General features: G+C 65.2%; 52 protein-coding genes and 3 tRNA genes (1 of these 55 cut by a window edge). 29 read left to right on the forward strand and 26 right to left on the reverse strand.

The genetic code is table 11. The features are described from left to right. Positions 1 to 50: 50 nt before the first annotated feature. Entirely contained in the window at positions 51 to 935 is an 885-nt protein-coding gene (locus tag C8J42_RS06750) for an exonuclease domain-containing protein (RefSeq protein ID WP_243644157.1), read from the reverse strand. A gap of 71 nt (positions 936 to 1006) precedes the next feature. Beyond that, positions 1007 to 2533: an alpha,alpha-trehalase TreF gene (gene treF / locus C8J42_RS06755; protein ID WP_133019936.1), complete on the reverse strand. Its 1527-nt coding sequence runs from the start codon at positions 2531 to 2533 to the stop codon at positions 1007 to 1009. Positions 2534 to 2762: 229 nt separating this feature from the next. Here treF and C8J42_RS06760 point away from each other — a divergent pair, with 229 nt between their 5' ends. Further along, entirely contained in the window at positions 2763 to 3428 is a 666-nt protein-coding gene (locus C8J42_RS06760) for a UPF0149 family protein (protein ID WP_133019411.1), read from the forward strand. A gap of 52 nt (positions 3429 to 3480) precedes the next feature. On the opposite strand, the gene C8J42_RS06765 is transcribed toward C8J42_RS06760, so the two are convergent. From C8J42_RS06765 to C8J42_RS06775, 3 genes are all read right to left on the reverse strand, one after another. After that, a tRNA-Arg gene (locus tag C8J42_RS06765) sits at positions 3481 to 3557 on the reverse strand. 184 nt (positions 3558 to 3741) lie between these two features. Next, positions 3742 to 4002, reverse strand: coding sequence for an SWIB/MDM2 domain-containing protein (locus tag C8J42_RS06770; RefSeq protein WP_031394799.1), 261 nt, complete (start codon positions 4000 to 4002; stop codon positions 3742 to 3744). Positions 4003 to 4049: 47 nt separating this feature from the next. After that, positions 4050 to 4253, reverse strand: a complete 204-nt coding sequence (locus C8J42_RS06775) for a DUF2945 domain-containing protein (RefSeq protein WP_120299952.1) — start codon at positions 4251 to 4253, stop codon at positions 4050 to 4052. A gap of 119 nt (positions 4254 to 4372) precedes the next feature. On the opposite strand from C8J42_RS06775, the gene C8J42_RS06780 reads away from it, so the two are divergent. The 3 genes from C8J42_RS06780 to fghA all read left to right on the forward strand — a co-directional run bounded on the left by C8J42_RS06780 (position 4373) and on the right by fghA (position 7024). Next, positions 4373 to 5479, forward strand: a complete 1107-nt coding sequence (locus C8J42_RS06780; RefSeq protein ID WP_133019412.1) for an S-(hydroxymethyl)glutathione dehydrogenase/class III alcohol dehydrogenase — start codon at positions 4373 to 4375, stop codon at positions 5477 to 5479. 10 nt (positions 5480 to 5489) lie between these two features. Further along, positions 5490 to 5873, forward strand: a complete 384-nt coding sequence (locus C8J42_RS06785; protein ID WP_120299954.1) for a VOC family protein — start codon at positions 5490 to 5492, stop codon at positions 5871 to 5873. Positions 5874 to 6190: 317 nt separating this feature from the next. Continuing rightward, positions 6191 to 7024: an S-formylglutathione hydrolase gene (gene fghA, locus C8J42_RS06790; protein WP_120299955.1), complete on the forward strand. Its 834-nt coding sequence runs from the start codon at positions 6191 to 6193 to the stop codon at positions 7022 to 7024. 414 nt (positions 7025 to 7438) lie between these two features. Here fghA and C8J42_RS06795 read toward each other — a convergent pair whose 3' ends face one another. Then, a complete protein-coding gene (locus tag C8J42_RS06795; RefSeq protein WP_133019413.1) occupies positions 7439 to 10498 on the reverse strand; it encodes a TonB-dependent receptor in 3060 nt (1019 codons plus the stop codon). Between the two features lie 203 nt (positions 10499 to 10701). Between C8J42_RS06795 and folE the strand changes: the two genes are divergently transcribed. The 4 genes from folE to C8J42_RS06815 all read left to right on the forward strand — a co-directional run bounded on the left by folE (position 10702) and on the right by C8J42_RS06815 (position 13368). Continuing rightward, a complete protein-coding gene (gene folE / locus C8J42_RS06800; protein WP_133019414.1) occupies positions 10702 to 11340 on the forward strand; it encodes a GTP cyclohydrolase I FolE in 639 nt (212 codons plus the stop codon). Further along, positions 11340 to 12110 carry an SDR family NAD(P)-dependent oxidoreductase gene (locus tag C8J42_RS06805; RefSeq protein ID WP_133019415.1) on the forward strand — a complete coding sequence of 257 codons (771 nt, stop codon included), beginning with the start codon at positions 11340 to 11342 and terminating at the stop codon, positions 12108 to 12110. The genes folE and C8J42_RS06805 overlap by 1 nt, the downstream gene beginning before the upstream one ends. Continuing rightward, entirely contained in the window at positions 12103 to 12459 is a 357-nt protein-coding gene (locus tag C8J42_RS06810) for a dihydroneopterin aldolase (RefSeq protein ID WP_133019416.1), read from the forward strand. The genes C8J42_RS06805 and C8J42_RS06810 overlap by 8 nt, the downstream gene beginning before the upstream one ends. A 231-nt stretch (positions 12460 to 12690) precedes the next feature. Then, positions 12691 to 13368, forward strand: coding sequence for a type 1 glutamine amidotransferase domain-containing protein (locus C8J42_RS06815; RefSeq protein ID WP_133019417.1), 678 nt, complete (start codon positions 12691 to 12693; stop codon positions 13366 to 13368). 44 nt (positions 13369 to 13412) lie between these two features. On the opposite strand, the gene leuA is transcribed toward C8J42_RS06815, so the two are convergent. The 6 genes from leuA to miaA all read right to left on the reverse strand — a co-directional run bounded on the left by leuA (position 13413) and on the right by miaA (position 20746). After that, positions 13413 to 15071 carry a 2-isopropylmalate synthase gene (gene leuA, locus C8J42_RS06820; RefSeq protein ID WP_133019418.1) on the reverse strand — a complete coding sequence of 553 codons (1659 nt, stop codon included), beginning with the start codon at positions 15069 to 15071 and terminating at the stop codon, positions 13413 to 13415. Positions 15072 to 15265: 194 nt separating this feature from the next. Continuing rightward, complete coding sequence (locus C8J42_RS06825) at positions 15266 to 15871, reverse strand: YceI family protein (protein WP_133019419.1); 606 nt, start codon at positions 15869 to 15871, stop codon at positions 15266 to 15268. A 476-nt stretch (positions 15872 to 16347) separates the two neighbouring features. Further along, entirely contained in the window at positions 16348 to 17367 is a 1020-nt protein-coding gene (gene ilvC, locus C8J42_RS06830; RefSeq protein ID WP_133019420.1) for a ketol-acid reductoisomerase, read from the reverse strand. 101 nt (positions 17368 to 17468) lie between these two features. Further along, positions 17469 to 17984, reverse strand: coding sequence for an acetolactate synthase small subunit (gene ilvN / locus C8J42_RS06835; RefSeq protein WP_056048113.1), 516 nt, complete (start codon positions 17982 to 17984; stop codon positions 17469 to 17471). Between the two features lies 1 nt (position 17985). Further along, positions 17986 to 19734, reverse strand: a complete 1749-nt coding sequence (locus C8J42_RS06840; protein ID WP_133019421.1) for an acetolactate synthase 3 large subunit — start codon at positions 19732 to 19734, stop codon at positions 17986 to 17988. An 82-nt stretch (positions 19735 to 19816) separates the two neighbouring features. Next, the gene (gene miaA, locus C8J42_RS06845) at positions 19817 to 20746 is read right to left on the reverse strand and encodes a tRNA (adenosine(37)-N6)-dimethylallyltransferase MiaA (protein WP_133019422.1); all 930 of its coding nucleotides are present in this window, start codon (positions 20744 to 20746) and stop codon (positions 19817 to 19819) included. On the opposite strand from miaA, the gene serB reads away from it, so the two are divergent. Then, positions 20739 to 21620, forward strand: a complete 882-nt coding sequence (gene serB, locus C8J42_RS06850) for a phosphoserine phosphatase SerB (RefSeq protein ID WP_133019423.1) — start codon at positions 20739 to 20741, stop codon at positions 21618 to 21620. The genes miaA and serB overlap by 8 nt on opposite strands. Before the next feature lie 128 nt (positions 21621 to 21748). Here the strand turns inward: serB and C8J42_RS06855 are convergent, their stop codons facing one another. Together C8J42_RS06855 and C8J42_RS06860 are read right to left on the reverse strand one after the other, a co-directional pair. Next, complete coding sequence (locus C8J42_RS06855; protein ID WP_133019424.1) at positions 21749 to 22234, reverse strand: hypothetical protein; 486 nt, start codon at positions 22232 to 22234, stop codon at positions 21749 to 21751. Positions 22235 to 22587: 353 nt separating this feature from the next. After that, positions 22588 to 23646 carry an SPOR domain-containing protein gene (locus tag C8J42_RS06860; protein WP_243644158.1) on the reverse strand — a complete coding sequence of 353 codons (1059 nt, stop codon included), beginning with the start codon at positions 23644 to 23646 and terminating at the stop codon, positions 22588 to 22590. A gap of 212 nt (positions 23647 to 23858) precedes the next feature. Here C8J42_RS06860 and C8J42_RS06865 point away from each other — a divergent pair, with 212 nt between their 5' ends. Beyond that, the gene (locus C8J42_RS06865) at positions 23859 to 25175 is read left to right on the forward strand and encodes a CDC27 family protein (protein WP_133019426.1); all 1317 of its coding nucleotides are present in this window, start codon (positions 23859 to 23861) and stop codon (positions 25173 to 25175) included. Positions 25176 to 25330: 155 nt separating this feature from the next. On the opposite strand, the gene C8J42_RS06870 is transcribed toward C8J42_RS06865, so the two are convergent. Together C8J42_RS06870 and C8J42_RS06875 are read right to left on the reverse strand one after the other, a co-directional pair. After that, positions 25331 to 26551 (reverse strand): amidohydrolase family protein, encoded by a 1221-nt coding sequence (locus C8J42_RS06870; RefSeq protein WP_133019427.1) that lies wholly within the window; start codon positions 26549 to 26551, stop codon positions 25331 to 25333. Continuing rightward, the gene (locus C8J42_RS06875) at positions 26548 to 27534 is read right to left on the reverse strand and encodes an aspartate carbamoyltransferase catalytic subunit (protein WP_133019428.1); all 987 of its coding nucleotides are present in this window, start codon (positions 27532 to 27534) and stop codon (positions 26548 to 26550) included. Before C8J42_RS06875 ends, C8J42_RS06870 begins: the two co-directional genes overlap by 4 nt. A gap of 121 nt (positions 27535 to 27655) precedes the next feature. Between C8J42_RS06875 and C8J42_RS06880 the strand changes: the two genes are divergently transcribed. Next, on the forward strand, positions 27656 to 29191 hold the full coding sequence (locus tag C8J42_RS06880; protein WP_133019429.1) for a hypothetical protein: 1536 nt from the start codon (positions 27656 to 27658) through the stop codon (positions 29189 to 29191). On the opposite strand, the gene ruvX is transcribed toward C8J42_RS06880, so the two are convergent. Next, the gene (ruvX, locus tag C8J42_RS06885; protein ID WP_060524389.1) at positions 29188 to 29655 is read right to left on the reverse strand and encodes a Holliday junction resolvase RuvX; all 468 of its coding nucleotides are present in this window, start codon (positions 29653 to 29655) and stop codon (positions 29188 to 29190) included. The two genes, C8J42_RS06880 and ruvX, sit on opposite strands and share 4 nt — an antisense overlap. Continuing rightward, on the reverse strand, positions 29652 to 30758 hold the full coding sequence (locus C8J42_RS06890; RefSeq protein WP_133019430.1) for a DUF3089 domain-containing protein: 1107 nt from the start codon (positions 30756 to 30758) through the stop codon (positions 29652 to 29654). The genes ruvX and C8J42_RS06890 overlap by 4 nt, the downstream gene beginning before the upstream one ends. Positions 30759 to 31005: 247 nt before the next feature. Here C8J42_RS06890 and gatC point away from each other — a divergent pair, with 247 nt between their 5' ends. From gatC to gatB, 3 genes are read left to right on the forward strand one after another with little or no spacing between them, the layout of a single operon-like run. Continuing rightward, positions 31006 to 31308 (forward strand): Asp-tRNA(Asn)/Glu-tRNA(Gln) amidotransferase subunit GatC, encoded by a 303-nt coding sequence (gene gatC, locus C8J42_RS06895; RefSeq protein ID WP_056048145.1) that lies wholly within the window; start codon positions 31006 to 31008, stop codon positions 31306 to 31308. Beyond that, complete coding sequence (gatA, locus tag C8J42_RS06900; RefSeq protein WP_133019431.1) at positions 31308 to 32792, forward strand: Asp-tRNA(Asn)/Glu-tRNA(Gln) amidotransferase subunit GatA; 1485 nt, start codon at positions 31308 to 31310, stop codon at positions 32790 to 32792. The genes gatC and gatA overlap by 1 nt, the downstream gene beginning before the upstream one ends. A gap of 1 nt (position 32793) precedes the next feature. Beyond that, positions 32794 to 34275: an Asp-tRNA(Asn)/Glu-tRNA(Gln) amidotransferase subunit GatB gene (gene gatB / locus C8J42_RS06905; protein ID WP_093397113.1), complete on the forward strand. Its 1482-nt coding sequence runs from the start codon at positions 32794 to 32796 to the stop codon at positions 34273 to 34275. A gap of 310 nt (positions 34276 to 34585) precedes the next feature. On the opposite strand, the gene C8J42_RS06910 is transcribed toward gatB, so the two are convergent. The 3 genes from C8J42_RS06910 to C8J42_RS20085 form a co-directional block, all read right to left on the reverse strand. Then, on the reverse strand, positions 34586 to 35152 hold the full coding sequence (locus C8J42_RS06910) for a TIGR02281 family clan AA aspartic protease (RefSeq protein ID WP_243644159.1): 567 nt from the start codon (positions 35150 to 35152) through the stop codon (positions 34586 to 34588). A 132-nt stretch (positions 35153 to 35284) separates the two neighbouring features. Next, the gene (locus tag C8J42_RS06915) at positions 35285 to 35503 is read right to left on the reverse strand and encodes a hypothetical protein (RefSeq protein WP_133019432.1); all 219 of its coding nucleotides are present in this window, start codon (positions 35501 to 35503) and stop codon (positions 35285 to 35287) included. 2 nt (positions 35504 to 35505) lie between these two features. Further along, entirely contained in the window at positions 35506 to 35661 is a 156-nt protein-coding gene (locus C8J42_RS20085; protein WP_165895448.1) for a hypothetical protein, read from the reverse strand. Between the two features lie 121 nt (positions 35662 to 35782). On the opposite strand from C8J42_RS20085, the gene C8J42_RS06920 reads away from it, so the two are divergent. The 5 genes from C8J42_RS06920 (at position 35783) to clpX (ending at position 41080) form a co-directional block, all read left to right on the forward strand. Beyond that, positions 35783 to 35867, forward strand: a tRNA-Leu gene (locus C8J42_RS06920). Positions 35868 to 35935: 68 nt separating this feature from the next. Continuing rightward, positions 35936 to 37594 (forward strand): trigger factor, encoded by a 1659-nt coding sequence (tig, locus tag C8J42_RS06925; protein ID WP_133019433.1) that lies wholly within the window; start codon positions 35936 to 35938, stop codon positions 37592 to 37594. Positions 37595 to 37863: 269 nt separating this feature from the next. Beyond that, positions 37864 to 38790: a glycosyltransferase family 2 protein gene (locus C8J42_RS06930; protein WP_133019434.1), complete on the forward strand. Its 927-nt coding sequence runs from the start codon at positions 37864 to 37866 to the stop codon at positions 38788 to 38790. Positions 38791 to 39001: 211 nt separating this feature from the next. Further along, positions 39002 to 39691 carry an ATP-dependent Clp protease proteolytic subunit gene (locus C8J42_RS06935; RefSeq protein ID WP_133019435.1) on the forward strand — a complete coding sequence of 230 codons (690 nt, stop codon included), beginning with the start codon at positions 39002 to 39004 and terminating at the stop codon, positions 39689 to 39691. Between the two features lie 123 nt (positions 39692 to 39814). Next, positions 39815 to 41080: an ATP-dependent Clp protease ATP-binding subunit ClpX gene (gene clpX, locus C8J42_RS06940; protein WP_056048170.1), complete on the forward strand. Its 1266-nt coding sequence runs from the start codon at positions 39815 to 39817 to the stop codon at positions 41078 to 41080. Between the two features lie 317 nt (positions 41081 to 41397). Here the strand turns inward: clpX and C8J42_RS06945 are convergent, their stop codons facing one another. Continuing rightward, positions 41398 to 41850 carry a hypothetical protein gene (locus C8J42_RS06945; RefSeq protein WP_133019436.1) on the reverse strand — a complete coding sequence of 151 codons (453 nt, stop codon included), beginning with the start codon at positions 41848 to 41850 and terminating at the stop codon, positions 41398 to 41400. Positions 41851 to 41950: 100 nt separating this feature from the next. Between C8J42_RS06945 and C8J42_RS06950 the strand changes: the two genes are divergently transcribed. Further along, positions 41951 to 43075, forward strand: a complete 1125-nt coding sequence (locus tag C8J42_RS06950) for an ionic transporter y4hA (RefSeq protein ID WP_133019437.1) — start codon at positions 41951 to 41953, stop codon at positions 43073 to 43075. A gap of 2 nt (positions 43076 to 43077) precedes the next feature. Here the strand turns inward: C8J42_RS06950 and C8J42_RS06955 are convergent, their stop codons facing one another. Genes C8J42_RS06955 through C8J42_RS06965 form a run of 3 tightly spaced genes read right to left on the reverse strand, consistent with a single transcriptional unit; the run spans position 43078 to position 45496 of the window. After that, positions 43078 to 43464: a c-type cytochrome gene (locus tag C8J42_RS06955; RefSeq protein ID WP_133019438.1), complete on the reverse strand. Its 387-nt coding sequence runs from the start codon at positions 43462 to 43464 to the stop codon at positions 43078 to 43080. Next, entirely contained in the window at positions 43461 to 43715 is a 255-nt protein-coding gene (locus tag C8J42_RS06960) for a hypothetical protein (RefSeq protein ID WP_243644161.1), read from the reverse strand. The genes C8J42_RS06955 and C8J42_RS06960 overlap by 4 nt, the downstream gene beginning before the upstream one ends. Positions 43716 to 43771: 56 nt before the next feature. Further along, positions 43772 to 45496 carry a M1 family metallopeptidase gene (locus tag C8J42_RS06965; RefSeq protein WP_133019439.1) on the reverse strand — a complete coding sequence of 575 codons (1725 nt, stop codon included), beginning with the start codon at positions 45494 to 45496 and terminating at the stop codon, positions 43772 to 43774. Between the two features lie 250 nt (positions 45497 to 45746). Between C8J42_RS06965 and lon the strand changes: the two genes are divergently transcribed. The 7 genes from lon (at position 45747) to C8J42_RS07000 (ending at position 53859) form a co-directional block, all read left to right on the forward strand. Next, entirely contained in the window at positions 45747 to 48140 is a 2394-nt protein-coding gene (lon, locus tag C8J42_RS06970) for an endopeptidase La (RefSeq protein ID WP_056057990.1), read from the forward strand. 129 nt (positions 48141 to 48269) lie between these two features. Next, positions 48270 to 48542 carry an HU family DNA-binding protein gene (locus tag C8J42_RS06975; RefSeq protein ID WP_056048186.1) on the forward strand — a complete coding sequence of 91 codons (273 nt, stop codon included), beginning with the start codon at positions 48270 to 48272 and terminating at the stop codon, positions 48540 to 48542. Between the two features lie 67 nt (positions 48543 to 48609). After that, positions 48610 to 48684, forward strand: a tRNA-Val gene (locus C8J42_RS06980). 268 nt (positions 48685 to 48952) lie between these two features. Further along, entirely contained in the window at positions 48953 to 49588 is a 636-nt protein-coding gene (locus tag C8J42_RS06985; protein WP_133019440.1) for a CerR family C-terminal domain-containing protein, read from the forward strand. Further along, the gene (locus C8J42_RS06990; protein WP_133019441.1) at positions 49585 to 50766 is read left to right on the forward strand and encodes an HlyD family secretion protein; all 1182 of its coding nucleotides are present in this window, start codon (positions 49585 to 49587) and stop codon (positions 50764 to 50766) included. The genes C8J42_RS06985 and C8J42_RS06990 overlap by 4 nt, the downstream gene beginning before the upstream one ends. Before the next feature lies 1 nt (position 50767). Then, the gene (locus C8J42_RS06995; RefSeq protein ID WP_133019442.1) at positions 50768 to 52384 is read left to right on the forward strand and encodes a DHA2 family efflux MFS transporter permease subunit; all 1617 of its coding nucleotides are present in this window, start codon (positions 50768 to 50770) and stop codon (positions 52382 to 52384) included. Further along, positions 52384 to 53859 (forward strand): efflux transporter outer membrane subunit, encoded by a 1476-nt coding sequence (locus C8J42_RS07000; protein ID WP_133019443.1) that lies wholly within the window; start codon positions 52384 to 52386, stop codon positions 53857 to 53859. The genes C8J42_RS06995 and C8J42_RS07000 overlap by 1 nt, the downstream gene beginning before the upstream one ends. Positions 53860 to 54165: 306 nt before the next feature. On the opposite strand, the gene C8J42_RS07005 is transcribed toward C8J42_RS07000, so the two are convergent. Next, positions 54166 to 54666, reverse strand: coding sequence for a DUF6481 family protein (locus C8J42_RS07005; protein ID WP_347812403.1), 501 nt, complete (start codon positions 54664 to 54666; stop codon positions 54166 to 54168). Between the two features lie 156 nt (positions 54667 to 54822). Here C8J42_RS07005 and C8J42_RS07010 point away from each other — a divergent pair, with 156 nt between their 5' ends. Further along, complete coding sequence (locus tag C8J42_RS07010) at positions 54823 to 56451, forward strand: hypothetical protein (RefSeq protein WP_133019444.1); 1629 nt, start codon at positions 54823 to 54825, stop codon at positions 56449 to 56451. 108 nt (positions 56452 to 56559) lie between these two features. Beyond that, positions 56560 to 56991, forward strand: the 5' end (the start) of a protein-coding gene (locus C8J42_RS07015; RefSeq protein ID WP_133019445.1) for a TonB-dependent receptor. 2376 nt of this gene lie beyond the right edge of the window; the window shows 432 of its 2808 coding nt (coding positions 1-432); it begins with the start codon at positions 56560 to 56562; the stop codon falls past the right edge of the window.

Below are 56991 nucleotides of genomic sequence, written 5' to 3' on the forward strand. Positions count from 1 at the left end.
CCAAGGCGGACGGTCGCTATTCCTTCACATTGCCGGTAGCATCCGCCTGCTCAGGCTGCCGCAAAGCTGGCCGCGATGGTCGGCAGATCGAGCTCGACTTCGGATAGCACGCGGATCGTTCCACCAAGCCGTCGATACTGCTCCGCGCGGCGATACGCGCCGCTGTTGCGCACCGAGTAGCTGAACGGCGCACGCCCGGTGATGATCAGCATCGTCGTCGTGTTGCCGACCGCCGACACGATCCGTCCACCAAGCGCGGCAATCGCGTTGGCAAGTCGCCCATCGCGAGGCTCCCCGAGGATCGCGATCCGTTCGCCGCTAAGCGGACCGGTAGGAGCAGGGCGTGGAGCGGGCCCCGGCTTGCGGGGTGGTTTCAGCCATTCGTCGAGCGCGATGCCGGTATGGTCGATAGCCTTGACGATCACCCAGCCGGCGGCGCGCGCGTCACTCAGCGCGTCGTGATGCTTGTGCGCTATCCCGAGATATTGCGCGAGGCCGCCCAGTCGGTGGCTCGCCAGATCGGGCCACGCCCGCTGCGCGACGCGGACGCTGTCGAGCCAGACCGTCTCGATCGGGGGACGGTCGTGGATACGGCATGCCGCGGCGAGCGCGCCCTTGTCGAAATAGGAATGCGCCACCGTCGTCCGGCCCGACAAATGGCCATCGACGATGCCGTGGATGTCGCCAAAGCAAGGCTTGCCCGTGACGTGCTGTTCGGTAATCCCGTGGATCCGGGTATTGAACATGTTGAACTCGTCACGCGGATCGACCAGCGTTTCGTATTCGAAAATTTCGCGGCCGTCGCGGAACCCGACGATGCCGACCTGGCAGATGCTGCTGACGCGCGAGCATGCCGTCTCGACGTCGATGACGACGAAATCCGGTGTGAGCATATCGGCGACGTCGGTCTGGCTGGCGGGCGCTGGGTCGAGCATTGCACGTCCATATGTGGCGCCGGGTGCCGTAAGCAACCATTGCCGCCGGAACGTTCGCTTGGGTTCAGGCCCTACTTCGCCTTCTGCGTCAGGTCGGGATACCGATCGAGGATCGCGCTGGTGACGCCGTTGGTCCAGCCGAAGCCGTCCTGCACCGGATATTCGCCGCCACCACCCGGCGTACGCTGCTCGATATTGTATTTCTCGAGCATCTTGCCGGTTTCGGCATAGGCCGCGCCGACCGTCCCGAGCCAGCGCTTGGCGATGTCCTTCGCGAGCGCCGGTTCGCCGTTTCGCTTCAGCCCGGCGATCGCCACCCATTGCAGCGGCGCCCAGCCATTGGGCTCGTCCCATTGCTGCCCGGTGTTCAGCGTCGTCGTCCGCAAGCCGCCCTCGGCCACCAGCGATTTGCGTACCGTCGCCGCGACCGTCTTTGCCTGCGCAGGCGACGCGAGCCCAACGAACAGCGGGTGCAGCATCGCCGCGTTGACGCTCGCGGTGGGCTTGCGTGTCGATAGATCCCAGTCGGCATAGCGCGCGGTCGTCGCCTGCCAGAGATAGCGGTCTATCGCGGTCTTGCGCTTCGCCGCGAGCGTCGTGAACGCAGTCGCGCACGGCGCGTCGCCCACAGTTTGGCAGCGCTCGGCGATGCGGCGTTCCATCGCCCACAAAAGACTGTTGAGATCGACCGGCACGATGTCGATGGTATGGACCGTCGCGAGCGACTTCGGATCGCGGAGCCAGCGCGAACTAAAGTCCCACCCGCTCTCCGCCCCCGCACGCAGATTGCGCTGCGTGTCGGCCGCGGGGCGGGGTGCTGCCTTCGCCGCGGTCTCGACGTCCTCGGCATAGGATTCGTCACGCGGCGTATCGCGGTCGTCGTAATAGCGGTTCAGCATGCTCCCGTCGGGCATCCGCACCACGCGCAGGCACGCGGGCTTGCCGTCGACGCAGGCCTCACCTTTCATCCAGAACGCATGCTCTGCCCGCAGCGCCGCCAGCCGGCGCTTAGCCACAGCGGGATCGGTGTTGGTCGAGAGATCGAGCATCAACGCGTAGTAAGGCGGCTGCGACCGGCTGAGATAATAGGTGCGCGTCCCGTTCGGGATATGGCCGTATCGCTCGATCAGGCTGGTGAAATCCTCGATCATCGACTCCACGAGCGGCTGCTGGCCATCGACCTTCAGCCCGAGCATCGTGAAATAGCTGTCCCAGTAATAGATCTCGCGAAAACGTCCGCCCGGCACGACATAGCGGGCAGGGAGCGGCAACGCGGAGCTGCCCGCGATCGGCTCTACCGGCTGGCGCACGAGCTGTGGCCAGAGTGTGCGCACGTGCGTCCTGAGATCACCCGAGCCGCGATCATTCTCGCCAGGCACCACGAAATTGGCGAGCACGAATCCCTTGAGGGCGGGGCCGGCTGGTTTGGTCCGCACATAGTCGGCCATGATCGCCTCCGCCGACCGCTTCGGCACCGCGTCGACGAACGTCTTCCCATCCGCGAACACATGGCCTTGCTGAACGGCCTCGAACAACGCGCCGTAGAGGTCGGCGGGCGATCGAACCGACGAAGACGGGGTTTGCTGTGCCAGAGCCATCGTCGCGATCGAGGCCAGCGCGGCGAAACGGCAAAGGGTTCTGATCACGTACGAATTTCCCGATCCGGTGGGCGACCCGAATGCAATGGAAGGATCGCTCGCACGAGGCAAGTGTCACGCGCCCCGTCCATTCCGGTTGACGCAGGGCTTTGCACCACTCGTCGCTGGCAGCGCCCATCATCGGCAGGCTATGACGCACTGCATTCTCCAAGGCAGCCGACCCGAACCCATGAAAAACCTTCCCTCCCGTTTCCGTCGCCTCGACGGCGCGCTCGCCGACCTCCCGCTCGAGGAGCCGATGCTGCTCACCGAACTCGACGGCTTCCTGACAGGCTTGGTGGTCGGCCCCGACACGATCCCGCAGAGCGAGTGGCTCCAGAGCATCTGGGGCTCGGACGATAGCGTCGACCCGCCGTTCGACGATCCCGCCGACGTCCAGTGGTTCGTCGATGCGGTGATGGCACGCTACGCCGAGATCGTTCGCGACCTGACCCGCGGCAAGGCCCAGCCGATCTTCGACACCGACGACCGAAATGGCGACGTCCTCTGGGAAGCCTGGATCGACGGTTTCGCCGAAGCGGTGGCGCTCAGGCCAGAAAGCTGGACGGCGTTGGGTGACAGCACCGATCCCGATACCGCCGACGCCGTGGCGCAGATCAGGGCGCTGATCGCGATCGTCACCAACGAGACCACGCTCGACAGCGTCGAGGTCAACGCTCTCGACGCGCACGCCCCAGCGCAGATCGTCGCCGCCGTCTTGAAACTCCACGCAGCGCATTCCCAGAACGCGGGTGCATCATCAGGCACACCGGTGATCGCCACGCCGACGAAGATCGGCCGAAACGATCCGTGCCCCTGCGGTTCGGGAAAGAAATCCAAACGCTGCTGCGGATAAGGGTGCCGTCCGTCCGGCACCTCGAAGCGGCAGCGGCCTACTGCGGAAAAGCTGGTGCCCCCGGCGAGATTTGAACACGCGGCCTACGGTTTAGGAAACCGTCGCTCTATCCGGCTGAGCTACGGGGGCATTGGCGGGCGCAATACGCCGGTCGGGTGGGACGATCAAGCGCGGGGCTAGCGTCCGGTCGTGCGCGGTAACGTTCGAGCCACGACGATAATCTCGATATTACGAACCCTAGGCGGGGTTCGATCAAGGGGCGACGGGTATCGCTTACGATGCCCCGTCGCCGCTTGCCGTGCAGTGCTGGCGGTTAGGCCTTGACGTGCTGCGAGATGTACTTGTTCATCTCGAACATCGTGCACTTGTCACGCCCGAAGACCTTCTTCAGCTTCTCGTCAGCCAGAATCTCGCGCTTGTTCTCGGGGTTCTGGAGGTTGTGGGCCTTGATGTAGACCCAAACCTTGCTGATCACTTCGCTGCGCGGCAGCTTGTCGTTGCCGACGATCTCGCCGAGCTCGGGAGAGGGCTGGACGGGGGCGTGGATGCCGCCGGTCTTGGGAGCTGTAGCCATAAGCATTCCTTCCTGTTGCGCGCGTGCGTTGGGCACTGCGCGCGTGGTCACGCCTTGGTGAGCGCGTCCGCCTTGTGCGCTGCCTTGCCGCCCTTGTCACTCCTTACGATGAACTGCGGCTCCTCCTTGGACGCCTTGACGGTGTGGCTCTTGATCTTCGTATCGGTGGTCTGCTTCTTCTCGACCGTGCCGTGCGCTTCACCGCCGTGCGATTTCCAAGTGACCTCGTCGCCCTTCTTCGGATCCTTCATCGCGCCATCTCCTTGATTTGAAAGGATCAAGCGCGGCAACGCGGCATTGGTTGCATCGCCTGCGGGTTGCGGAGACGTGGCGCGAGGGCCATCAGGGCGGCAATCAAGGAGACCCACCCATGAAGACCCGCGCCGCCGTAGCCTTCGAGGCAAAAAAACCGCTCGAGATCGTCGAACTCGACCTCGAAGGGCCGAAATTCGGCGAAGTGCTCGTCGAAATCATGGCGACGGGCATCTGCCACACCGACGCATACACGCTCGACGGGCTTGATTCGGAAGGGTTGTTTCCGAGCGTGCTCGGCCATGAGGGCGCTGGCATCGTCCGCGAGATCGGCGCGGGCGTGACCAGCGTCTCCGTCGGCGATCACGTCATCCCGCTTTACACCCCCGAGTGTCGCCAGTGTAAGTCGTGCCTCAGCCAGAAGACGAACCTGTGCACCGCGATCCGCGCCACGCAGGGCAAGGGGTTGATGCCCGATGGCACGACGCGGTTCAGCTACAAGGGCCAGCCGATCTTCCACTATATGGGTTGCTCGACTTTCTCGAATTTCACGGTGTTGCCCGAGATCTCGGTCGCAAAGATCCGTGAGGACGCGCCGTTCGACACCTCCTGCTATGTCGGCTGCGGCGTGACGACGGGCGTCGGCGCGGTGGTGCACACGGCGAAGGTGCAGCCGGGTGATACGGTCGTCGTGTTCGGGCTCGGCGGGATCGGGTTGAACGTGATCCAGGGCGCGCGGCTTGCCGGTGCAGGGATGATCGTCGGCGTCGACATCAACCCCGACCGCGAGGAATGGGGCCGGCGCTTCGGTATGACGCACTTCGCCAATCCTAAGGATGTGGGCGATATCGTCCAGCACATCGTCGCGCTGACCGACGGCGGCGCGGACTATACCTTCGACGCGACCGGCAACACGACCGTCATGCGGCAGGCGCTGGAGGCATGCCATCGCGGCTGGGGCACATCGATCGTGATCGGCGTGGCCGAGGCGGGCAAGGAGATCTCGACGCGACCGTTCCAGCTGGTCACCGGCCGCAACTGGCGCGGGACGGCGTTCGGCGGCGCGCGTGGGCGGACGGATACGCCGAAGATCGTCGACTGGTACATGAACGGAATGATCGAGATCGACCCGATGATCACGCACCGCCTGACGCTCAACGAGATCAACAAGGGCTTCGACCTGATGCACGCCGGCGAGAGCATCCGCTCCGTCGTGATCTACTGAGGACGCGCGGATGTTCAGCCATATCATGCTCGGCGCCGACGATATCGCCGCGTCGAAGACGTTCTACGACGCGGCTTTGGGCGCGCTCGGCGTGCCCCAGGGCGTCGTCGATGAATGGGGCCGGGTGGTCTACGCCCACGCCGGCGGCCGTTTCCTGCTGACGAAGCCGATCGACGGGCAGCCGGCGAGCCATGGCAACGGCAGCACGATGGGCTTCGTCGCCGCGTCGCCCGAGGCCGCCGATGCGTGGCACGCCGCGGGGCTCGCGAACGGCGGGACCGCGTGCGAGGACCCGCCCGGGATTCGCCAGGGTACCGCGGGTCGCACGCTGTATCTCGCCTATCTGCGAGATCCGGCGGGCAACAAGCTCTGCGCCGCGCATCGGGTCGCGTGATGGAAACCGTTTCCACCAGCAAGGCGTATGGCGGCACGCAGGGCGTCTACCGCCACGCGTCGACCGCAGTTGCGACCTAATGCCGCGATTTAAGTTTTTGCCAGTTGCGATGGGAGTGGGTGGACTAGCGGGCATGTCGCTGTCGATGAGTACCATTCGTTCCCGAGCACGCGCGATCAGAATGGAAAACCATTGCATATTTGCCTAACCCAAGACGCTCAGAACTTTTCAGAGTTTTCACGTGAGATCGACATTTTGATTCAAGAGCTGGAGGCGGTCCGCCTCATAGGCAAACGCAAGTTTGAAAAGTTGGGCTGATGGAAACCGTATCCACCAGCAAGGCGTATGGCGGCACGCAGGGCGTGTACCGCCACGCCTCGACCGCGACCGGCACCGACATGACCTTCGCGGTTTACGTGCCGCCGCATGACGAGGGCGCGCGGTTACCCGTGTTGTGGTTCCTGTCGGGGCTCACCTGCACGCACGCCAACGTCATGGACAAGGGCGAGTATCGCCGCGCGTGTGCCGACCTGGGCGTGATCCTGATCGCGCCGGATACCTCGCCACGCGGGGACGACGTGCCGGACGACGAAGCGTACGACTTCGGCAAGGGCGCAGGCTTCTACGTCGATGCGACTGAGCAGCCTTGGGCGAAGAATTTCCGGATGCGGACCTATGTCGAGGACGAACTGCCGGCGCTGATCGGCGCGGAATTTCCGATGGCGGATATGGCGCGGCAGGGGATCTTCGGACACTCGATGGGCGGTCATGGTGCGCTGACGATCGCGTTGCGCAATCCTGAGCGGTTCCGGAGCGTGTCGGCGTTCGCACCGATCGTGTCGCCGTTGCAGTGCCCCTGGGGTGACAAGGCGCTTGGCGGGTATCTCGGGCCGGACCGGACGGCGTGGCGGGCGTATGACGCGTGTGCGTTGATCGAAGATGGCGCGCGGGTGGAAGACATCCTGGTAGACCAAGGCGATGCCGACGGCTTTCTGGTGGAGCAGTTGAGGCCTGAGTTGCTGGCAGCGGCTTGCAAGGCGGCGGGGATCGATCTGACGCTACGGATGCAGCCGGGGTATGACCACAGCTACAACTTCATCTCGACCTTCATGGCGGATCATGTGGCGTGGCACGCCAAGCGCCTGAAGTAATCGTCTCTCCTCTCCGTTGAGGAGGGGCACCTGCTATCTTCCCCCCTCCCTGAAAGGGAGGGGCCGGGGGTGGGTAGGCTGCTTAGTATACACCGCGGCCGATCCAGACCGACCCACCCCCAACCCTTCCCTTTCAGGGAGGGGAGCAAGTCGGGGGCTAGCTCCTTCAAAGCAGTACGACTCCGTAGTCGTGCGGCACCTTGCCCCCAGGTTCTCTCGTGAAGGCGGAATCTTGGCTTGGGTCCCGCCCTCACGAGGAGACAGGGCGCCTTGAAATCCTCCCCCGCAAGGGGGAGGTGGCTGGCTCTTGCCAGACGGAGGGGGAGGCACGCGCCCACCGCTGCTCCGTGTCCCCCCCTCCGTCACCTTCGGCGCCACCTCCCCCTGGCGGGGGAGGATCGTTTGCGACGTCGCTCAGAACTTGAACCCAGCCGCGATGCCATACCGGCGCGGGTCGATCGTGAAGATATTCGTGAACAGCCCCGACGACTGGTCGCCGACCGCCTGGCCCGTGATCGAGTCATTGTTCGTCAAATTCTGCACGAAGCCGCGCAGGAACCAGCGGTCTTCCGCGCCGTTCAGCTGCACCTGCGCGTTGATCACCTCATAACCCTGCACGCGGTCGACCAGCTGGTTGAAGATCGATGCGGTGAAGCCGCCGGTGTAGTTGAGGTCCACGCGCGGCACGATCGACATGCCGTTGCCGAACGCGACCGTGTACTGCGCACCCGCCGAAAATTTGTAGGTCGGTGCCTGGGGCAGCTTGCCGCCGCGGATGTTGACGCCGACGCCGTCGATGACGCTGTACGGCAGAGCACCGGTCGGGACGCCGAACAGCGCACGCAGCGCCGCCGGAGGATTGGCGGCGGTCGAGGCGAGAACCGAGCACAGGCTGTACGCGCCGGTGGTGTTGGTCGTCGGGATCGCCACGGGGCCGCGCAGGCCGAGACCTGAGTTCACCGCGCCGACATAGGTGTTCACCCCGACGATATTGCCTGCGGTGGTCGGTACGACCGCGCAGTTGGCGGCGCTCTGCAGGTCCTTGATGATCACCGCGTCGGAGCGGCCGCCCGACGGATCGCGCGGATTGACCAGGAACTTGTCCGCCGACACCTCGCTGTGGAGGTAGCTCGCATTCATGTTGACGACGAACGCCGGGATCGGGCTGAGGATCGCCTCAGCCTCGACGCCATAGACATTGGCGTCGACATTGTCGTTGACCGCAGTCCGCGCGACGATCCGGCTCAGCTGCAACTGCTTGTACTTGTAGTAGAAGCCCGTGACGTTGAGCCGCAGCGCGCCGTTACCGAAGGTATTCTTCGAACCGATCTCGAACGAGTCGATCTTCTCGGGCGTGAAGGTCGTCGGCACCGAGAAGGTCGCGGGCAAGGGCGGATTGATGCCGCCCGACTTGTAGCCGCGCGAATAGGACGCGTAGATCAGATTGTCGGGCGAGATCTTGTAGTCGATCACCGCACGGCCGGTGAGCCGCGAGAAGCTGACCTTGTCGAGCGCATATTCCTGCACCCCGGCGCGCGTCGAGTCGAAGTCGGTGGTGGTGTAGTTCAGCCCCTGCGTCATGTTCGACGCGCCGATCGGGGTGAGCACGTTCAGCGTGATGTTGCGCGCCTTCACGTCCTTCTCGTCGTGGTTGTAGCGCAGGCCGAGCGTCAGCTTCAGCTTGTCGTTGAACTCGAAATAGGTCTCGCCGAAGATACCGTAGGATTTCAGGCGGAAATCGTCGCCGTCGTTGCGGTAGAACGGCGTCGCGAGGAACGCGTTGCCGTTGACGCCCGGGATCGCCGCCGAGCTGGCTGCGCCGAGCACGCCCGATGCGTAATCCAGCCCGAACGCGTTGACGAAATAGTCGGTGTTCTGGCTGCGCGAGTCCACATAGATGCCGCCGAGCAGGAAGTTGAACATGCCGTCGAACGAGCTGTCGATATGAGCCTCGGCCGAATATTGCCGGTTCACCTGCCGCGAGCGATCGACGTCGAGGCTCTGCGCGTAACAGCCGATGCCGTTGCCGCCGAACACGCCGACATTGTTCGGATCGGCACCCGACTGGCACGCGCCGCCGGCGGGGCCATTGGGGATCAGCACGGAGCGGACGCCGTTCAGATAGCCGGTATTGACCAGCGCACCGCCGGGCAGCGGAATCACGACGCCGGGGCGGCCAATCGCGTTCAGCGTGTTCAGGCCGACATTGGCCGCGAGCGGATTCTCGACCGCGAGGTTGAAGTCGGTCGTGCTGTCGACCGTATTGCGCGAGAACCCGCCGGTAAAGTTGAACGAGACCGGACCGAAATCATGGAAGATCTTGGCGGTGTACTGCTCTTCCTCGGCGAAATAGGTCGGGTTGGAATCGATCCGGACGGTGCGGACGTCGCCGGGATTGACCACCCCGGCATAGGTGTCGGTCGCATACAGGTTCTGCAGGCCGATCGCGGCAATCTCCGGGTGCCCAAGCTGCGTGCCGGCAATCCCGAAATACTGTGTCGAGGCAAGCGTCGCGGCCAGCGTCGAGTTGCCGTTCGGCGTTTCGTTCGCGAGACGATCGGGAAGGCAGCCCAGGATGCCGGTCGGATCGCGGTGGCAGAGCTGCTTCTGGATACGGCTGCGATTGTCCTTCTCGCGGAAATAATAGCCGATCAGGTCGACGCGGGTATCGCTGCTCGGCTCCCACGACAACGTGCCGCGGATCGAATACAGGTCGCGCCCGTCGATCTTCGAATTGTCATAGGTGTTCTTGGTATAGCCGTCGCGGTTGAGATACGTGCCCGCGACGCGGATGCCGAGCGTGTCAGTGAAGGGCAGGTTGATCATCGCCCGCGCACGCTTCGAGTCGTAATTGCCGTATTCGGCTTCGGCGGCGGCGTGGATCCCCGACAGGTCCGGCTTGGCGGTGATGAAGTTGACCACGCCCGAGGTGGCGTTGCGGCCGAACAGCGTGCCCTGAGGTCCGCGCAACACCTCGATCCGCTCGAGATCGAAGAACTCGCTTTCGAACAGTCGCGTGGTGACCAGCGGCATGTCGTTGACGTGGATCGCGGTCGCCTGGTCGCAGGTCGCGCCGACGCAGAGATCGCCGATCCCGCGGATCGTGAAGCTCGACGTGGTGAAATTGGTCTTGGTGAAGGTGACGTTGGGCAGCGTCTGCTGGAGCGCACTCGGGTTGACGATCTGCTGCTTCGAGATCGTGTCCGCGGTAAAAGCGCTTACTGCAATCGGAACATCCTGCAAACGTTGCGATTGGCGTTGCGCGGTAACCACGATATCCTGCGACGCGTAGGCGCTGGCCGCGGTATCGGCGGGGGTGGTCTGCGTCGATGTGCCGGGCGTCGACGGCGCTTCCTGCCCGGGGCCGTTGGTGGGGCCGGCATTTCCAGCCGACGTGGTGGCCGTCTGGGCCATTGCCGGCGCAATCGACAGGAGTATCATCGCCGAGGCGGCGAGCAATTCGAACTTGGCCATGTCAGTCCTCTCCCCGATCGTGCCGGTCTGTGCCGATTCACGATTTAGTTTTTCAGGTATGGCGAAGTAACGACGAAAACGATCTAGCGTCAACGCATTTTGAGCCCCGGATTACTGGGATTTACGGCGCGTTGCTGAAATGAAACAGTTGCAAAAGAGGACCCATGTTCCGATGTTTGGGTATGCTGACAAAGGGTGTTGCGATGCGGGATGAACTGAACGGGTCCGATGGGCGGCCGGTTGAAGGCGATGTGCTGGGTCCCGACGGCAAGGTGATTGTGCCCGATGACGTAGCGTCGGCGATCCGTACGTTGATCCGCTGGGCGGGAGACGATCCGACCCGCGAGGGGCTGCTCGACACGCCGCGTCGTGTTGCACGTGCGTGGAAGGAATATTGCGCGGGCTATGGCGACGATCCGGCGAAACATCTCGACCGCGTGTTCGAGGAAGTCGGCGGCTATGACGAGATCGTGCTGCTCAAGGACATCCCGTTCCAGTCGCATTGCGAGCATCACATGGCGCCGATCATCGGCAAGGCGCACATCGCGTACCTGCCGCGCAATCATGTCGTCGGCATCTCGAAGCTCGCGCGCGTGTTGCATGGCTTCGCGCGGCGGCTGCAGGTGCAGGAGCGGCTGACCGCGGAAGTGGCGGACTGCATCTGGGACAACCTCAAGCCGCAGGGCGTCGCGGTGGTGATCGAGGCGAGCCATGCCTGCATGACCGCGCGCGGTGTCCGCACGCCGGGGGTGACGATGGTCACGAGCCGGATGATGGGCGTGTTCCGCGACGACGAGCGCAGCCGCAAGGAAGTGCTGGCGTTGATGGGGCGCGGCGTTTGATGCGAACCGTCCTGGTGACGGGCGGGGCGAAGCGGCTGGGCGCGGCGATCGTTCGGCGGCTGGCTGCGGACGGGCATGCCGTGGTCGTGCATCAGGGACATTCTCCCGACGAGGCGGCTGCGCTGGTGCAGGAGATCGTCGACGGGGGAGGGCGTGCTGCTGCGGTGCCTGGGGACCTGAATGACCTCGGCACGATCGGCGACCTGTTTGCGGCGGCGCGCACTGCGATTGGCGGACGGATCGACGGACTGGTAAACTGCGCGTCGAAGTTCGAGTTCGACCGACCACCGACCGTCGATCCGGTGCTGTTCGCCGAGCTTGGCGCGATCAATTGCGGCGCGCCGGTGCTGCTGGCGTCCGCGCTGGCGTCGCAGGACGACGTCGCGGACGGCGCTGTGGTCAATGTGCTCGACCAGAAGGTCGCCAACCTCAACCCGGACTTCTTCTCGTACAGTTGCGGCAAGATCGCGCTGGAGGGGGCAACGACGATGCTGGCACAGGCGCTCGGCCCGCGTATCTCGGTCAACGCGGTATCGCCGGGGCTGACCTTGCCGAGCGGAGACCAGAGCGAAGAAGAGTTCGCGGCCGTAGCGAGCGACAATTTGCTCGAGCGACCGGTCGGCGCCGAAGCGGTCGCGGACGCGGTCGCGTGGCTGCTGATCGCAAAAGGCGTGACGGGGCAGAATGTGTTCGTGGATTGCGGACAACGGTTTCTGACGCGAGACGGTGACGTGATGTTCGATCGGGACCCTGGGGGGCGGAATGGCTGAATTCACGACGATCCTGGACGGGCTCGAGGTGATGATGCGCCTCGGCATCCACCCGCACGAGGTCGCGCCACAACGCGTAGTCGTCTCGGTCGAAATGACGGTCGTGTATCCAGCCCCGCTCGGCGAGGATGCGATCGGTGAAGTGCTCGATTACGACTTCGTCCGCGCAGGCATCCTTGCGATGGTAGCGGAGCGCCCGTTCGCGCTGCAGGAGACGCTCTGCGAGGCGATCGCTGCACTGTGCCTGAGGGACGAACGGGTGAGGCGGGTCGAGATCGAGACGATGAAGACCGACGTCTACCCGGACGCCGCGATCGGCTGCCGCATCGTGCGGGAGCGACGGATCTAGCGGGAGATCGATCCAGCGTTTGGGAAAGACTTGTTTCCCCGCGAAGGCGGGGATCCAGACTGGGCTCCCGCCTTCGCGGGAGAACAGGTAGGGCATGCCTCCGTATGATTGCCGACCGGTCCTGCTCAGGGCGATAGTCCCACGTTCGGGCGCAATTCGTTTCACATGCGTAAGGCGCCGATCCTAGAGCCGGTTCGTTCTCTCCCCACGAACGCGATCCGGAGACCAAAATTGAAAATTCTCGTCGTCCTCACCTCGCATGCCGATCTCGGTGATACCGGCCGCAAGACCGGCTTCTGGCTCGAGGAACTTGCCGCGCCTTACTACGTGTTCAAGGATGCCGGCGTGGACATCACGCTCGCGTCGCCGGCCGGTGGCCAGCCGCCGCTCGATCCAAGCAGCGCCAAGCCCGAAGCGCAGACCGATGCGACGCGGCGGTTCGACGCCGATGCGGAGGCCACCGCGGCGCTCGCCGATACGCGCGTACTGTCCGACATGCAGATCGCCGACTACGACGCAGTATTCTATCCCGGTGGGCACGGGCCGCTCTGGGATCTCGCCAACGATCCGGCATCGATCGCTTTGATCGAGACCGCGATCGGCGCAGGGAAGCCCGTCGCGCTGGTCTGTCACGCACCCGGCGTGCTGCGCGACGTAAAGGCCGCTGACGGTACGCCACTCGTGAAGGGCAAGACGGTAACCGGCTTCACCAACAGCGAAGAGGCGGCCGTCGGGCTCAGCGATGTCGTGCCGTTCCTGGTCGAAGACATGCTGCAACAGAAGGGCGGCACCTATTCGAAGACCGCCGACTGGGGCGTGTACGTGGTCGAGGACGGCCTGCTGATCACCGGCCAGAACCCCGCTTCGTCGGCCAAGGCGGCAGAGGCGTTGCTGGCGAAACTGGCGTAAGGAGAAACGGCCACCGGTTCAGCGGGTGGCCGTCTTTTACAAGGTCAGGCGCGGTTGGCGGCGCTCAGGACCGCACGCACCGAGGCGGTGGCAATGTCGGTATCCATGCCGACGCCGAACACGGTCCGACCCTCGGCGGTCCGGCATTCGACGTAAGCCGCCGCCTGCGCATCCGCCCCGTGGCCGATCGCGTGCTCGTTGTAGTCGACCACGTCCAAAGTCGGCCCGGTCGACTCCGCGATCGCCGCGATCACGCCGGAAATCAGCCCGTTGCCGCGCCCCGAGATCGACCGCTCCTCGCCATCGATCGCGACGCGACCGATGAACACCCGCTGCCCCGAAGCACCGCTCTCCTCGTAATCGCGCAACTCGACGCGGTCGTCCGCCTGCGGCATGTACGTCCGCTCGAACAGGCCCCAGATATCCGCCGCGTTCAGCTCGCGGCTTGTCTCGTCGGCATAGGCCTGGACGTGACGGCTGAAGTCCGCCTGCAACCGTTTGGGCAGTTTCAGCCCCTTGTCCTGCTCGATGACCCAGGCGACGCCGCCCTTGCCCGACTGCGAGTTGACGCGGATCACCGCCTCGTAGCTGCGGCCGAGATCGGCGGGGTCGATCGGGAGATACGGCACCTCCCACAGCGTGTCGTTCTTCGCTTCCTGCGCCGCAAAGCCCTTCTTGATCGCGTCCTGATGCGATCCGGAAAACGCCGTGAACACCAGGTCACCGGCATAGGGCGTGCGCGGGTGGACGGGGATGTTGGTGCAGTAATTGACCGTGTTCACGACCCCGTCGATGTCCGACAGGTCGAGCTTCGGGTCGACGCCCTGCGTGTACATGTTGAGCGCGACGGTCACGAGATCGCAATTGCCGGTGCGCTCGCCATTGCCGAGCAGGCAGCCCTCGACGCGGTCCGCGCCCGCCATCATGCCGAGTTCCGCCGCCGCGACGCCGGTACCGCGGTCGTTGTGCGTGTGCAGCGAGATCGCCACCGCGTCGCGATTGCGGATATGGCGCCCAAACCATTCGATCTGGTCGGCATAGATGTTCGGCGTCGCGCACTCGACGGTGGCGGGCAGGTTGAAGATGATCGGGTTCTCGGGCGTAGGCATCAGGACGTCCATCACCGCCTCGCAAACTTCCAGCGAGAAATCGAGTTCGGCGGTCGAAAAGGTCTCGGGGCTGTATTCGAACTGCCAGCGGACGTTCGGCTGCTTGGCGGCTTGGTCGCGCAGCACCTTGGCGCCGTCGATCGCGATCTGCTTCACCTGCGCCCGGTCCATCCCGAACACGATCTTGCGCCATGCCGGCGACACCGCGTTGTAGAGGTGCACGATCGCGGTCTTAGCGCCGACGAGGCTGGCAAAGCTCGTCTCGATCAGGTCGCGGCGCGACTGGGTCAGCACCTGGATCGATACGTCGTCAGGGATGCGGCCGGTCTTCACGAGGCCGGAGATGAAGTCGAATTCGGTCGCGCCGGCGCTCGGGAAGCCGACCTCGATCTCCTTCAGTCCGACCTTGCAGAGCAGGTCGAAGAAGCGCGTTTTCTTCTCCGCGTCCATCGGGTCGATCAGCGCCTGGTTGCCGTCGCGCAGATCGGTCGACAGCCAGCGCGGCGGCTTGACGATCGTCTTCGACGGCCATTGGCGGTCGGGCAAGTCGACTTGTGGGAAGGGACGGTATTTGGTCGATGGGTCGCGCAGCATGGCTCGTGTCTCTCGTGTCGTCGGGAGCGTTCGGGTCAGCCCTTAGGCGCGAGGCGCGGGGCATGGCCACCGCGCAAACGATCGGCGCGCCTAAGGGCGCGTAAGTCGAAGCAGCAGGAGGCGGCCATACGTCATTATCGTCGTCCTATCGCGCGGACACAGTCCGTGTCCAGCGCGATAGAAAATTCGACAGATTATTGCGCCGAGAACGCAGCGTTGATCGTCAGGTCGACCTTGTCCGACACGACCGGGGCGTAGGCGCCGATATTGAAGTCGCTACGCTTGATCGAAGTCGTCGCGCGGAAGCCGAAGTTGAGCTTCTTGTTCATCGGGTTCGCACCGGCACCGATGAAGGTCGCCTGGAGCACGACCGGCTTGGTGACGCCCTTGAGCGTGAGGTCGCCGGTGATCGTCGCCTTGTCGCCGGTCGCGACGACCTTGGTCGAGACGAACTTGGCAGTCGGATAGGTCGCGGCGTCGAAGAAATCCTTCGACTTGAGATGGCCCGCAAACGGTGCCGCGGTGACCGAAAGCTGGTCGATCGCGAAGTTCACTTCGACCTTGGTCGCGTTCGGCTTGGCGGGATCGATCGTGATGCTGCCCCCCGACGCGCCGAGCTGCCCTTCGAGCATCGAGAAGCCCATGTGGTTGACCTGCCACGTCACCTGCGTGTGGTTGGGGTCGACCGCGTAGGTGCCAGCGGCGACGCGTGCCTTGACGGGGGCGCCGGGGATGGCGGCGGTCTGTGCCAGCACGGGTGCGGCGGTGAGGGCGAGGATGGTGGCTAGGACTAGGCGCATGCGGGGTCTCCTGTTTGACGCGCGATGCTGGCCGAGCGGGGCGGGCGCGTCAAATGACGTTATGCCAACGCTGTGTTTCGGAATTGGGTCGGTGGGGGGCGCGCTCGCGCTCCCGCTCCCGCTCCCGGTACAGTACATCGCCAGCTCTCGTTCCCCCGCGGACGCGGGGGCCCAGCTAAACCACGAACACCGCCCGAGACCCTGGACCCCCGCGTTCGCGAGGGAACAGAAAGGGGAGACTGGCTCCCACCTTATAATAATAATACCACCCCGGCGAAGGCCGGGGCCCAATTGGGGGACGTCGCTAACGGAAGGCGGCGTTCCGTTACTCGAACCTTCCCAACTGGGCCCCGGCCTTCGCCGGGGTGGTGGCACGCGCGGGAACGCCAGCCCGTCGGACCCGGCGAAGCCGTGCCCTATAGGCAGGCTCCGTCGTGCCGGCCGCGCTCACGCGCTGTCGCGCGCTCGCGTTCGCGTCAGTTCTTCGCCTTATCAACGAGAGCATTCTTCCCGATCCATGGCATCATCCCGCGCAGTTCCGACCCGATCTTCTCGATCGGATGCGCCAGCGCCTGCTTCCGTGCCGCCTTCAACTCAGGCTGCCCCGCGCGGTTGTCGAGGATGAAGTTTTTCACGAACCGGCCCGATTGGATATCCGCCAGCACGCGCTTCATCTCCGCCTTGGTCTCCGCCGTGATGATCCGCGGACCCGTCGTGATGTCGCCATACTCGGCCGTGTTCGAGATCGAGTAGCGCATGTTGGCGATGCCGCCCTCGTACAGCAGGTCGACGATCAGCTTGGTCTCGTGGAGGCACTCGAAATACGCCATTTCGGGCGCGTAGCCGGCTTCGACCAGCGTCTCGAACCCGGCCTGGATCAGGTGGGTGATGCCGCCGCACAGCACGGCCTGCTCGCCGAACAGGTCGGTCTCGCATTCCTCGCGGAAGTTGGTCTCGATGATGCCCGAGCGACCGCCGCCGACGCCCGATGCGTAGGCCAGAGCGATGTCGTGCGCGTTGCCCGACTTGTCCTGGTCGATCGCGATCAGGCAGGGGACCCCGCCGCCGCGGACATATTCGCTGCGTACGGTATGGCCGGGCCCCTTCGGCGCGATCATGATGACGTCGAGATCGGCGCGGGGCTCGATCAGGCCGAAATGGACGTTGAGACCATGCGCGAACGCAATCGTCGCGCCCTGCTTGAGGTTGTCGTGCAGGTCGCTCGCATAGATCGCCGCCTGATGCTCGTCGGGCGCGAGGATCATGACGATGTCCGCCCAGGCAGCGGCCTCCTTGTTCGACTTGACCGAGAAGCCCGCCTCGATCGCCTTCTTGGCGGTGGCCGAGCCTTCGCGCAGCGCGATCGCGACGTCCTTGACGCCTGAATCGCGGAGGTTCTGCGCGTGCGCATGGCCCTGCGAACCATAGCCGACGATCGCGATCTTCTTGTCGGTGATGAGGTTCAGGTCGGCGTCGCGATCGTAATACACACGCATTGGAATGGTCCTTTCGATAAGGTGTGTCCCTCCGCGAAGGCGGAGGTCCAGGCTAGGCTCCCGCCTTCGCGGGAGAACAAAACATTAAAAGCGGAGAAGTGTTAGGCCGGCTCTTTGCCGCGGGCGATCGCGACTATGCCGGTGCGGGCGACTTCGATCAGGCCGACTTCGCCCATGAGTTCGACGAACTTGTCGATCTTGTCGATCCCGCCGGTGACCTCGAACACGAAGCTCGACGTCGTCGCATCGACCACGCGCGCGCGGTAGACGTCGGCGAGGCGCAACGCTTCGATCCGGTGGTCCCCGGTGCCACGGACCTTGACCAGCGCCAACTCGCGTTCGACGTGCGCGCCTTGTGCCGTAAGGTCGGTGACCTTGTGCACCGGCACCAGCCGATCGAGCTGCGCGATGATCTGCTCCATCGTCGCCGGCGACGCGCTGGTGACGATGGTGATCCGGCTGACCGACTTGTCCGCGGTGATCTCGCTCACCGTCAGGCTCTCGATATTATAGCCGCGCGCGGTGAACAGGCCGGCGATCCGGGCGAGGATGCCCGGTTCGTTGTCGACGATGACGGCGAGCGTGTGCCGCTCGGCCTTTTCCTGGGAAATGTGCATCTTAAACCAGCGCCTTCGCTTCGTCGTCCATCGTGCCGGACACTTCGTTCGCCTGCAGGATCATGTCGGTATGCGCAGCCCCCGACGGGATCATCGGGAAGCAGTTGGTCAGCTGCGACACTCGGCAATCGACGATCACCGGGCCGTCATACGCGAGCATCTCGGCGATCCCGCTCTCGAGCTGGTCGCGCGTCTCGATCAGGAGGCCCTTCCAGCCATACGCCTCGCCGAGCTTCACGAAATCGGGCAGCGAATCCGAATAGCTCTCGGCATAGCGGCTCTCATAGGTGAGCTCCTGCCATTGGCGGACCATGCCCATATACTGGTTGTTGAGGATGAAGATCTTCACCGGCAACCGGTATTGCGACGCCGTCGCCAGCTCCTGGATGTTCATCTGGATCGACGCTTCGCCGGCGATGTCGATCACCAGCGCGTTCGGGTTGCCGAGCTGCGCGCCGATCGCGGCCGGCAGGCCGTAACCCATCGTGCCGAGACCGCCGCTGGTCAGCCACTTGTTCGGCTTCTCGAACCCGAAATGCTGGGCTGCCCACATCTGGTGCTGGCCAACCTCGGTCGTGATGATCGGTGACCGGGCGTGCGTCGCGTCGAACAGCGCGCGGATCGCGCGCTGCGGCATGATCTCGTTCGGATCGTTCTCGGGGAAATCGAGACACTTCACCGCACGCCAGCCGGCGATCCGCCGCTGCCAGTCGGTCGTGTCGGGCTTGGGATGCTGGCGGCTCTTCCAGATCCGCACCATGTCCTCGAGCGCATGACCGACGTCCGCGATGATCCCGAGATCGACGCGCACCGTCTTGTTCACTGACGAGCGATCGATGTCGATATGTACTTTCCGCGAGTTCGGGCTGAACGCGTCGAGCCGCCCCGTCACGCGGTCGTCGAAGCGCGAGCCGAGCGCGACGACGAGGTCGGCCTGGTTCATCGCCATGTTGGCCTCGTACGTGCCGTGCATCCCGAGCATGCCGAGCCACTGCGGGCCGGACGCGGGATAGGCGCCGAGGCCCATCAGCGTCGACGTCACCGGTGCGCCGGTAATGCGGACGAGTTCGCACAGCAACTGGCTCGCGGCGGGGCCCGAGTTGATGATGCCGCCGCCGGTGTACAGGATCGGGCGTTCGGCCGCGGCCAGCATGTCGACGAGTTGCTCGATCTGCGACTGGTCGGCCTTCACCTGCGGGCGATAGGTCTTGTGCTGGATCGGCCCCGGCTTCTTGTAGCGCGCGGTCGCGACCTGCACGTCCTTGGGGATGTCGACGACCACCGGCCCCGGACGCCCCGAGGTGGCGATGTGGAACGCCTCGTGGATCACGTCGCCAAGCTTGGCGGGATCCTTCACGAGGTAGTTATGCTTTGAGCAATGGCGCGTGATGCCGACGGTATCGGCTTCCTGGAACGCGTCGGTACCGATCAGCGCGGTCGGCACCTGGCCGGTGATCACGACCATCGGGATCGAATCCATCAGCGCATCGGTGATCCCGGTGACCGCGTTGGTCGCGCCCGGACCCGAAGTGACGAGCACCACGCCCGGCTTGCCGGTCGAGCGGGCATAGCCTTCCGCGGCATGCGTCGCAGCCTGTTCGTGGCGCACGAGGATGTGCTTGATCCGGCCGCTGCGAAACAACGCGTCGTAGATCGGCAGCACGGCACCACCCGGATAGCCGAAGACGACCTCCACACCGAGATCGCACAGCGCCTCGATCAGGATATCGGCTCCACTCTTCTCGGTCATTTCATATCATCCTTTGCGAGAACGCTGCCTTTAGCGTCTCGTGGATGGGCCGGCTATCGATATAAAAGATGCGTGTCAAACATCATTTGAGCAATATAGTTTCAAATTGCTGCAGGCGCGTTTGGAGGTCGAGGGCTTCGGTGCGCGCCCAGGTGGCGGGCGGCTGGTGCCGGAGCCACGTATATTGGCGCTTGGCATAGCGCCGCGTGGCGAGTGATCCGGCGGCGATGGCGTCGGGTTTCGAAGTCTCGCCGCGGACGAGCGTGGCGATTTCGGCCACACCGATCGCGCGGCGAATGGGGGCGTCGTGCGGGATGTCAGTGCGGGCAAGGAGCGCGGTGATCTCCTTGCGGCTGGTGTCGGCCATTTCGGCGAAGCGCTGGTCGATGCGCGCGTTGAGCCAGTCGCGGTCGGGAATCAGAATGAGCGCGCGGACGTCGATTGTCTCGCCGATCCCGCCAACCTTCTCGGTCTGCCAATCGGCCAGCGTCCGGCCGGTGCCGCGGACGACTTCGAGCGCGCGGGCGACACGGGTGGTGTCGGCTGCGTTCAGTTTCTGGGCGGCTTGCGGATCGAGTTGCGCGAGTGCGGCGTGCGCTTCGGCGACGGGGAGAGCACGGACTTGATCGCGAAGGGCTGGGTCGATTTCTGGGACGGGCGCAATACCGTCGAGCAAGGTGCGGATATAAAGCCCCGTGCCACCCACCAAAATCGGCAGCTTCCCCTTGGCGAGCGTATCGCGGATCGCCAGCGTCGCCTCGGCGGCCCAGCGCGCGGCGGAGTAGGTCGCATCGGCGGCATCGACATGGCCGAACAGCCGGTGCGGGGCGCTCGCTTCCTCTTCTGCCGACGGGCGGGCGGTGAGGATGCGGAGGTCGGCATAGACCTGCGCGGAGTCGGCGTTGATGACGACGCCGTCGTGGCGCGCGGCGATGGCGAGCGCGAGCGCGGACTTGCCGCTCGCGGTCGGCCCTGCGATGAGCGCGACCTTCGGGAGATGTTCTATGTTCACGGCAACGCTTATAGCCTCGGGCACGGTGACCGCAGGCGATATTTCGACCGCGATGGACCACTTGCGCGACGCAGGCTGCGCACCGGGTGCGAGCGGCTGGATCGACGAGGGCGACGCCGCCGACCTGATCTTCGGGATGGCGCCGGACGCGGCACGGGGCGCGCTCGAGGGGGCATTCCCCGCGACCGACGTCGTCGTGCAATCGAGCCTGACTCGCACGAAGAAGCTTCTAGTAGCCGACATGGACTCGACGATGATCACCGTCGAATGCATCGACGAACTCGCCGACTACGCCGGGATCAAGCCGCAGATCGCAGAGATCACCGAACGCGCCATGCGCGGTGAACTGGACTTCGAAGCCGCGCTCGACGCTCGCGTGGCGCTGTTGAAGGGGCTGGCGGAAAGCGACATCGAACGCTGCCTGTCCGAGCGCGTCACGATCATGCCCGGCGCGAAGGCTCTTGTACGGACGATGCGGTCGCGGGGCGCTCTGGCGGTGCTGGTATCGGGCGGCTTCACGCGCTTCGCGGAGCCAGTGGCGAAGGAGATCGGCTTCGACCGTGCGATCGCCAACGTGCTGGAGATCGAGGGCGGAACGCTGACGGGGATGGTGACCAAGCCGATCGTTGGATCGAACACTAAGCTCACGACGCTACGGGCGGCGATCGCCGAGCGGGGGATCGTGGTCGAAGAATCGCTCGCCGTCGGCGATGGTGCGAACGATCTGGCGATGATCGAGGCGGCGGGGCTGGGCGTGGCCTACCACGCCAAGCCGATTGTCGCGGCTGCGGCAGCCGCGCGCATCGATCATGGCGACTTGACGACGCTACTTTATGCCCAAGGAATAGCGCGGCGGGATTGGGTAATGGACTAAATTCTTACCCCTCCCTGGAAGGGAGGGGCAGGGGGTGGGTCGGTTTCCGCGTGATCGGACCGTCGTGACTCAAACCGGCCGACCCACCCCCAACCCCTCCCTTCCAGGGAGGGGCGCAGAAGTGAGGTTTACGTCTTCGCCAGCGGCGTACCGCTCGCCGCGCAAACATAGGTCGCAAGCTCCTCACGCAACGGCAAACCCTTGATCGGCCGCAACGGGCCATCATGCGCTACGTTGGTTTCGACCAGCGCGCGGTTCGGGCCGACACCGAGGACATGGAACAACCGCTTGCCGCAATCCGTCTCGGTGCGCGCATAAGCGACCTTGCCATCATGCTCCTGCCGCAGGATCGCGATGATCGTGCCTCCGACGGCCTTCCGCTCCCGTAACAGGAAATGCCGTGACGTCGGGTCGGATGGCGTAGGGATCAGCCGCCCCTTCACCGTCAGTTGTTCGGGCTTTGGCACCGCTACCTCGGTCTCGCCAAGGTTGCGCAGCGATACGCCGTTATCCACCATCGCGCCGTTGCTCGTAGTCGTCGCAGGCTGCTCGCCAGAACACGCGGCCAACAGCGTTGCGCCGGCAAGTGCCAGCGCCAAGGTCTTCGAAATCATGCATCTAGCTCCCGGTCGATGTCGAAACGAAACGACCGGTCCGGCTATTTGATCCCTGCCGCACCCGATCGCTCATCTGGCGGGCAAAGCACGATCGCTCAGCGCGCCTTCTTGTCAGCCACCCGGTCCGCCCGCGCGACGGACTTCGGAGGAACGGCAGATTCGCAGATGCGACGCGTCGGCTGGCACGCGATCCCGACCGTAGAACACCCTTTGACGTTACCCGCGGTAGGACACGCGCGACACTGTTGCTTGACCTCGGTGCAAGTCGATGGCGCCGACAACAACGCTAAGGTCAGGAAGAACATGCGCACATCCTCGTCATGAGTATCGTAGCCGCCGGGCTCATTCGCTCAGGGCGCAACGATCACACACGCCACGCCAGACGCCGAGCAAGCCCGCGTAGCATCTGCCTTCGACGCAAAACCACCCGCCTGGAGCCGCGTCACGCCGCCCGCCTTCGCGTAGAAGGGCTGTGCACCGCGCAGCTTGCCGCGAACCTTGTTCCACTGCGTCTCGGCATTGCCCTGATCGCGGAACGCGCCAAGCTGAACGCGCCAATTGCCCGTCGCACGCACGGGCGCGGGCTTGGCCGCTATAGCTTTTGCCGGAGCAGGTTTCGTCGGCACAGGCTTGGGCGGCTTCACCTGCGCCTGCCTGACCGGTGCCGGCTCGCGCGTCGGTGTCGGTTCCCGCGTAGGGGCCGGTTCGCGTGTCGGCCCGGGAACGCGCGCGGGAAGCGAAGTCGGCGGCAGCTTCGACGGACGCGGCGCGCTGGCGATACGCGACGGCGCCACCGGCGTTTGCCCGACCGTAGCACGCGAAGGCCCCGGCGGCGGGGACTGCAACGCATATTGCTGCGCCAGCGCGGTGCCCTTCTCGCGGTCGGTGGGCGAGATATACTGGTCCATCTGCGCCAGCGTCTGCGAGGCCGACTGCAATCCCGATGCCGAGGCCCGCGTCATCAGTGCATAAGCCCGCGGGAAATCGCGCGGTATGCCGTCGCCGTTGAACAACATCGTCCCGAGCACGAGTTGCGCCCGCGGCTCACCATGCGCGACCGACTTCTGCAGCCACGGCAGCGCATCCGTCTTCTTGCCGGCCTGGAACAGCGCGAGCCCGTAATTGTCCGCGGCCTGCACATGCCCCTGCATCGCCGCCTTCCGGAACCAGCTCTCGGCCAGCACCGGATCCAGCGTCACGCCGCGCCCGAGCTTGTATGCCTGCGCCAGGTTGAACTGAGCGTCCGCATCGCCTGCTACCGCCAGCGGGCGCCACTCGGTGATCGCACGCGGATAATCGCCCTTCGCCCAGGCATCGACGCCGGCCTTCACATCGGCAAACGCGGGGGCGGCGGCCAGCATTCCGCTCAACGCGATCGCACCCACCAAAAGCTTACGCCGAACCGTCATCGCCATCCCTCATACCGTCTCGCCGCCACCATGCCGCCGTTCGTCGCGCAAGGCAAAGGGCGACCGTTCCCAATCCCCAACATCGCGCCTCGGTAAGTCATTATGAAGTCGCGTTAACCGCTTCTTTAAACCGACATGGCACTGCGTATGCGAATACCGGGAGTGGGAACTATGTGCGGTCTAGCGTTTGCCATGAAACAGGGATTGCCCCGATGACCACGCGCGCTCTCCTCCTCGGCGGCATCTCCGCCCTCCTGCTCGGGGGTACGATGGTCGGCTGTGCCGCGAACGGGGGCGGCATCGCCTCGGCCAGCGACCGTAATGCGGCGCTCGCGACAAAGGCCGCGGCCGGCACTGCGGGGCAGGCGCAGGCGGCACTCGCGCGCAACGATGGTCCCATCGCGATCGGTTACGCAGAGCGTGCGGTGGCACTCATGCCGCAGCGGGCGGACTACCGGATGCTGCTCGGCCAGAGCTATCTGAAGGGCGGGCGATTCGCCTCGGCCTCGCACGCGTTCGCCGACGCGCTGCAACTGTCGCCGACCAACGGCAGGGCGGCGCTCAACCTCGCGCTGTCGCAGATCGCGACCGGAGACTGGCAGTCGGCACGCCACAGCCTCGAAGCAAACGCTGCGATCATCCCAGCGGTCGATCGTGGCCTTGCCCTGTCGCTCGCGGGCGATACCGCTAGCGGGATCGCGGTCCTGACCGAAGCCGCCCGTTCGCCAGCTTCGAATGCGAAGATACGCCAGAATTTGGCGTTGAGCTTCGCGCTGGCGGGACGTTGGCAGGAGGCACGCGTCGTCGCGGCGGCGGACATGGCACCAGCAGACGTCGACGCCCGGCTCGAGCAATGGGCGCTGTTTGCCCAGCCGGCCAAGGCGTCCGACCAGGTGGCGAGCCTGCTCGGCGTTCGCGCAGTGGCGGATGCGGGACAGCCGGTCGCGCTGGCGTTGAACGCGCCAGCGCCGGAGACACCGGGTGTTCCCGAACAGGCCTTGGCGGCAGCGGATCCGGTCATTGCGCCGACTGAAGCTGCGCCTGTGCAGATCGCTTCGGTGTCAGGAGCTGGCGTCTCGAAAATTGCGTTCGGACCGCGGCAGGAGGTCGTCCAGGCGTTGCCGACGATGATGCTCCGTCCGGCCAGCGGCCCGATCAAGGTCGCGTCCGCACCCGTCTCATCGGGTCGCGCCATGGCGACCGCGGCGTATCAGGTAAAGGCACCCGCGACCGGCAATTGGTACGTCCAACTCGGCGCGTTCGAGAGCGCGGGGGTCGCTAGGGACGGCTGGGCACGCGCCGCACGCCGATTCGCGGTGCTCGCCAGCTATTCGCCGAACGGCATGACGTTCAAGGCGAAGGGCGAGGATGTCTATCGCCTGTCGGTCGGTGGGTTCAGCAAGTCGGCGGCGAATGCGATGTGCCGCCAGTATCACGCCAAGGGCGGCGCCTGCTTCGTCCGCCAAGGCGCGGGCGACGTCATGGCGCAATGGTTGCGCAAACCCGGCATGCAGATGGCGTCGCGATAGGAGGGGCGCCTCGGCCAGAGCAACGACCACCCCGGCGAAGGCCGGGGCCCAGTTGGGAGGTAGCCGTAACGGAGCGTTGTCCTCAGTTTGCGACGTCCCCCAACTGGGCCCCGGCCTCCGCCGGGGTGGTTAAGTGTACAATCGAAGCGGCGAACTCACCGAACCTCGCGCCCACCCTTCCACAACCGCAACACGCGCCCCTGCACCGGCAAGCCATCGAACGGTGTATTCCCCGCCTCCGCCAGGAACGCCTCCCCGACGATCTGCCAAGGCGCGAGCCGGTCGAACAGCATCAGGTCGGCCGGCTTGCCGACCTCCAGCGTCCCCGTATCCAGCCCCAGCACCCGCGCCGGATTGCTGGCGAGCAGCGCGAACAGCCGCTCCAGCGTCAGCAGTTCGTCACGCACCAGCATCAGCGCGAGCGGCAACAGCGTCTCCGCCCCCGCCATCCCGCTGCTCGAATCGGTGAACGGCAGCCGCTTCTCCTCCGGCCCGCGCGGCTCATGCCCCGAACACAGCACGTCGATCGTGCCGTCTGCGATAGCCTCGAGCGCCGCACGACGATCGCTCTCCGCCCGCAAAGGCGGCGACAGCAGTGCGAACGACCGGAAATCACTGACCGCGATCTCCGACAGATGCAGATGCGCCGGCGTGATTCCGCAGGTGACGGCAACACCACGACGCTTCGCCGCCCGGATCAGGTCGAACCCGGCCGCCGTCGTAACCTGGCGAATATGGATCCGCGCGCCGGTATCCTCGGCAAGCATCAGGTCGCGCGCGATCGCCAGCGCCTCGGCAACGGCCGGTGCGGCAGGCAGACCGAGCCGCGTCGCCGTCTCACCCTCGGTCGCGACCGCGCCGGCGGTCAGTCCGCCATCCTCGGCATGCGCGATCACCGTCACGTCGAGATCGCGCGCATAGGCGAGCACGCGCCGCATCACGCCGCTGTCGGCGATCCAGTGCTTGCCCGTGCCCACCGCCTTCGCACCAGCCGAAAGACAGATCGCCATCTCGGCAAGATCATGGCCTTCGAGCCCGCGCGTGGCAGCGGCGATCGGGTGGATCCACAGGTCGGGCTTGCCGATCAACGCGGCGCGCTGGACGATGCCGGGGTCGTCCAGCACCGGCGACTGGTCGGGCATGAGACCGATCCGCACGATCCCGCCAGCGCGGAAGGCGGCACGGTCGACCTTTGCCACGCCAAGATCGACGATCCCCGGCGCCACGGTCTTGCCGCCACAGTCGACGATGTCCGCATCGGCCGGAATATCGACGATCCCCGTCGCGACGATCACGCCGTCGCGGACCAGTAGATTGCCCTTAGTAACGCCGCCAACCGGGCAGGCGAGCGTCGCATTGGTGAGCGCGAGGATCATGCCCAACCCTCCACGCCGCGCGCCCGCCTAGTCAGCACATCGAGGCACGCCATCCGGACGGCGACCCCCATCTCGACCTGCTCGGTAATCGCCGACCGCGCATGATCGGCCACCGCGGAGTCGATCTCGACGCCGCGGTTCATCGGGCCGGGATGCATCACCAGTGCATCCGGCGCCGCCTTCGCCAACCGGTCGAGAGTCAGGCCGTAGCGTAGTCGGTATTCGCGCGTGGAGGGGACATAAGCCCCATCCATCCGCTCATTCTGCAACCGCAGCATCATCATCACGTCCGCACCCTCCAGCGCCTTGTCGAAATCGGTAAAGGCACGCACGCCCATTCGCTCGATCATCGGCGGCATCAGCGTCGACGGCGCGCAAACGCGCACCTCTGCGGCAAGTGCGGTCAGCGCCAGGATGTTCGACCGCGCGACCCGGCTGTGCAGCAGGTCACCACAGATCACGACGCGCTGCCCGGCGATCGAGCCCTTCCGCCGCCGGATCGTCAACGCGTCGAGCAACGCCTGCGTTGGATGCTCGTGCCGCCCATCGCCCGCGTTCAGCACTGGACAGTCGACCTTGTCCGCAATCAGCCGCACTGCGCCGCTCGACATATGCCGTATCACGATCACGTCCGCGCGCATCGCGTTCAACGTCATCGCCGTATCGATCAGCGTCTCGCCCTTCTTCACGCTCGACTGCGCGGCGTGCATATTGACAACGTCCGCCCCCAATCGCTTCCCCGCGATCTCGAACGACAGCAAAGTCCGCGTGCTGTTCTCGAAAAACGCGTTGATCTGGGTAAGCCCGGCCAGCCGCTTGTCGGGAGTCGCGTGCGTGCGGTTCGCCTCGACCCACGTCTCCGCCTCGTCGAGCAGGAACGCGATCTCGTGTGGCTGAAGCCCGTCGATACCGGTGAGATGCCGGTGCGGGAAGACGGCGCCGCCTTCGATGAGGGCGGCGGGGCGGTGATCTGAGGTTCGCATTAAAAGCGCGGGATAGTGTCCGCGGGGGCAGGGGGCAAGCGTCGCGCGACGCCTCGCCGCATCCGCATGGTTAACCGCATTTTAGCCCGGGCATGGGATGGCGATTCCGAACGGGGGGAATATGCAGGACGAAGCGGCACGGACGATGGTGCGATGGTGGGAAACGCGGTGGTTCGCGCTGGCACTCGTCCTGGCGTCCGCGGTGCCGTTGCTATGGCCCGCGCTGCCCCCGCTCGGCGACCTGCCCGGCCATATGGGGCGCTGGCATATTGCGATGGCGCTGCCGACCTCGCCCGATCTCCAGCGCTATTACGCCTACCACTGGGCGCTGATCCCCAACCTGGGCATGGACCTGCTCGTACCGGCGGTGTCACACCTGCTCCCCTTCGAGGTCGCGACCAAGCTGGCGGTGATCGCGATCCCGATGCTGACCGCCACCGGACTGTTATGGGCCGCGCGAGAGGCGCATGGGCGGATACCGCCGACCGCGATGTTCGCGTTGCCGCTCGCCTATGCCTGGCCATTCCAGTTCGGCTTCGTCAATTTCGCGCTGTCTCAGGCGCTGGCGTTCTGCGCACTGGCGCTGTGGATCCGGCTGGGGCGACAGGGTCGCCTGATCATACGCGCGCTGCTCTTCGTACCCGTTGCATGCGTAATATGGATTTCGCACAGCTTCGGCTGGGGGCTGCTGGGGCTGATGACAGCAGGCGCGGACATCGCGCGGCTTCGCACGGCAGGCCGTGGCTGGCCGGCGGCGCTCGTCGGTGCGGCGATCCAGTGTCTGTCGATGACGGTCCCGCTCCTCGTCATGCTGGCGTCTATCGGGGCCGGGACGGGCGCGGCAGCGGGCGGGCTTGGCGGCGAGGGCTGGTTCGACGCACCGGTGAAGCTGGTATGGCTCGTTTCGCTGTTCCGCGATCACTGGCCATGGTTCGATCTCCTCTCGCTGCTGCCGTTGATCGCCATGCTGTATGCCGGAATGCGGAGCGCTCGCCTCGGGTTCTCGCCGCTGCTGGGCATACCCGCGCTGCTGTGCCTGGCAGCGTTCGTCGTCCTTCCACGATTGCTGATGGGGGGCGCCTATGTCGACATGCGGATGGCTCCCGCCGCGGTGATGCTGGGATTGATCGCGATCGCGCCGCGCGATTCGCGAATGGCACGCACGCTGGCCGTGATGGCCACTGCCTTCCTGGTCCTGCGCCTGGCCGGCACGACGCTGAGCTTTGTCGAACGCTCCAGCGATCAACAACGCGAACTTGCGGCGGTCGCAGCCATCCCGCACGGCGCTGCGGTACTCTCGTTAGTCGAGTTGCCCTGTGGAGGCGCGTGGGATGACCTGCGGCGCAATCACCTTCCTGCCCTCGCGATCGTCCGACGCGACGTGTTTACCAACGAGCAATGGGCGATCGAAGGTCAGCAATCGCTGCACATTCGCTACGCGATCGCCGCACCCTATACCGGGGACCCGACCCAGAGCGTCTTTCCGTCGATCTGTTCGACCGTCGGCTCCAACTTCGCCAAGACGATCGCACGGTTTCCCCGCGCCGCGTTCACGCACGTCTGGACGATCGGCTTCCCACCAGGGGCTGCAAAGGCCGCCGATCTGCACGTCATCTGGACCGACGGCCGGTCCACCCTATACCGGGTCGCGCGCTAGATTTGGGCCGTCACCAGCGCGTCGATCGCGCCCTGGAGGATGTAGGCGGCGGCCATCTTGTCGACGAGTTCGGCACGTTTGGCGCGGCTGGCGTCCTGTTCGATCAGCGTGCGGGTGACGGCAACGGTCGACCAGCGTTCGTCCTGGAGCAGGATCGGGAGGCCCATGTCCTTGAGGTTCTGTGCGAACGCGCGCGTCGATTGCGAGCGCGGACTCTCGCTGCCGTCGAGGTTGATCGGCAGCCCGATGACGAGTCCGACGACCGCCTGCGCCTTGATGATCTCGGCCAGCGCGGCCTTGTCCTTCTGGAACTTGGTCCGACGGATCAGGAGGGCAGGGCTCGCGAACGACCAGCCCGCGTCGCAAAGCGCGGTGCCGATCGTCTTGGTGCCGACGTCGAGGCCGATCAGGCGGCCGCCGTTCGGGAGCGCGTCGCGGAACTGCGCGGCGGAGAGCGTGATCATTTGAAAGCCTTCAGGCGGCGGTTGGCGTCGGCGCGGATGTTCGCCCAGAACAGGCTGTAGTCGTAGACGTGGTAGTTGTTGCCGGGCAGCACGTACGGCCCGAGGTTCGGGCCCTCGCCGATCAGCAGGAAGCCGCGGTCGGCACAGCGCGCGGGGACGCTGCCGATCGCGATCGTCGCGGTCTTCAGGTCGGCCGATGGTACGAGCGTGCCGAGGTTGGCGATGGCGGGCGCGGTCGCGTCCGCGGTGCCGGTCAGCGGGTTGGTGCAGACCATCGGCGTGCCCTTGCGCGGCTGGCCGTTGAAGCCTGTGGTCTGGTCGTACGCGTCGACGATCAGGGAGGGATCGGCGGGTTCGGCGAAACTTTCCCACGACAGGATGCAGTTGGTCTGATCCGGTGCGCGACATTCGGGGAGGCCCATCTTCGGCAGATCGGTCGCACGCGAAACGGGCCAGCCGACGACATAGGCTGCGACGATCCGTGCCTTCAGCTTCGGGTCGGTGGCGATGCGGTCGCGAAGCAGGCGGGTGAGATGGAGCGCACCCTGGCTATGCCCCGCGAGGATGATCGGGCGCTTCGGACCGACTTCCTTGAGGAACCGGTCGAACGCGGCGGAGACGTCGCCGTAAGCCAACGCGAGCGCGCGTTCGCTGTCGGCGACGCTGGTCAGGAATGCACCGAACGTCGCCTGGCGATAGCGTGGTGCCCAGATGTCGCCCGCCTCGTTGAATGCACTGGCCTGCCCGCGCAGGAACAACTCCGCTCGTGCATTGGTCTCGGGATCGTCGATCGGCGCGTTCCAATGGTCGCGGTTGATGTACGACGTCGGGTGGATGAAGAAGATCGCCGCGCCCGTGCCGCGTTCACCGGGCGAGTAGCCGGGCGGCGTCCAGAGCGCGGGGTTGCCCGGCGCATCGGGGCGGGCGAGCCACATGATCTTTCGCGCGTAGATGTTGCGCGGAGCTTCGCGCTGCGCCTGGAAGGTCTCGCTTGGCACCATCACCGCGCGCATCAATTGCGTGCCGAACAGGCGGTAGGCGAGCAGCGCGGCGATCGCGAGGACGATCATCGCGGCGACGAAATAGAGAAACTTGCGGGCCAAGCGGTACCTTCCGTGCAGGCGGTCCGGCTCCCGTGCCGTATGCGGGGGAAGGTTGCAATCGGTGCGTTCTCGTCGGGGAAGCCGGCAGCTACCCGAAAATGCCTCGTTCCCCCGCGGAGGCGGGGGCCCAGGATCTCGGGCGATACCACCTGTAATCCTGGGCCCCCGCCTCCGCGGGGGAACCAGAAGAGGACGCGGCGCTAGAAGGGTGTTGCGCCCCCGCCGCGCCGGGTGCTAGCCGCAGCCCATGTCCGTAGATACTGCAACCGTGAAGCGGATCGCGAGCCTTGCGCGCATCGCGATCACCGACGAGGACGCCGCCCGCATGGCGCCGGAACTCGGAAACATCCTTGGCTGGATCGAGATGCTCGAAGAGGTCGACACGACCGGTATCGAGCCGATGACCGCCGTCATCCCCAACACGCTGCGGTTGCGCGACGATGTCGTCAACGCCGACCCGCTGACCGGCGGCGGCATCCGCGAGCAGGTCCTCGCCAACGCGCCCGTGGCCGAACACGGGTTCTTCGCCGTGCCGAAGGTGATCGAATAATGACCGACCTTACAGATCTCGGCATCGCAGGCATCCGCGACGGCGTCCGCGATGGCAGCTTCAAGGCGCGCGAAGTTGCCGATGCGTTCATCGTAAAGGTGAGCCAAGCCAAGGCGTTGAACGCGTTTCTTGTCGAGACCCCCGAACACGCGATCGCCGCCGCCACGGCTGCCGATGCCGCGCGCGCAGCCGGCGAGACGCTCAAGCCGCTGGCCGGCGTGCCGATCGGCATGAAGGACCTGTTCTGCACCAAGGGCGTCACGACGACCGCGGCGAGCCACATCCTCGAAGGCTTCACGCCGACTTACGAGTCGACCGTCTCGCAGAATTTGTGGGACGCGGGCGCGGGGATGCTCGGCAAGCTGAACATGGACCAGTTCGCGATGGGCTCGTCGAACGAGACCTCGGCGTTCGGCAACGTGATCTCGCCGTGGAAGCGTAACGATGGCGGTAACGCTTCGCTCGCCCCCGGCGGCTCGTCGGGCGGTTCGTCGTCGGCAGTGGCCGCACGGCTCTGCCCCGGCGCGACCGGCACCGACACCGGCGGCTCGATCCGCCAGCCCGCCGCCTTCACCGGCATCAGCGGCATCAAGCCGACCTATGGCCGCTGCTCGCGCTGGGGGACGATCGCGTTCGCCTCGTCGCTCGACCAGGCTGGGCCGATGGCGCGCGACGTCCGCGACTGCGCGATCCTGCTCGAGGCGATGGCCGGGTTCGATGCGAAGGACGGCACCTCGTTGCAGCTCGACGTACCGAAGTGGGAAGCGGGTTTATCCGGCAATCTCAACGGCCTGCGCGTCGGCATTCCCAAGGAATATCGCGTCGACGGGATGCCCGAGGAGATCGAGGCGCTCTGGCAGCAGGGCATCGACTGGCTGAAGGATGCCGGCGCGACGATCGTCGAGGTCTCGCTTCCGCACACCAAATACGCGCTGCCCGCTTATTACATCATCGCGCCGGCCGAAGCGTCGTCGAACCTCGCGCGCTATGACGGCGTCCGCTACGGGATCCGCGACCTGCCGACCGGTGCCGGCTTGCAGGACATGTACGCCGCGACGCGTGCCGACGGCTTCGGCCCCGAGGTGAAGCGTCGCATCATGATCGGCACCTACGTGCTGTCGGCGGGTTTTTACGACGCGTATTACACGCAGGCGCAGAAGGTCCGGACGCTGATCGCACGCGATTTCGAGCGGGCTTGGGAGGCGTGCGACGTGCTGCTGACGCCGACCGCACCGTCGGCCGCGTTCGCGCTCGGCGAGAAGTCGGCCGATCCGATCGCGATGTATCTGAACGACGTCTTCACCGTGCCGTCCTCGCTGGCCGGGTTGCCGGCGATGTCGGTGCCGGGTGGCCTCGACAAGCAGGGTCTGCCGCTCGGGCTGCAGATCATCGGCAAGCCGCTCGACGAGCAAGGCGTGCTGAACGCAGGGCTCGCGATCGAACAGCGAGCAGGATTTACCGCGCGACCAGAGGCTTGGTGGTAACATGAGCGATTATCGTATTCAGGGCGAAACCGGCGAGTGGGAGGTCGTGGTCGGCCTCGAAGTGCACGCGCAGGTGACGTCGAACGCCAAGCTCTTCTCGGGCGCGGCGACCGCGTTCGGCGCGGAGCCCAACACACAGGTGTCGCTGGTCGATGCGGCGATGCCGGGGATGCTGCCGGTGCCGAACCGCGAGTGCATCCGCCAGGCGGTCCGCACCGGCATGGCGATCGAGGCGCAGATCAACAAATGGTCGCGGTTCGACCGCAAGAATTACTTCTACGCCGATCTGCCGCAGGGCTACCAGATCAGCCAGCTCTATCATCCAATCGTCGGCGAGGGTGCGATCGATATCAGCCTCGACGAGAAGAATCCGGATGCCGCGGGCAAGCGGATCGGCGTCGAGCGCATCCATGTCGAGCAGGATGCGGGCAAGCTGATGCACGACCAGCATCCGACCCAGTCTTATGTCGACCTCAACCGGTCAGGCGTCGCGCTGATGGAGATCGTGTCGAAGCCGGATCTGGCGTCGCCTGCGGAAACAGGGGCTTACCTGCGGAAGTTGCGATCGATCCTGCGCTATGTCGGGTCGTGCGACGGCAACATGGAAGAGGGCTCGATGCGCGCCGACGTCAACGTCAGCGTGCGCAAGCCTGGCGACGAGCTGGGCACGCGGACCGAGACGAAGAACGTCAATTCGGTGCGCTTCGTGATGGCGGTTGTGGAGCAGGAGGCCAAGCGCCAGGTCGAGGTGCTCGAGGCCGGTGGCAAGATCCAGCAGGAAACGCGGCTCTACGATCCCGATCGGAACGAGACGCGGTCGATGCGGTCGAAGGAAGACGCGCATGATTATCGGTACTTCCCGGATCCCGATTTGTTGCCGCTGGTGCTCGACGATGCGTTTCTTGCCGAGTGCCGGGCGTCGCTGCCCGAACTGCCGGACGCGAAGCGCGCGCGGTACGAGGCGCTCGGGATCACCGCGTATCAGGCGACGGTGCTGACCGCCGAGGTCGAGGCGGCGCGGTGGTTCGATGCGTTGCTCGATGCGGGCGTGAAGCCGGCGGCGGCGGCGAACTGGACGACGTCGGAGTTGTTCGGCGCGCTGAACCGGACTGGCAAGGATATCGAGAATTCGCCGGTGTCGCCGGCGCAGGCGGCTGAGTTGCTGGGGCTGATCGCGGACGGGACGCTGTCGGGGAGTCTCGCCAAGCAGGTGTTCGAGGTGATGCTCGAGACCGGCGACGGCGCGGCGAAGGTGGTCGAGGATCGCGGGTTGAAGCAGACCAGCGATACCGGCGCGATCGAGGCGGTGATTGCCGACGTGATGGCGGCGAACGCTGACAAGGTTGCGGACTACCGCGGCGGCAAGGACAAGCTGTTCGGGTTCTTCGTGGGCCAGACGATGAAGGCGATGGGGGGGAAGGCTAACCCTGCCGTGGTGAACGAGGTTCTGAAGGGGATGCTTGGGGAGTCGGTGGCTTCGTAAAGCTGCTGACTTCCTCTCTCTCTCTCTCTCTCTCTCCCTCTCTCTCCCGCACCTGCTGGTCTCCCGCCCTGCCTGTTCTCCCGCGAAGGCGGGAGTCCAGGGTAAAGAAACGCAGCGCTGCTTGATTCCTGGGCCCCGCGTTCGCGAGGGAACTAGCAGAAGTGTAGTTCGCCCGCCCTCGACAGACACCACCCCGGCGAAGGCCGGGGCCCAATTGGGGGACGGTGATAACGAGGGGCAGCGCTTCGTTACTGCAACCTTTCCAATTGGGCCCCGGCCTTCGCCGGGGTGGTTGTGTACGGAGGCGGCCTTACCCGTCGACCTTCTGCGGATGATGCGGCACGAGGATTAGCGTGTTCTCCTCCACCCGCCACGACGCGAGGCGCGACAGGAAGTTCATCCCCAGCACGTTAGTCTCGCCAAACGCCGGCGACACCACCACCTGCAAATCCCGCGCGACGATCGCACCGAGACGCAAACTCGCGATCGTCCCCGTCTTCGCAGCAATAGACCCGTTGGCAGTCTGCAACACGATCGGCACCACGCCAACCCGGGCCTCAATCCCCGCAGCCTCCGCCGTCTTCTCCGAAATCGCCGTAATCGTCGCACCGCTATCGATCAGCAGCCGCTGGCTCACCCCGTCGATCGTCGCCCGTGCCCAAAAATGGCCATCCGGCGACATGCGAATACGGACCTCGCCGCCGACCACCTGCTGGTCCTCGATCTTCAGGAACCGCGCGATCTTGCCGACATAGGGATCGAACTGCCGCCGCTGGTCGATCGCGACGAACAGCAGTCCGACAAGAACAAGCGTCATCGCCAGATTGACGAGCGTGCGGATGATCGGGATGCGCTGCGCCAGGATCAGCAGCAACACGGCAAGCCCGAGCGCGATATACAGGCTCTGGTGCTCGGCAAAGGTGGGAATCGTGGAGATTATCGAGTCCTGATTGGCGAGGATGGCGTCGTATAGATAGCCACCCCCGCCTGTATGGTTGCTGACGCAAGCTTACTGCGCGTCGTTGTCTTGGTTCTTCACGACGCCACCGGTACCACCGACGCCGTCGGGCATGCCGGTATCCGTAAACGTCTCGGGCTCGTCGCCGCCCTCGCCACGCTCGACCGCGTCGGAGCGCGACTCCACCGCCTGTTCGATGTCGCTGCGGGTATCCTCGTCACGGTCCTCGGGGAGCGTTGCGGGGTTCGTGCCGGAATGCGGATTACTCATGCTCAAAACTCCGGCTGGACGGGTGCAGGATCGTTCGACGGCGTTCCCGGCGCTGGCACGTCGATGTCCGGCGCGGGTGGACTGAACTCCGGCGGCGGCGCAGTCGGCTCGACGGGCGACGTCGGGGTCGGGAATTCTGCCGGGGGTTGGGTAGCCATGATGTCTCTCCTTCTGGATGTTCAACGTCCGTAATGGAGCGCGGTTGCGTCGGGAGGTGCCTATCTGCTTGCCCCGGCATGCAACGTTGGTATAGACGCGCCCGCTACGGCGATGTCCTGTGCGGGCGTGGCGGAACTGGTAGACGCGCTTGGTTTAGGTCCAAGTATCGCAAGATGTGGGGGTTCGAGTCCCTTCGCCCGCACCAGCCCGCCGCGCAGGCGAGGCGACCGCCCGAAGAATTATCCTGAATGCTCTTTTAGACAAAGGCCGGACATGCAGACTGTCGAGACGTTGAATGAGGGCCTCAAGCGCGCCTTTACGCTCACCATCACCGCGAAGGATATCGATGCCAAGGTCGATGTCGAGCTGAAGCGCCTCGCGCCGCAGATGAAGATGCCGGGCTTCCGTCCGGGCAAGGTGCCGGCGAACCTCATCCGCAAGATGCACGGCCCGGCGCTGACGCAGGACGCGCTGAACGCGGCGATCCAGGAGAGCGTCCAGACGCTCGTTGCCGAGAAGCAGCTTCGCCCCGCGATGCAGCCTTCGGTCGAGCTGGAAGACGGCTATGACCTCGGCAAGGATGCCGTGGTCAAGGTGGAGATGGAGGTCCTCCCGCAGGTCCCCGCACCTGCGATCGACGGCATCAAGCTCGAGCGCCTGACCGTGCCCGTCGCCGACGACGCGGTCACCGAGCAGCTCCAGAAGTTCGCCGACCAGCAGAAGAAGTGGGACGACGCAGCCGACGATTACGTCGCGGCGATGGGCGATCTCGTCACCGTCGATTTCGTCGGCAAGACCGCCGACGGCGTTGCGTTCGAGGGCGGCACCGGCACCGACATGGGCGTCGAGCTCGGTTCGGGTCGTCTCATCCCCGGCTTCGAGGATCAGCTCGTCGGCGTGAAGACCGGCGACGACAAGGTTCTGAACGTGACCTTCCCCGAGGAGTATCAGGAGAAGTCGCTCGCGGGCCAGCCGGCGACGTTCGACATCACCGTCAAGTCGGTGAAGACCGCGGGCGAGAGCAAGATCGACGAGGATCTGGCGAAGTCGCTCGGTCTCGAGAGCCTCGAGCAGCTCACGGGGCTGTTGAAGGGTCAGATCGAGCAGGAGCATAACGGGCTCACGCGCACGCACATGAAGCGCAAGCTGCTCGACCAGCTCGCCGAGGGTCACGACTTCGAAGTGCCCCCGTCGATGGTCGAGGCCGAGTTCAACCAGATCTGGTCGCAGCTTCAGCACGAAGCCACGCATGAGGCCGACCCCGAGGCCGCGATGGCCGAGATGGAAGGCGAGCGCGACGATTACCGCAAGATTGCCGAGCGTCGCGTGCGCCTCGGCCTGCTCCTGTCCGAGATCGGCCAGGCGAACGGCGTCGAGGTCTCGAACCAGGAAATGCAGCGTCTGCTGGCACAGGCTGCGCAGCAGTATCCCGCCGAGCAGCGCCAGCAGTTCATGCAGTACGTCCAGCAGGAGCCGATGGCGGCTGCCCAGCTGCGCGCGCCGCTGTATGAGGACAAGGTCGTCGACTTCCTGTTCGAGAAGGCCGAGATCACCGACCGCGAAGCCACGCGCGAGGAGCTGGAAGCAGCGATCGAGAGCGAGGATGGTTTTGCCAGTGGCACGCACACGCATGATCACGACAATCACAAGCCGAAGAAGAAGGCTGCTGCAAAGAAGAAGGCAGCACCTGCCGACGACGCCGGTGCTTCGGACGAAACCGTGACGGAAGAGGCACCTGCTTCGGACACGACGGAAGAGGCCAAGCCTGCGAAGAAGGCGCCTGCCAAGAAGAAGGCAGCTCCGGTCGAAGCAGAGACGGCTGTGACAGAATCGTCGCCGGTTGCTGCCGAGAACGCAGAGGGCACCGAAGCTGCCGACGCACCGGCGAAGAAGCCGCGCGCGAAGAAGGCTCCGACGAAGACCGAGGCGTAAGCTTCTCCCCGTCATGCCGGGCTTGTTCCGGCATCCACCGTTCCGCACACTCTCAAGCCGATGAGCACGTGGAACGGTGGACTCCGGAACACGTCCGGGGTGACGGGTGGATGGGGATCGGTAAGAAATTGTTTCCCCGCGAAGGCGGGGACCCAGACTGGGCTCCCGCCTTCGCGGGAGAACAAGGAAGCGAAGAGGCGTCCGTGCCCAAGGTGTTCAGCCCAAAGGCGTCATACGTCGATCGTGGCGTCTTAATGCAAGGACAGGCCATGACCGAACCGAGAATCGCCGTCCTGCTCCCGTGCTACAACGAGGACGCCGCGATCGCGCAGACGATCGCCGGGTTCCGCGATGCGCTGCCGGGCGCCACGATCTACGTCTACGACAACAACAGCGCCGACCGCACGATCGAGGTCGCACGCGCCGCCGGAGCCGTCGTCCGAACCGAGCGCATCCAGGGCAAGGGCGCCGTCGTCCGCCGCATGTTCGCGGACATCGACGCGGACATCTACGTCATGGCCGACGGCGACGCGACCTACGACGCTGCCTCCGCCCCGAATCTGGTCGCTCGTGTCCTGGACGGGCAGCTCGACATGGTCGTCGGCTCGCGCATCAGCCAGGTCCAGGAAAGCTATCGCCGCGGGCATCGGTTCGGCAACGCGCTGCTCACTGGTATGCTCGCCCGCCTGTTCGGCCGCAGCTTCACCGACATCCTTTCAGGCTACCGCGTCTTCTCGCGCCGGTTCGTGAAGAGCTTCCCGTCGCTGTCTGCCGGGTTCGAGATCGAGACCGAGATCAGCGTCCACGCGCTCGAACTGAAGATGCCGATCGGCGAGGTCGAGACGCCCTATTACGCGCGCCCCGAAGGCTCCGAATCGAAGCTCAGCACGTACGGCGACGGGTGGCGCATCCTCCGCACGATCATGACGCTCTACCGGATCGAGCGCCCGCTATGGTTCTTCGGTGCGATCGGCAGCGTGTTCGGCCTGCTCGCATTGATCCTCGGCATCCCGCTGGTGCTCACCTACATCGAGATCCACCAGGTGCCGCGCTTCCCGACCGCGATCCTGATCACCGGCCTCGGCATCTTCGCCGCGCTCAACGTCTTCACCGGCCTGATCCTGGACACGGTAGTCCGCGGCCGCCGCGAAGTTCGCCGCCTGGCCTATCTGGCCTACCCCGCCCCAGGCATCTGATTCCCTCGCCCCATCGGGGAGAGGGAAGGAGGAGCCACTCGGCGACGGGAGGGAGAGGGGAAGTTGGGATTCGCCAACCTCCCCGCACGCTCCCACCCACAAGCGCATGCGTACCCTCCCTCTCGCCAAAGCGCCGAGCGGCAGGCAGGGCTTGAACTCCCCTCTCGGACCGCCGATGTTAGCGGTTCACTGGGGCATAAGAGAGATTTCCATGCACAATCCGTTCGAGACCGGCGATTTCGCGAGCCTGTTGGCCAGCGCCGGGCTCGGCCTGCAGCAGACGCAAGCAGGCCTGGTTCCCATCGTCATCGAGCAGTCGAACCGCGGCGAGCGTTCGTTCGACATCTTCTCGCGCCTGCTCCGCGAGCGCATCATCTTCGTGACCGGTGGCGTCGAGGACGGCATGGCCTCGCTGATCACCGCGCAGCTGCTCTTCCTCGAGTCCGAGAACCCGAAGAAGGACATCTTCATGTACATCAACTCGCCGGGCGGTGTCGTCACGGCGGGCATGGCGATCCATGACACCATGCGGTACATCCGTCCGCGCGTCGGCACCGTGTGCATCGGTCAGGCCGCGTCGATGGGCAGCTTCCTGCTCGCGAGCGGCGAGCCCGGCATGCGCGTCGCGATGACCAACGCACGCATCATGATCCATCAGCCATCGGGTGGTGCACAGGGCATGGCCAGCGACATCGAGATCCAGGCACGCGAGATCCTGCGCATCCGCAAGCGCATGAACGAACTGTATTCGCAGTATACCGGCCAGCCGATCGAAGAGATTGAGCGCCGGATGGACCGCGATACGTTCCTCGAAGCGAACGAAGCGAAGGATTTCGGGCTGATCGACGAGGTCTTCGACAAGCGTCCGGCGGTGTCCGAGGATGGTGCGAAACCGGCCTAAGCGACACTGGCATGGGGTGAATCGTAAACCCCGCTGGTTTATTTGATTGTAGGAACTCCGGGGTGCGTTACGGTAGCGGCCCCGGAAACGGCACGTGCACCGACATGCGCGAGAGGTAATTGAATGACGAAGCTGAGCGGTGGCGACTCGAAGAGCACCCTCTATTGCTCGTTCTGCGGGAAGTCGCAGCACGAGGTCCGCAAGTTGATCGCCGGGCCGACGGTCTTCATCTGCGACGAGTGCGTCGAGCTATGCAACGACATCATCCGTGAGGAGACGAAGTCTGCGCTGGTGTCAAAGAAGGACGGCGGCGTGCCGACTCCGCAGGAGATTTGCGACGTCCTCGACGATTACGTGATCGGCCAGAAGCGCGCCAAGCGCGTGCTGTCGGTGGCGGTGCACAATCACTACAAGCGGCTCAATCACGGCGCCAAGGGTGCCGATGTCGAGCTGTCGAAGTCGAACATCCTGCTCGTCGGGCCGACCGGTTGCGGCAAGACGCTGCTCGCGCAGACGCTCGCGCGCATTCTCGACGTGCCGTTCACGATGGCCGATGCGACGACGCTGACCGAAGCGGGTTACGTCGGCGAGGACGTCGAGAACATCATCCTCAAGCTGCTCCAGGCGTCCGACTACAACGTCGAGCGGGCGCAGCGCGGGATCGTCTATATCGATGAGATCGACAAGATCTCGCGCAAGGCCGAGAACCCCTCGATCACGCGCGACGTGTCGGGCGAGGGCGTGCAGCAAGCATTGCTCAAGCTGATGGAAGGCACCACTGCGTCGGTGCCGCCACAGGGTGGGCGCAAGCATCCGCAGCAGGAATTCCTGCAGGTGGATACGACCAATATCCTGTTCATCTGCGGCGGTGCGTTCTCGGGTCTCGAGAAGATTATCGGTGATCGTCTGCAGGGCAAGTCGATCGGTTTCGGTGCGTATGTCGCCGGACCGGACGAGCGCAAGACCGGCGAGACGCTGAAGTCTGTCGAGCCTGAGGATCTGCTCAAGTTCGGGCTCATCCCCGAGTTCGTGGGTCGTCTGCCGGTGATCGCGACGCTCGAGGATCTCGACGTCGACGCGCTGGTGAAGATCCTCAAGGAGCCGAAGAACGCGCTGGTCAAGCAGTACCAGAAGCTGTTCGAGATGGAGGACGTCGCGCTCGGCTTCACCGACGACGCGCTGGTCTCGGTCGCCAAGAAGGGCATCGAACGCAAGACCGGCGCGCGCGGGCTCCGCTCGATCCTGGAGAGCATCCTGCTCGACACGATGTTCGACCTGCCCGGCATGGACGGCGTCGACGAGGTGATGATCGACAAGGACGTGATCGAAGGCCGCAAGGAACCGATCCGCGTCTATGCGGAGAAGAAGAAGACTGGCGACGCTGCTTAAAGCGGAACTGGTTTGAGATACGGGAGAGGGCGTCGAGCGATCGGCGCCCTTTTTCGTTTTGGGTACACGCGCTCCGAAAAGCCTCCACCCGTCATCCTGACGAAAGTCAGGATCCAGAGCCGCGAAGGTCAGCCAGCCGTAACCCTGGATCCTGACTTTCGTCAGGATGACTGGGAAGGGTAGGGCAGCGCATCGTATCAACCGTCGCGTCCTGACCCACCGCTGTCTCCGACGTCTCACCCTCTCCCAACTGGAATTGGGAAACGCCCCACGGCGACTGCGCCGTAGAAACAGCGCGGACGGCTCCGGTGCTAAATCTATGAGGTCAACAGCCAAACCCGCTCCAAATCCTTGGGACGTCCGAACAGCCTGAGCATCTCGGCCAATTCCACCCGGTCAGGCACATAAACGACGGACCCTTCGACGATGACAGATACGCGCGTCCGGGGCAGCACTTCCATCCAACCCGCGCCCGTCGCAACATGAAACCCCGCCATGATCTCGACGACCAAAGGCGGCGTCTCCCACCGCCCGAACAACGTTGATCGGAACAACGAACTCGCGCCATCCTCGATCGGTACGACGCCAAGCCTGTCCATCACCCGCCGAGCATCCACCACGCTCGTCAGCACATCGACATCGCCGACCTCAATCGGCACCACCCCGTGCAACGCCACCGCGGCGCTGGAAATGACCCACCACGGGTATCGAGCATCCCGCATCGCATCGACGGTCATGACGAGCGTTTGGCAAAGATCGGCGGACAGCATCGGTGCAGCCTACTCGATCCTTACCGCTCCGCAATCGCGGCGACTCGGACCCTTATCCGCCCTCGCGCATTCGTTATCCAAGTGGAACGAGGGAGCATGCATGACGATCGAAGTGGCCGACCGACCGAACGAACACGTGGTAGAAACAATGCCGGACCGCATGGCCCTTCCGATCTGGACGCTGATCGCCCCGGTTCTCGGGCTCGTCGCGGTCCTCGTCGGGCTCGCCAAGATGGGCACGCTCGGTACCGCGGCTGCGGTGATCGTGCTGATCGGCAGCGTGCTCGCCGCGGTCCATCATGCCGAAGTGATCGCGCACAAGGTCGGTGAGCCGTTCGGGACGCTCGTCCTCGCGATCGCCGTCACCGTGATCGAGGTCTCGCTGATCGTATCGCTGATGCTCTCCAATGCCGGCGACGCCACCACGCTCGCGCGCGATACGGTGTTCGCGGCGATCATGATCATCCTCAATTTCATCATCGGCATCTGCCTGCTCGCGGGCGCGGTGCGGCATCACGAGCAGCGGTTCACGCTGAAGGGCATGACTGCGGCACTCGGCGTGCTGGCGGCGATGGCGGTACTGTCGCTCGTGCTGCCCAACTACACGTCGTCGACGCAGGGCCCAACCTATGCGGCGTCGCAGTTGATGTTTGTCGCGGTCGTATCGCTGATCCTCTACGGGACGTTCGTGCTGGTGCAGACGGTGCGCCACCGCGATTATTTCCTGCCGTCGACCGACGACAAGGACGATCACGCTGCGCCGCCATCGGGTCGCGCGACGGGCATCGCCTTCGCCGCGCTGCTGGTGGCGCTGGTGTCGGTGGTGCTGCTCGCGAAGACGCTGTCGCCGACGATCGAGGCCGCGGTGCTCGGTGCCGGCCTGCCGCTTACCGTGGTCGGCGTGGTGATCGCAGCGCTGGTGCTCGCGCCCGAAAGCCTCGCCGCATACAAGTCGGCGCGGCGCAACCGGTTGCAGACCAGCCTCAACCTCGCGCTAGGCTCCGCTTTGGCGACGATCGGGCTGACGATCCCGAGCGTGGCGATCGTGTCGCTGGTGCTCGACCTGCCAATCGCGCTCGGCATCGATGCGAAGAGCATGACGCTGCTGGCCTTGTCGCTGTTCGTCGCGACGCTGTCGCTCGGCACCGGGCGGACGACGGTGTTGCAGGGCGTCGTCCACCTCGTGATCTTCGCGGCCTATCTGTTCACGACGGTGGTGCCCTAAGCTTAGGGGCCTTGCATCGACAGGTAGGCGATGACGTCGGCGCGGTCCTTCGAGTCGGGCAAACCTGCGAACGCCATCGTCGTGCCGGGCACCATCCGGCGGGGGTTGGTGAGCCAGACATCCATGCGCTTGGCATCCCAGTTGCCGCCGAGTGCTTTCAGCCCGGCAGTATAAGAGAAGCGCGGGCGTCGTTCGCCTATGGGCCCGCCCATCACGCCGTAGAGGTTCGGCCCATCGGTATCGCCCGCATATTGCCCGATCGTGTGGCACGCGGTGCAGCGGCGGAAGACGCGTTCGCCGCTGGCGATCTGACTGGTCGTGCCGGTGTCGGAGTTCGAACCGCAGCCGGCGAGCGCCAGCGCCAGCAGGGGCCACCGCGGCAGGGTCATCGCTTCTGACGTGCAGCCAAGGCGAGGCCGGCGGCGATCTGCACGACGGCGTAGAGGCGACGGCGGCCGGGCTGGTCGACGAACGGCTTCACCAGTTTCTCGGTTCCGAGCGCCTCGTCCTTCCAGAGATCGACGTGGCGGCGGGGTTGGAGGAGGCCGATCAACCCGTCGCCGACCATGAAGATCGCCGCCATCTCCGCCGCGCGCGATCCCCAGATGTTCTCCTGCGCACGCAGGAGTCCAGGAGTCACGGGCGCCGTCTCTTGGGACTCTGGGCCCCCGCTTTCGCGAGGGAACGGTGGAGAGGTCATTGGGGCTTGGCCTTCGCAGCTTGCGCGGCTTTCCAGGCAGCCACGTCCTCCAATGCAACACTACGCCGCAAGACCAGCGCATCCGGATCGATCACGTCATGCGCGCCCGCCGGGACCGACAAGCTCGCCTTCCCCCCATTCATCGGCAGCGTCCGCATCTTCCCATCGATCTGCACCTGTACCGGAAGCGGGAAGGGGCCATTGCCCGGCACTTTCCAAGCCAAACCCAACGTATTCCCCGTCCGCGTCTCAACCAGTTCAGGCAGCGCCGCCTGCCGAAGATACACGTCGAAGAACCATTTATAGTCCTTCCCCGTCACCTTCCGGACGAGCGCCTCATATTCCTTCGTCGACCCGAACCGCGGCGCGAAATTGCCCGGCTTTGGATCCGCGCGCCCATAAACCGCAAGCCGTGTGACGTCGAAGAACGCCTTGTCGCCAATCAGGCTTCGCAGCGTGTGGAGCATCCACGAGCCCTTGTAATAGATGTCCTGCCCCGCACCGCCCTTGTCGAGCTCGTACACCTCTTCCTCGGTAGTGATGCGCTGCTGCGTGATCGGCTTGAGGTTCATGATCGAGGTGCGTTCGCCCTGCATCATCGTCGCGTACCGCGCACGCCCCTCGCGCCACTGGCCATACAGCGGCTGCATGTACGTGCCATATCCCTCATGCAGCCAGTAATCGTCCCAATTGGCGGCGGTCAGCTGGTTGCCGAACCACTCATGCGCGAATTCGTGCTGGAACAGCCAGTCGAACCCCTCCGGCGCCTTCTCGTAGCCGTTGCCGTAGGCGTTGATCGTCTGGTGCTCCATGCCCTTGTGCGGCGTCTCGACCACGCCGACCTTCTCGTCGCCGAACGGGTAGGGCCCGATCATGCTCTCGAAGAAATCGAGCGTCGGCGCGAACTCGGCGAACAGCTTTTCCGCCTGCGGTTTCTCGCCCGGCAAATACCAGTAATACATCGGGATGCTGTTGCCGAAGCGGCTCTTGTAGGTGCCGCTGATCTCTTCATACGGCCCGACGTTCAGCGCGATACCGTAGGTGTTGGGATGCTTGGCGCGCCAGTTCCACGTCGTCCGCCCGTCCGCCAGCGTATCGACGCCGAGCAGCACGCCGTTCGATGGCGCCTTCAGCCCCTTGGGCACGGTGATGTGGAGCGTCACCAGCGCGGGCTCGCCGGTCGGGAAATCGAGGCACGGCCAGAACAGGTCGCAGCCATAGCCTTCCGCGGTCGTCGCAAACCAGGTGCGGCCATCGGGTGTCTTCGACCAGACCGTCCCGTCGTCCCACGGCGCCTTCACTGCGACGTGTGGTGTGCCGCCATAGGTGATCTTCGCGGTGACCTTGCCACCGGCTGAGACCGGCTTGGGCAGCGTGATCGTCAGCCGTCCCTCGGGATTGCTCCACGCGGTACGGGCGAGCGGTACGCCGTCGATCGCAATCGCGCTGACCGGCAGATTGCGGTCGAGGTCGATCGGCAGGCGGGTGAGGGGGGCCTTCGCGGTGAAGGTTAACGTCGCCACGCCATTCAGGCTCTCCGTCTCGGGCAGCACTTCGAACGCCAAATCCGCGCTGTCGAACTGGAGCGCGGTCTGCTCGGGCGTCAGCACCCCACCCGAACGCTGCGTCTGCGCGGTAATCGCGGGCTCGCCCTTCTTCGGAAGCGGGGCGACGGCGAGAAGCGCGGTGGCGCTGGCGGCGAGTAATAAGCGCGAGATCATGCCGCGTTCTCGCGCCTGGGCGGCTCGCATACAAGTGCGATCCGGCACCTTCGGTTCTCCTGCGAACGCAGGAGCCCAGGATTACGAAAACCGCCGCTCGTTACCCTGGACTCCTGCCTTCGCAGGGGAACGGCAGGTCCTCGGGCGACGCGCCAAAACCCCTAACCACCGCCAACCAATTGATGGACGGTTCATCCTCACCATATAAGCTGTAGATTATGCCCCCATGCAGGCACCCACCGGAGCGTTCATGACCCAGTACCCCGTCCTTCCCCTTCGCGACATCGTCGTGTTCCCGCACATGATCGTGCCGCTGTTCGTCGGCCGCGATAAGTCCGTTGCCGCGCTCGAAGCGGCAATGGCGGCGGACAAGGAGATCTATCTCGTCGCGCAGGTCGATCCGGCCGAGGACGATCCCTCGCGCGACGACCTGTATTCGATGGGCGTCACCGCGACCGTGCTCCAGCTACTGAAGCTCCCCGACGGCACGGTCCGCGTGCTGGTCGAGGGCAAGGGCCGCGCGACTCTGGAAACGCTGGACGAAAGCGGCGACTTCCTGACCGCCACGGTCGAACCGGTCGCTGACGCGGAGGTCGAAGGACCCGAGCTCATCGCGCTGATGCGCTCGGTGGTCGACCAGTTCGAGAATTACGCCAAGCTCAATCGCAAGCTCTCGTCGGAAACGTCGGTGCAGCTGTCCGAGATCGAGGACGCGTCGAAGCTCTCCGACGCGGTGATCGCCAACGTCCAGATCAAGGTCGCCGAGAAGCAGGCGATCCTGCTCGAGACCAACCCGTCGAAGCGCCTCGAAATGGCGTTCGCGGCGATGGAGGGCGAGCTGGGCGTCCTTCAGGTTGAGAAGAAGATCAAGAGCCGCGTGAAGCGCCAGATGGAGAAGACGCAGCGCGAATATTACCTCAACGAGCAGTTGAAGGCGATCCAGCGCGAGCTCGGCAACGAGGACGGCGAGGGCGAAGGCGACGAGATCGCCGAGCTGACGCAGAAGATCGCGACGCTCAAGATGAGCAAGGAGGCGCGCGGCAAGGCGACGTCGGAGCTGAAGAAGCTCAAGACGATGGCACCGATGAGCGCCGAGGCGACCGTCGTGCGCAATTATCTCGACGTGCTGCTCGGCCTCCCCTGGGGCAAGAAGTCGAAGATCAAGAAGGACATCGCCGCCGCGCAGGTGACGCTGGACGAAGATCATTATGCGCTCGAGAAGGTCAAGGACCGGATCGTCGAGTATCTCGCGGTGCAGGCGCGTACCAACAAGCTGAAGGGGCCGATCCTGTGCCTCGTCGGCCCTCCGGGCGTTGGCAAGACCTCGCTCGGCAAGTCGATCGCCAAGGCGACCGGGCGCGAATTCATCCGCCAGTCGCTGGGCGGCGTGCGTGACGAAGCCGAGATCCGTGGGCATCGTCGGACGTATATCGGTTCGCTGCCGGGCAAGATCGTAACGAACCTGAAAAAGGCCGGCACGTCGAACCCGCTGTTCCTGCTCGACGAGATCGACAAGCTCGGCCAGGATTTCCGCGGCGACCCCGCCTCGGCGCTGCTCGAGGTCCTCGACCCGGAGCAGAACGGCAAGTTCCAGGATCATTATCTGGAAGTCGATATCGACCTGTCGGACGTGATGTTCGTGTGCACGGCGAACTCGCTCAACCTCCCGCAGGCGCTGCTCGACCGGATGGAGATCATCCGTCTGGAGGGTTATACCGAGGACGAGAAGGTCGAGATCGCCGAGCGTCATCTGGTCGAGAAGCAGATCGAGGCGCATGGCCTGAAGCCTGGTGAGTTCACGCTGACGCAGGAGGGGCTTCGTACGCTCATCCAGCAGTACACGCGCGAGGCCGGCGTGCGTACGCTCGAGCGCGAGATCGCCAAGCTGTGCCGCAAGGCGCTGCGCCAGATTCTTGAGAACAAGACCACCAGCGTCACGATCACGCCCGAGAACATCGGTGAATATGCCGGCGTGCAGAAGTACCGCCACGGGCTTGGCGAGACCGAGAACCAGATCGGTGCGGTCACCGGGCTCGCCTGGACCGAGGTCGGCGGCGAGTTGCTGACGATCGAGAGCGTCACGGTCGCGGGCAAGGGGCAGGCCAAGCTCACCGGTACGCTCGGCGACGTGATGAAGGAGTCGATCGAGACCGCGTTCAGCTATGTGAAGGCGCGTGCACCCAGCTACGGGATCAAGCCGAGCCTGTTCGCGCGGAAGGATATCCACATCCATCTGCCCGAGGGTGCGGTGCCGAAGGATGGCCCGTCGGCGGGTATTGGCATGGTCACGTCGATCGTCTCGACGCTGACCGGCGTGCCGATCCGGCGCGAGGTGGCGATGACCGGCGAGGTTACGCTGCGTGGTCGCGTGCTGCCGATCGGTGGCCTCAAGGAGAAGCTGCTCGCCGCGCTCCGTGGTGGGATCGAGACGGTGCTGATCCCGGCCGAGAACGAGAAGGATCTCGCGGAGATCCCGGCGAACATCAAGGCGGGACTGAAAATCATCCCCGTTTCGCACGTCGACGAGGTGCTTCGCCTAGCGCTGACCGAGCCGCTCGAAGCGATCGAGTGGACCGATGCGGACGAGCTCGCGGCGCTGCCGCCGGCACCGATCGCACCGGTCGGGGGTGGCCTTCACCACTGATCCATGTTTGGATCGTAAGCGATGACGCGGCGGTTTCGTTTGACAGCAGACGGGGCCGCCGCATTATTGCGCGCTGATTGCGGTCGCGAGTCCATCACGGCCGATTAGAGTTTTTTCCCGGGGGATTATATGAACAAGCAGGAGCTGATCGCGACGGTTGCCGACACGTCCGGGCTGGTAAAAGCCGACGCGGTCAAGGCGGTCGAGGCGGTGTTCGATGCGATCGAGGCATCGTTGAAGAAGGGCGACGAGGTTCGCCTGGTCGGTTTCGGCACGTTCTCGATTTCGAAGCGCAAGGCGTCGACCGGCCGCAATCCGCGTACCGGCGAGCCGATGACGATCAAGGCTTCGACGCAGCCCAAGTTCAAGGCCGGCAAGGGCCTGAAGGACGCGGTCAACTAGGACCGGTGTCGATAGGGCTGGACAGGTGGACGGGGTCTGCCTAAAGGCCCGCTTCCGAACGAGTTTCGGGCGCGTAGCTCAGTGGTAGAGCACACCCTTCACACGGGTGGGGTCGCTGGTTCAATCCCAGCCGCGCCCACCAGATTTACGCCGGTCTCTTCGCACGAAGGGGCCGGCGTTGCTGTTTCTGGCGTCCGTCGGCCCGATCCGGCTTCCCCCCTCCCTGAAAGGGAGGGGCCGGGGGTGGGTCGGGTTCCGTATCGGCGAACGGTCGCGGCATAAGCGGGCCTACCCACCCCCAACCCCTCCCTTTCAGGGAGGGGAGAATGTCGGGCTAAGCCCTAACCCGAAATCCCAACATGACAGCTTCTTCATTAGGCTGGTTCGTTCGATCGAACTAAACGTCCCGTGTGGTCCAGTCTCGACTCCTAGACATCGCGATCAGCGAATTCGGCAGCAAGGGGCTGGAGGGGGCAAGCACGCGCGCGATCGCTGCGGCGGCGGGCACGGCGATGTCGTCGATCACCTATCATTACGGCGGTAAGGACGGGCTGTATCTCGCCGCGGCGGATCGGATCGCCGAGCGCATGTCCGCGATGATGACCGAGCCGTTCGACGTACCCGCCGGGGTCGTCGAGGATGCCGCCGCAGCCCGCACCCGGATCCACCGGATATTCGCGCGGCTCGCAGATAAGATGGCGAGCGACGAGAACGCCGACTGGACGCTGTTCGTTCTGCGCGAGCAGATGAAACCCGGTGCGGCGTTCGAGCGGATCTATGGCGGCGTAATGGGGCAGATGATCGAGACGCTTGCCGATCTCGTCGCCACTGCGACCGGCTGTACCAACGAGCGCGTCGCTCGGATTACGACGATCACGTTGATGGGGCAGGTCCTCGCGCTGCGATCGAGCCGCGCGACCTTCCTCAAACTGCTCGGGCGCGATGCGCTCGGGGCCGACGACATCCTCGATATCAAGGCGCGTATCGACGCCAATATCGACGCTATTCTCGATTCGATGCGTGCTGAAGAACAGGGCCAGGCATGACCGACCAGACGAACTACTCCGACGCCAACCACGACGATGAGGATCGCAAGTCCGATCCGAACGGCGAGGACCAGCAGTCCGATACCGACCAGCAAGACGAGTCTGACGACGACAAGGCCGAGGGCGACGACAAGAAGCCGTCGGTCTTCAAGAAGCCGCTGTTCTGGATCATCCTCGTCATCGTCGTCGGCGGGCTGATCATCGGCGGCGTGCTCTACTGGCTCCACGCGCGGCAGTTCGAATCGACCGACGACGCGTTCGTCGACACGCACATCGTCCGCCTTGCGCCGCAAGTCGCGGGCACGCTGGTCCAGGTCGCGGACATCGACAACCGCCACGTCGAGGCGGGCCGCCTGCTCGCGGTCATCAAGGCATCCGGCCGCGATGCGCAGGTCGCCGAGGCGCAGGCAAACGAATCGCAGGCCCGCGCACAGTTCGCGCAGGCACAGGCGCAGGTCACCGCTGCCGAAGCGCAACGCCAGCAGGCTGCCGCCCAAGCACGCGTCCCAATGGCCGCCGCGGTAAAGGCCCAGCAGGATCTCGCGCGTTACGAGGCGTTGCTGCGGCTCGATCCGAGCGCGGTCGCCGGGCAACAGCTAGATCAGGCGCGCGCCACCGCCCGCCAGACCGCCGCCGATGCCGCCGCCGCCCGCGAGCAGATCGACACCGCCACCGCCCAGATCAGCGTCGCCAGGAAGCAGGTCGGCGCGGCCAAGTCGGTGATCGACGCCCGTCGTGCGCAGGTCGATCAGGCCAACGTCACGATCGGCGATCTCCGCCTGACCGCGCCGGTCGCGGGGCAAGTCGTCAACCGCTCGGTCAACGTCGGCTCCTATGTCGCGCCCGGCACGCAGCTGATGGCGATCGTCCCCGACACAATGTGGGTGACGGCGAACTTCAAGGAAACGCAGCTCACGCTGATGAAGATTGGCCAGCCCGTCGATATCCATGTCGACGCGTATCCCGGCGTCGACTTCAAGGGTCATGTCGACTCGATCCAGCGCGGCGCCGGCCAGGCGTTCGCCCTGCTGCCCCCGCAGAACGCGACCGGCAACTACGTAAAGGTGGTCCAGCGCGTCCCCGTCCGTATCGTGTTCGACGCGAAGAACGGCCCCGATCCGAAGCGGTATCCGATCGGTCCCGGCATGTCGGTGGTGCCGACCGTCAAGGTCCGCTGAGGTGGCCAAGGCGCCAGCCAAGGTCGATGCGGGGGGCGGCCACACCTGGTCGCCCAGCCGGTCGGCGGCGGGCAAGTACAGCCCGTGGCTGATCGTCGCGATCATCTCGATCCCGACCTTCATGGAGGTGCTCGACACCTCGATCGCCAACGTCGCGCTCGATCACATCTCGGGCGGGCTGTCGATCACCACCGACCAGGCGACCTGGGTGCTGACCAGCTACCTCGTCGCCAACGCGATCGTCATCCCGATCTCGGGCTGGCTTAGCGACGCAATCGGCCGAAAGCGGTATTTTCTGCTGTCGATCGCCCTGTTCACGCTCGCCTCGCTGATGTGCGGCCTCGCGCCGAACATCGCCACGCTCGTCGTCGCGCGCGTGCTGCAGGGCATTGGTGGCGGTGGCCTGGCGCCGGTCGAACAGTCGATCCTCGCCGACACCTTCCCGCCCAAGCAACGCGGGATGGCGTTCGCCGCGTTCGCGATCGTCGTCGTCGTCGGGCCCGTGCTCGGACCGACGCTGGGCGGCTACATCGTCGAATATTCGAGCTGGCATTGGGTGTTCCTGATCAACGTCCCCGTCGGCATCGCCGCCTGGTTCCTGGTCGAGACGTTCGTCGACGAGCCGGACCAGGTGAAGAAAGACCGTGACGAGCGCTTCAAGAACGGCCTGACGATCGACTATGTCGGTGTCGCACTGGTCGCGCTGGGCCTCGGCTTCCTCGAACTCACCTTCGATCGCGGCGAGCGCGAGGACTGGTTCGCGAGCGGCTTCATCGTCATGTCGGCGATCATCGCCGCGGTGTCGCTGGTCAGCCTCGTCATCTGGGAGCTCAACCACAAGGACCCGGTGATCGACCTCAAGCTGCTGAAGAACCGCAACTTCGCGCTGACGATCGGCGTGATGGGCGTCACCGGCATGATCCTGTTCGGCACGACGCAGCTCATTCCGCAGATGCTGCAACAGGTGCTCGGCTACAGCTCGCTCGATGCCGGCCTCGCGCTTACCGCCGGCGGTCTGGCGACGCTCGTCATGGTGCCGTTCGCGGGGCGACTAAGCGGGCTGGTCGACGTCCGCTTCCTGCTGTTCCCGGCGTTGCTGGTGCAAGCGTTCGCGCTGTGGAACATGAGCCACCTGACCGCCGACATCGCGTTCTCCGATGCGGCATTCGCCCGGCTGTTCCAGGCAATGGCGCTGCCGTTCCTGTTCGTGCCGATCAACGCGATCGCCTATGTCGGGCTCAAGCAGACGCAGACCGCGCAGGCGTCGAGCCTGCTCAACGTCTCGCGCAATCTTGGCGGCACGATCGGCATCTGTTTTGCGCAGACGCAGCTCGCAGGGGGGTTGCAGCGGCACCAGTCGGAATTGACTCAGACGCTCAACCCGCTCGACCCGAACTACAATGACTGGATGCAGAAGGCGACGAGCGTGTTCGGCGGGCAGGGCGATGCGACGACGCCTCTGGCCGTTCTCTACAGCCAGATGCAGCGGCAGGCGACGATGCTCGCGTTCCTCGACGTGTTCCGCGCGATGATGGTGGTCGTGCTGGTCGTCGCGCCACTGGTTCTATTCATGCGCTCCGGCAAGACCGGCGGCGCCCCCTCGGGAGGGATGCATTGATGCGTGCGCGGTTCATGGTGGTTGCGGTTGCGGCCCTGCTCGCGGGGTGCACCGTCGGCCCGAATTACGTCGCCCCCGAGATGGCGGTGCCGCTGGCGTTCGTCGGTCCGCAGGCGAGCGTTGGTACTTCGGTTGACCCGGCCCGCTGGTGGTCCGCGTTCGGCGATTCGCAATTGGACGGCCTCGTGGAGCGCGCGCTCAAGGGCAATCCCGACATCGCGATCGCCGCCTCGCGCGTGCGCCAGGCACGGTTGCAGGAGATCGTCGCGCGCTCGCAAGGGTTGCCGAGCGTCAACGCCAGCGCCAGCCCGAGCCATATCGAGTTCAGCAAGAACGCCGGCCTCTCGTCGATTGCACGCGCGTTCAGCGGCGGCACGGGGGCCGGCGGCGCGGGCTCGACTGGGGGCTCGACCGGCGGCATCGCTCTCCCCGGCAGCGGGATCACGACGTATTCCGTCGGCTTCGATGCAAGCTGGGAGCTCGACCTGTTCGGCGGCGTCCGGCGCAGCACCGAGGGCGCGCGGGCGCGGACGGAAGCGGCGGTCTGGTCGAAGCGCGACGCCGCGGTGACGCTCGCGGCCGAAGTCGCGCAGGCGTATTTCGCGCTCCGGCTCGATCAGGCGCAGATCGCGACGATCGAGGGTGAGATCGTCCGCCAGCGTCGTGCGCTCGAGATCGCGGGCAACACGGCCAAGGTGGGCCTCGTCCCGCCGATCGACGTCACGCGTCAGCGCGCTTCGATCACATCCACGGAAGCGCGCGCCGAGCCGGTCCGTGCCGATGTCGATGTCCGCATGCACGCACTGGCGATCCTGCTCGGCGAGCCACCTGCGACGCTGATGTCCGAACTCGCAGCGCCGTCGGTAGCACCGCTTGGCGTACCGACTATCCCTGCCGGTTTGCCGTCCGAACTGTTGCGTCGTCGCCCCGACATCCGCGCGGCCGAACGCGATCTCGCGGCCTCGACGGCGGATATCGGCGTTGCGGTGGCGGACATGTATCCGAAGTTCAGCCTGACCGGCATGAGCCAGCTGATCTCGACCGCGCTCGGCAATCTGTTCTCGGGTGACAGCCTCCAGCTGACCGCGTCCGGTGCGGCACAGTTCCCATTGCTCGACTGGGGCCGGCGCAAATCGACCGTGAAGTCGCGCGAGGAAGACCGCGAGCAGGCGTATCTGCGCTATCGCTCGACGGTGTTGCAGGCTTTGCGCGACGTCGAGGATCCGCTCGCGCAGATCGCTGCCGAGCGGAGGCGGAATGCGGCTTTGCAGCGGGCTGTGGTCGATGCGCAGAGCAGCGCCAAGGCAGCGGAGTCGCAGTACCGGACCGGGTTCGTGGCGCAGACGACGCTGCTGAATGCGGAGACGGACGTGCTGACCGCGCGCGAACAGCTGGTGTCGAGCGATGCGCAGTTGAGGCAACTGACGGTGGCGCTGTTCAAGGCGCTGGGGGGCGGTTGGAAGCAGGCGGAGTAAGGGCCGCTTCAAACCCGTCCGTTACACCGCGCTTCTTGTTCTCCCGAGAAGGCGGGAGCCCAGTCTGGGCTCCCGCCTTCTCGGGAAAACAAGCTAGTTAGTGGGTTGCGCCCGTTTCAGAAGCACCACCCCGGCGAAGGCCGGGGCCCAATTGGGAAACGTCGGTAACGTAGGTACGCGCTTCATCACCGCGACCTTGCCAATTGGGCCCCGGCCTTCGCCGGGGTAGTAATCTTTTCGGCAGGTGCTTTCAGCGAGCAGTCGTTCAATCAAAAAACAGAGGGCTGCCAATCGACCGCCCAAAGATCACTTCTTCTTGTTCTTCCGCGCCGCATACTTAGCGTCACGAATCGCCTTCTTCTCGGCATCGGTCAATTCGACCTTAGCCTCGGCCTCGCGCTTCTTCGCAGCAGCCGCCTCAGCTTCAGCCTTCTTCGCAGCCTTTGCCTCGTCCTCGGCAGCGCGCTTCGCAGCGCGCTTCTCGCGCTCGGCCAATTCCTTGGCCTCGCGCGCGGCAAGGCGCTCGGCTACGACGGCTTCGTCGATCGGCGGCTTGGCACGCAGCGCTTCGAGCGCCTTCTGCTTGGCGGCGGCTGCGCTGCTCGTACGGTCCTGGAAGCTGGGGTCCTTGAAAGAGGCCATTGTCGTGAGATAATCCTGTAATATCGGTCTGACCGTCCGGACGCAGGATTGCGCCAGAGGTCTTGGGAGCAGTGACTCTGGCAGCGCCTGTAAATCATCGCGCGCCGGATCGGAAGAGATGTGTTCGATAGCGCGGTTTTCAACCCCGCAGGCCAGAAGCGCCACAATCGGCAGTCATCGAACCGTCATATCATAGTCATGCAAGCGTCATCGAAATCGCATCGCGGCGTCATCTGGCCAGCCTAACCGCCATGTCACGGTCGGCAGGGGGGAGCCTGGGTCGATCCGAACAATCAACGGTACGACTCGGGAGTCCTTCGCATGACCAGCTTTACTCGCCTCGGCACGATCCTGCTGACCGGCACGGCCTGCCTCGCACTCACCGCTTGCGGCGGTGCCGACGACGTCGCTTCGCCGGGCGCAGGCACGGTGATCATCACCCCGCCAGCCACGCCGACCCCGACGCCGTCCACCCCGACGCCGACCCCATCGGCGATCACGGCAGCGCAGTTCGCCTCGACTTCGGGCGGCCGCTCGGACGGCACGATCACGATCAGCGCCGATGAGCAGCTTGCGATCGTCAACGCCGGCACCAACAACAACGTCAGCGGCACCAACGTCCTGACCGGCGTGTACCCGACCGCCGCGACGTCCGCCACGACCGCGACCGACCCGTCGTCGATCAACCCGTTCTTCGCCAGCACCAATTTCGCCGGCGCGCTCAACGGCCCGACCGACACCGCGTTCCAGGGCTGGACCTGCGCCTCCACGTCGGCCGAGTTCGGCGGCAGCACGACCGCGCGCTGCACCGCGGTTCCTGCCGTCGGCGCTGGCGGTTCGGCCGCAGCGTGCCCGACCGGCACGATCGATGACGGCCTGGTCCAGACGTTCCGCGCCTGCCGCCTGCCGACCAACATCACGTCCAGCCTGACGCTGCCGAAGATCGCCGGCGTGTTCTACCGCCTGCGCGGCCAGACCGAAGTCGGCGCCGATGTCGGCACGACCGGTGCGGATACCGGCGTGACGCTGACGATCGCACCGGGCGTCGTCGTCGCCGCGGACTCGACCGAAGTCACCGCCGACCTCCTGCTCGTCAATCGCGGGTCGAAGATCAGCGCCGTCGGTACGCGCGACGCGCCGATCATCTTCACGTCGCAGCAGAACTTGACCGTCAACGGCGTCAGCGATGCGACGCAGGGTCAGTGGGGCGGGATCATCCTGCTCGGCCGCGCGCCCGTCGCGGTTTGCGCCACGGGTACCGGCCCGAACAACGCCGGCGGCACGAGCACGACCTGCCAGCAGGCGATCGAAGGCGTCACCGGGCGCTTCTACGGTGGCCCGACGGCGGCCGACAACAGCGGCACGATGCAGTATGTCCAGATCCGCTACAGCGGCATCGCGATCAGCGACGGCAACGAGCTCCAGGGCCTGACGCTCGGCGGCACCGGTTCGGGCACGACGATCGATCACGTCCAGAGCCACAACTCGGCCGATGACGGCATCGAGATCTTCGGCGGCACCACGAACATCAAGTATTTCGCGGTCACCGGCGCAGACGACGACGGCTACGATATCGACAACGGCTATCGCGGCTTCATGCAGTTCATCATCGCCGCACAGCGCCTGCTGGGTGCGACCGCCGACTCGTTCTCGACCGAGATCGACTCGAACGGTGCCGAGGACCTGCTGCCCCGTACGTTCGGTCAGTATTCGAACTTCACGTTCGTGCAGACCGCGCTTGCGCCGGCCGCTATCCGCCAGCGCGGTGGTTCGGACATGCGCTTCATCAACGGCATCGTGAAGTCGCCTGCGACCGTCGCCTGCCTCAACCTGATCGCGCAGGAAACCAGCCAGGCCGATCGCTCGACGATCCGCGCGGCGGATGCCTCGAAGCAGGACCAGGGCCCGCCGATCTTCACGTCGGTCTACTTCAACTGCAACGGCCGGTAACGCTTCCGGTCGGCTCTCCGCAGTCGATGATGTGAGCAGCGATGCCGGGGGGGTTCCAAAGACCGCCCCGGCATTCGCCCATAGACCCCCTGATCTGGATATTCGGCCATGCAAACGCGCTTCGGCTATGCCACCTTACTTCTCCTGACCTCGCAGCTGGTCGCGCCCGCGGTGCTCGCCCAGACCGGCGGCGCTGCACCCGCTCCAGCCGCCTCGCCACCCGCCTCGACCACGCAGACGGGGCCTACCTCGACGCCGGTGGATACCTCCGCGCCCCAAGCTGCCGGTGCAGAGTCCGCCGGAGCGCAGGCCGAAGTGTCGACGCCGGGCTATGATCCCAATGGCGGCGAGGACATCGTCGTCGTCGGTCGCAACATTCCCAATTTCGTCCGCGCGACTCCGCAGGTCGTCTCGATCCTGTCGACCGAAGACATCGCACGCACCGGCGAAGGCGACATTGCCGGCGCGCTGTCGCGCGTCACCGGTCTCAGCATCGTCGGCAACGGCTTCGTCTATGTCCGCGGTCTCGGCGATCGCTAC

Source organism: Sphingomonas sp. PP-CE-1A-559 (assembly GCF_004340965.1).
In the GTDB taxonomy this organism is placed as follows: Bacteria; Pseudomonadota; Alphaproteobacteria; order Sphingomonadales; family Sphingomonadaceae; genus Sphingomonas.

Coding starts and splice junctions, on each gene's coding strand:
- serB (WP_133019423.1), top strand. CDS start 20,739: ATGTTCACGGCAACGCTTATAGCCTCGGGCACGGTGACCGCAGGCGAT.
- C8J42_RS20085 (WP_165895448.1), bottom strand. CDS start 35,661: ATGGCTACCCAACCCCCGGCAGAATTCCCGACCCCGACGTCGCCCGTC.
- C8J42_RS06915 (WP_133019432.1), bottom strand. CDS start 35,503: ATGAGTAATCCGCATTCCGGCACGAACCCCGCAACGCTCCCCGAGGAC.
- C8J42_RS06945 (WP_133019436.1), bottom strand. CDS start 41,850: ATGCTGTCCGCCGATCTTTGCCAAACGCTCGTCATGACCGTCGATGCG.
- gatC (WP_056048145.1), top strand. CDS start 31,006: ATGTCCGTAGATACTGCAACCGTGAAGCGGATCGCGAGCCTTGCGCGC.
- C8J42_RS06795 (WP_133019413.1), bottom strand. CDS start 10,498: ATGGCCAAGTTCGAATTGCTCGCCGCCTCGGCGATGATACTCCTGTCG.
- C8J42_RS06750 (WP_243644157.1), bottom strand. CDS start 935: ATGCTCGACCCAGCGCCCGCCAGCCAGACCGACGTCGCCGATATGCTC.
- C8J42_RS06880 (WP_133019429.1), top strand. CDS start 27,656: ATGCAGGACGAAGCGGCACGGACGATGGTGCGATGGTGGGAAACGCGG.
- C8J42_RS06785 (WP_120299954.1), top strand. CDS start 5,490: ATGTTCAGCCATATCATGCTCGGCGCCGACGATATCGCCGCGTCGAAG.
- lon (WP_056057990.1), top strand. CDS start 45,747: ATGACCCAGTACCCCGTCCTTCCCCTTCGCGACATCGTCGTGTTCCCG.
- C8J42_RS06780 (WP_133019412.1), top strand. CDS start 4,373: ATGAAGACCCGCGCCGCCGTAGCCTTCGAGGCAAAAAAACCGCTCGAG.
- C8J42_RS06875 (WP_133019428.1), bottom strand. CDS start 27,534: ATGCGAACCTCAGATCACCGCCCCGCCGCCCTCATCGAAGGCGGCGCC.
- gatB (WP_093397113.1), top strand. CDS start 32,794: ATGAGCGATTATCGTATTCAGGGCGAAACCGGCGAGTGGGAGGTCGTG.
- C8J42_RS06990 (WP_133019441.1), top strand. CDS start 49,585: ATGACCGACCAGACGAACTACTCCGACGCCAACCACGACGATGAGGAT.
- C8J42_RS06965 (WP_133019439.1), bottom strand. CDS start 45,496: ATGATCTCGCGCTTATTACTCGCCGCCAGCGCCACCGCGCTTCTCGCC.
- gatA (WP_133019431.1), top strand. CDS start 31,308: ATGACCGACCTTACAGATCTCGGCATCGCAGGCATCCGCGACGGCGTC.
- ruvX (WP_060524389.1), bottom strand. CDS start 29,655: ATGATCACGCTCTCCGCCGCGCAGTTCCGCGACGCGCTCCCGAACGGC.
- tig (WP_133019433.1), top strand. CDS start 35,936: ATGCAGACTGTCGAGACGTTGAATGAGGGCCTCAAGCGCGCCTTTACG.
- C8J42_RS06975 (WP_056048186.1), top strand. CDS start 48,270: ATGAACAAGCAGGAGCTGATCGCGACGGTTGCCGACACGTCCGGGCTG.
- C8J42_RS06930 (WP_133019434.1), top strand. CDS start 37,864: ATGACCGAACCGAGAATCGCCGTCCTGCTCCCGTGCTACAACGAGGAC.
- C8J42_RS06950 (WP_133019437.1), top strand. CDS start 41,951: ATGACGATCGAAGTGGCCGACCGACCGAACGAACACGTGGTAGAAACA.
- treF (WP_133019936.1), bottom strand. CDS start 2,533: ATGGCTCTGGCACAGCAAACCCCGTCTTCGTCGGTTCGATCGCCCGCC.
- C8J42_RS06840 (WP_133019421.1), bottom strand. CDS start 19,734: ATGACCGAGAAGAGTGGAGCCGATATCCTGATCGAGGCGCTGTGCGAT.
- folE (WP_133019414.1), top strand. CDS start 10,702: ATGCGGGATGAACTGAACGGGTCCGATGGGCGGCCGGTTGAAGGCGAT.
- ilvN (WP_056048113.1), bottom strand. CDS start 17,984: ATGCACATTTCCCAGGAAAAGGCCGAGCGGCACACGCTCGCCGTCATC.
- C8J42_RS06870 (WP_133019427.1), bottom strand. CDS start 26,551: ATGATCCTCGCGCTCACCAATGCGACGCTCGCCTGCCCGGTTGGCGGC.
- C8J42_RS06860 (WP_243644158.1), bottom strand. CDS start 23,646: ATGACGGTTCGGCGTAAGCTTTTGGTGGGTGCGATCGCGTTGAGCGGA.
- C8J42_RS06775 (WP_120299952.1), bottom strand. CDS start 4,253: ATGAAGGATCCGAAGAAGGGCGACGAGGTCACTTGGAAATCGCACGGC.
- C8J42_RS07010 (WP_133019444.1), top strand. CDS start 54,823: ATGACCAGCTTTACTCGCCTCGGCACGATCCTGCTGACCGGCACGGCC.
- C8J42_RS06810 (WP_133019416.1), top strand. CDS start 12,103: ATGGCTGAATTCACGACGATCCTGGACGGGCTCGAGGTGATGATGCGC.
- C8J42_RS06770 (WP_031394799.1), bottom strand. CDS start 4,002: ATGGCTACAGCTCCCAAGACCGGCGGCATCCACGCCCCCGTCCAGCCC.
- C8J42_RS06805 (WP_133019415.1), top strand. CDS start 11,340: ATGCGAACCGTCCTGGTGACGGGCGGGGCGAAGCGGCTGGGCGCGGCG.
- fghA (WP_120299955.1), top strand. CDS start 6,191: ATGGAAACCGTATCCACCAGCAAGGCGTATGGCGGCACGCAGGGCGTG.
- C8J42_RS06855 (WP_133019424.1), bottom strand. CDS start 22,234: ATGATTTCGAAGACCTTGGCGCTGGCACTTGCCGGCGCAACGCTGTTG.
- C8J42_RS06825 (WP_133019419.1), bottom strand. CDS start 15,871: ATGCGCCTAGTCCTAGCCACCATCCTCGCCCTCACCGCCGCACCCGTG.
- C8J42_RS06865 (WP_133019426.1), top strand. CDS start 23,859: ATGACCACGCGCGCTCTCCTCCTCGGCGGCATCTCCGCCCTCCTGCTC.
- ilvC (WP_133019420.1), bottom strand. CDS start 17,367: ATGCGTGTGTATTACGATCGCGACGCCGACCTGAACCTCATCACCGAC.
- C8J42_RS07000 (WP_133019443.1), top strand. CDS start 52,384: ATGCGTGCGCGGTTCATGGTGGTTGCGGTTGCGGCCCTGCTCGCGGGG.
- clpX (WP_056048170.1), top strand. CDS start 39,815: ATGACGAAGCTGAGCGGTGGCGACTCGAAGAGCACCCTCTATTGCTCG.
- C8J42_RS06955 (WP_133019438.1), bottom strand. CDS start 43,464: ATGACCCTGCCGCGGTGGCCCCTGCTGGCGCTGGCGCTCGCCGGCTGC.
- leuA (WP_133019418.1), bottom strand. CDS start 15,071: ATGCTGCGCGACCCATCGACCAAATACCGTCCCTTCCCACAAGTCGAC.
- C8J42_RS06935 (WP_133019435.1), top strand. CDS start 39,002: ATGCACAATCCGTTCGAGACCGGCGATTTCGCGAGCCTGTTGGCCAGC.
- C8J42_RS06760 (WP_133019411.1), top strand. CDS start 2,763: ATGAAAAACCTTCCCTCCCGTTTCCGTCGCCTCGACGGCGCGCTCGCC.